Annotated in this window: 31 protein-coding genes and 2 pseudogenes (1 of these 33 only partly in view); 11 read left to right on the forward strand and 22 right to left on the reverse strand. The window is 70.7% G+C overall.

Annotated features, from left to right (window positions below; translation table 11 throughout):
* Positions 1-454: 454 nt before the first annotated feature.
* The 14 genes from E1161_RS04360 to E1161_RS04420 all read right to left on the reverse strand — a co-directional run bounded on the left by E1161_RS04360 (position 455) and on the right by E1161_RS04420 (position 35,714).
* Complete coding sequence (locus tag E1161_RS04360; protein ID WP_132619818.1) at positions 455-1,447, reverse strand: zinc-dependent alcohol dehydrogenase family protein; 993 nt, start codon at positions 1,445-1,447, stop codon at positions 455-457.
* 44 nt (positions 1,448-1,491) lie between these two features.
* Positions 1,492-1,851 carry a nuclear transport factor 2 family protein gene (locus tag E1161_RS04365; protein ID WP_132619820.1) on the reverse strand — a complete coding sequence of 120 codons (360 nt, stop codon included), beginning with the start codon at positions 1,849-1,851 and terminating at the stop codon, positions 1,492-1,494.
* A 27-nt stretch (positions 1,852-1,878) separates the two neighbouring features.
* Positions 1,879-5,271 carry a carboxylic acid reductase gene (car, locus tag E1161_RS04370; protein ID WP_132619822.1) on the reverse strand — a complete coding sequence of 1,131 codons (3,393 nt, stop codon included), beginning with the start codon at positions 5,269-5,271 and terminating at the stop codon, positions 1,879-1,881.
* A gap of 29 nt (positions 5,272-5,300) precedes the next feature.
* Positions 5,301-6,497 (reverse strand): cytochrome P450, encoded by a 1,197-nt coding sequence (locus E1161_RS04375; protein WP_132619824.1) that lies wholly within the window; start codon positions 6,495-6,497, stop codon positions 5,301-5,303.
* A gap of 52 nt (positions 6,498-6,549) precedes the next feature.
* On the reverse strand, positions 6,550-7,311 hold the full coding sequence (locus E1161_RS04380; protein ID WP_207920092.1) for an oxidoreductase: 762 nt from the start codon (positions 7,309-7,311) through the stop codon (positions 6,550-6,552).
* A gap of 275 nt (positions 7,312-7,586) precedes the next feature.
* Positions 7,587-8,678, reverse strand: coding sequence for an NADH:flavin oxidoreductase (locus tag E1161_RS04385; protein WP_132619828.1), 1,092 nt, complete (start codon positions 8,676-8,678; stop codon positions 7,587-7,589).
* A 25-nt stretch (positions 8,679-8,703) separates the two neighbouring features.
* The gene (locus E1161_RS04390; protein WP_132619830.1) at positions 8,704-29,262 is read right to left on the reverse strand and encodes an SDR family NAD(P)-dependent oxidoreductase; all 20,559 of its coding nucleotides are present in this window, start codon (positions 29,260-29,262) and stop codon (positions 8,704-8,706) included.
* Positions 29,259-31,229, reverse strand: a complete 1,971-nt coding sequence (gene asnB, locus E1161_RS04395; RefSeq protein WP_132619832.1) for an asparagine synthase (glutamine-hydrolyzing) — start codon at positions 31,227-31,229, stop codon at positions 29,259-29,261. The genes E1161_RS04390 and asnB overlap by 4 nt, the downstream gene beginning before the upstream one ends.
* Positions 31,230-31,243: 14 nt before the next feature.
* A complete protein-coding gene (locus E1161_RS04400; RefSeq protein ID WP_132619834.1) occupies positions 31,244-31,489 on the reverse strand; it encodes an acyl carrier protein in 246 nt (81 codons plus the stop codon).
* A gap of 3 nt (positions 31,490-31,492) precedes the next feature.
* The gene (locus tag E1161_RS04405) at positions 31,493-32,395 is read right to left on the reverse strand and encodes an acyltransferase domain-containing protein (protein WP_328591211.1); all 903 of its coding nucleotides are present in this window, start codon (positions 32,393-32,395) and stop codon (positions 31,493-31,495) included.
* 807 nt (positions 32,396-33,202) lie between these two features.
* The gene (locus tag E1161_RS04410; RefSeq protein WP_132619838.1) at positions 33,203-34,042 is read right to left on the reverse strand and encodes an alpha/beta fold hydrolase; all 840 of its coding nucleotides are present in this window, start codon (positions 34,040-34,042) and stop codon (positions 33,203-33,205) included.
* Positions 34,043-34,405: 363 nt separating this feature from the next.
* Complete coding sequence (locus tag E1161_RS27030; RefSeq protein ID WP_165939684.1) at positions 34,406-34,582, reverse strand: hypothetical protein; 177 nt, start codon at positions 34,580-34,582, stop codon at positions 34,406-34,408.
* 283 nt (positions 34,583-34,865) lie between these two features.
* Positions 34,866-35,246, reverse strand: a complete 381-nt coding sequence (locus tag E1161_RS04415) for a VOC family protein (protein WP_132619840.1) — start codon at positions 35,244-35,246, stop codon at positions 34,866-34,868.
* Between the two features lie 168 nt (positions 35,247-35,414).
* On the reverse strand, positions 35,415-35,714 hold the full coding sequence (locus E1161_RS04420) for a hypothetical protein (protein WP_132619842.1): 300 nt from the start codon (positions 35,712-35,714) through the stop codon (positions 35,415-35,417).
* A gap of 570 nt (positions 35,715-36,284) precedes the next feature.
* Between E1161_RS04420 and E1161_RS04425 the strand changes: the two genes are divergently transcribed.
* The 5 genes from E1161_RS04425 (at position 36,285) to E1161_RS04445 (ending at position 42,223) form a co-directional block, all read left to right on the forward strand.
* Positions 36,285-36,551 (forward strand): hypothetical protein, encoded by a 267-nt coding sequence (locus tag E1161_RS04425; RefSeq protein WP_207920094.1) that lies wholly within the window; start codon positions 36,285-36,287, stop codon positions 36,549-36,551.
* A 440-nt stretch (positions 36,552-36,991) separates the two neighbouring features.
* Positions 36,992-37,975, forward strand: coding sequence for a hypothetical protein (locus E1161_RS04430; protein WP_132619846.1), 984 nt, complete (start codon positions 36,992-36,994; stop codon positions 37,973-37,975).
* A gap of 123 nt (positions 37,976-38,098) precedes the next feature.
* Positions 38,099-38,875, forward strand: a complete 777-nt coding sequence (locus tag E1161_RS04435; protein ID WP_132619848.1) for a 3-hydroxybutyrate dehydrogenase — start codon at positions 38,099-38,101, stop codon at positions 38,873-38,875.
* Positions 38,876-38,921: 46 nt separating this feature from the next.
* Positions 38,922-40,253 (forward strand): MFS transporter, encoded by a 1,332-nt coding sequence (locus E1161_RS04440; protein WP_132619850.1) that lies wholly within the window; start codon positions 38,922-38,924, stop codon positions 40,251-40,253.
* A 77-nt stretch (positions 40,254-40,330) separates the two neighbouring features.
* Entirely contained in the window at positions 40,331-42,223 is a 1,893-nt protein-coding gene (locus E1161_RS04445) for a helix-turn-helix domain-containing protein (RefSeq protein WP_132619852.1), read from the forward strand.
* Between the two features lie 137 nt (positions 42,224-42,360).
* Here the strand turns inward: E1161_RS04445 and E1161_RS04450 are convergent, their stop codons facing one another.
* From E1161_RS04450 to E1161_RS04480, 7 genes and pseudogenes are all read right to left on the reverse strand, one after another.
* Complete coding sequence (locus tag E1161_RS04450; protein ID WP_235874796.1) at positions 42,361-43,293, reverse strand: GNAT family N-acetyltransferase; 933 nt, start codon at positions 43,291-43,293, stop codon at positions 42,361-42,363.
* A 174-nt stretch (positions 43,294-43,467) separates the two neighbouring features.
* Positions 43,468-43,704 (reverse strand): annotated as a pseudogene (locus E1161_RS04455) (MBL fold metallo-hydrolase); the annotation flags it as partial.
* Between the two features lie 8 nt (positions 43,705-43,712).
* A pseudogene (locus tag E1161_RS27905) lies at positions 43,713-43,898 on the reverse strand (S-(hydroxymethyl)mycothiol dehydrogenase); the annotation flags it as partial.
* A 5-nt stretch (positions 43,899-43,903) separates the two neighbouring features.
* The gene (locus E1161_RS04465) at positions 43,904-45,280 is read right to left on the reverse strand and encodes an MFS transporter (RefSeq protein ID WP_235874777.1); all 1,377 of its coding nucleotides are present in this window, start codon (positions 45,278-45,280) and stop codon (positions 43,904-43,906) included.
* A gap of 22 nt (positions 45,281-45,302) precedes the next feature.
* A complete protein-coding gene (locus tag E1161_RS04470; RefSeq protein ID WP_132619854.1) occupies positions 45,303-47,477 on the reverse strand; it encodes an NADH:flavin oxidoreductase in 2,175 nt (724 codons plus the stop codon).
* 45 nt (positions 47,478-47,522) lie between these two features.
* On the reverse strand, positions 47,523-48,758 hold the full coding sequence (locus tag E1161_RS04475) for a PucR family transcriptional regulator (RefSeq protein WP_132619856.1): 1,236 nt from the start codon (positions 48,756-48,758) through the stop codon (positions 47,523-47,525).
* A 463-nt stretch (positions 48,759-49,221) separates the two neighbouring features.
* Positions 49,222-50,094: a LysR family transcriptional regulator gene (locus E1161_RS04480; RefSeq protein WP_235874778.1), complete on the reverse strand. Its 873-nt coding sequence runs from the start codon at positions 50,092-50,094 to the stop codon at positions 49,222-49,224.
* Between the two features lie 75 nt (positions 50,095-50,169).
* On the opposite strand from E1161_RS04480, the gene E1161_RS04485 reads away from it, so the two are divergent.
* The 6 genes from E1161_RS04485 (at position 50,170) to E1161_RS04510 (ending at position 56,508) form a co-directional block, all read left to right on the forward strand.
* Complete coding sequence (locus E1161_RS04485; RefSeq protein ID WP_132619860.1) at positions 50,170-50,769, forward strand: short chain dehydrogenase; 600 nt, start codon at positions 50,170-50,172, stop codon at positions 50,767-50,769.
* A gap of 223 nt (positions 50,770-50,992) precedes the next feature.
* Positions 50,993-52,234 carry an FAD-dependent oxidoreductase gene (locus tag E1161_RS04490; RefSeq protein ID WP_132619862.1) on the forward strand — a complete coding sequence of 414 codons (1,242 nt, stop codon included), beginning with the start codon at positions 50,993-50,995 and terminating at the stop codon, positions 52,232-52,234.
* A 62-nt stretch (positions 52,235-52,296) separates the two neighbouring features.
* Positions 52,297-53,019 carry a GntR family transcriptional regulator gene (locus E1161_RS04495; RefSeq protein ID WP_165939685.1) on the forward strand — a complete coding sequence of 241 codons (723 nt, stop codon included), beginning with the start codon at positions 52,297-52,299 and terminating at the stop codon, positions 53,017-53,019.
* The gene (locus E1161_RS04500) at positions 53,016-53,936 is read left to right on the forward strand and encodes a dihydrodipicolinate synthase family protein (RefSeq protein ID WP_132619866.1); all 921 of its coding nucleotides are present in this window, start codon (positions 53,016-53,018) and stop codon (positions 53,934-53,936) included. Before E1161_RS04495 ends, E1161_RS04500 begins: the two co-directional genes overlap by 4 nt.
* Positions 53,933-55,018, forward strand: coding sequence for a proline racemase family protein (locus E1161_RS04505; RefSeq protein WP_132619868.1), 1,086 nt, complete (start codon positions 53,933-53,935; stop codon positions 55,016-55,018). The genes E1161_RS04500 and E1161_RS04505 overlap by 4 nt, the downstream gene beginning before the upstream one ends.
* Positions 55,018-56,508, forward strand: coding sequence for a gamma-aminobutyraldehyde dehydrogenase (locus E1161_RS04510; protein ID WP_132619870.1), 1,491 nt, complete (start codon positions 55,018-55,020; stop codon positions 56,506-56,508). Before E1161_RS04505 ends, E1161_RS04510 begins: the two co-directional genes overlap by 1 nt.
* Before the next feature lie 433 nt (positions 56,509-56,941).
* Here E1161_RS04510 and E1161_RS04515 read toward each other — a convergent pair whose 3' ends face one another.
* Positions 56,942-57,671: the 3' end of an alanine/glycine:cation symporter family protein gene (locus E1161_RS04515; RefSeq protein WP_235874779.1), read on the reverse strand. The gene runs 863 nt beyond the window's last position; 730 of the gene's 1,593 nt are visible here — the last part of the coding sequence; the start codon falls outside the window, past its right edge — the gene reads right to left on this strand; its stop codon occupies positions 56,942-56,944.

Consider the following 57,671-nt stretch of genomic DNA (forward strand, 5'->3'; position numbering starts at 1 on the left):
ATGAGGTGTCGCGTCGCGAGCCGAGCGCCAAGGCGGTCGTCACCGACCTCCGCACGACTGGTTCCGTCCGCAACGCGAACGAACAGCGGATCTGTGAGCATCAGCGGCTACGCCTGAATGTGGAGAGCACCGCACGGCTGGTACCACCACGAGACACCTGGCCGTGTCCTACGTCCACCACCCGCCGAGTACGAGCCAGGACCGGTTTGAAGACGGCCCAGGAAACCCATCAACACCTGTCCCACCCTGTGTCCGCTCCACATTCCCGCAGCTCACGAGGCAACCCTGCATGTCCCCCCAACACGGTGTCCCGAGCAAACTCGAGATTGGACACATGGGAGAGCATGAGGCCACTTTCTACAGCCGATCTTGCGACCTCGTCGTCGATCGCGAGCGCCTTCAGCCGGTACCCGTCCGCATGGCACTGGGGTTCCGTGCTCGAACCCGGGCGGGGTCAGGGGTCGGTGTGGAGGACGATCTTGCCGAGGTGGGTGGTGGACTCCATGTGGGCGTGGGCGTCGGCGATTCGCTCGAAGGGGAAGGTCGCGCCGACGTGCGGGACGAGGGTGCCGTCGGCCAGGTGCGCGTGGAGGAACTCGATCGCCGCGGTGCGGCGCTCCGGATCGTCGGTGGTCTCGAACAGGGCGTAGCCGCGGACGGTGAGGCCCTTGGCCAGCACGTCCCCGACCGGTAGCGGCGTCATCTCCCCCGCGAGAGTGCCGTAGACGATGGCGATCCCGCCGGGAGCCAGCGCGGCGGACAGGGTGGTGAAGCCGGCGCCGCCGACCGGGTCGAACGCTACCCGGGCTCCTTGGCCACCGGTCAGCCGCTGCACCTCCGCGACGACGTCCTGCTCCTCGGTCACGATGACCTCGGGGGCTCCGGCGTCGCGGAGCGCGCTGCGCTTGCCGCCGGTGCGGGTGAGCGCGATCGGGCGGGCGCCGAGCGCGGCGCAGAGCTGGATCGCCGCGATGCCGACGCTGCTCGAGGCGGCGGAGATCAGCACCACGTCCCCGGCGGTCACCCCTGCGGTCTCGACGAGACCTCCGTAGGCGGTGGTGTAGCTCATCCACACGGCCGCGGCCTGTTCCCAGGTCAGGTTCGGCGGGTGCTCGACCACGGCGTGGGCGGGGGCGAGCACGGTGTCGCCGTGCAAGGTGTAGCTGTCGGGGCCGAACGCCGGGAGCACGCTGACCGCTGCTCCCGGCGCGACGTGTTCGACCTCGGCGCCGACGGCGCGCACCACGCCCGCCGCCTCGAACCCGATCCCGGACGGCAGGGACGGTTGCCCGTAGCGCCCTGCCCGGAACTCCAGCTCCGCCCGGTTGAGGCCGAGCGCCCTGGTCTCGATCAGCACCTCCCCCGGGCCTGCTTCCGGGGTGGGGACTTCCTCGATGCGGAGGACCTCAGGTCCGCCGACCTGGTGGAAGCGGGCGACACGGGACATCGCTGACTGTCCTTTCTGGACTGTTCGGGGTGGGGGGTGCAGCGTCAGGCGGGGACCTGGTAGCCGTACTCCTCGATCCGGTCGATCAGGTCGCCGTCGAAGCGGAAGTACACCGCGGCGTGGACCTGGTTGCGTGATCCGTCGGCGCCGAGCACGTGCAGCACGTGCTGCTGGAGCACCTCGCCGTCCCGCGCGAACCGGCGGAGCACCTCGTAGTGCAGCGATTCCACGTTGGCGGCGAACTCCGCGAACTGGGCCATCCGCTGGTCGATGGTCTGCTCGCCGTTGCCGTCGTTCTCCCACAGGCTCGCGCCGACCGTGCAGCGCGCCCGGAACCCGGCGAAGTCCTTCGCCTCGAGCAGGCGCAGTCCCTCGTCGAGCACGGTGGTGATGTCGTTGTCCACTGGTTCCTCCGGTTTTCCCCGGGCGCCCTACAGCAGGTCGAGGGCGCGCAGGTCGGTGACGTACTTGCGGATGAGTTCGGCCGTCAGGTGCGGGACGTCGGTGCCGGACGCGCGCACGGCCGCGCCGAACCGCTCGGCCGGGACCGCCGAACCGGCCACCGCCTCGCCCGGCTGCTCGAAGGCGTGCCGCAGCGGCAGCAGCGAGTGCGCGCGCTGCCGCTCCGGCAGGGCCCGCAGCGCGGTGGTGAAGCGGGTGAACCAGTCGTCGTAGTCCTCGATCCGCTGGATCGGGTACCCGATTTCGACGAGCCAGTCCACGACGTTGTCCAGCGAGATCCCGTCGTCGTGGGCGTTCACCGCGTGGTACGTGCGGTAGCCGGCGGGGGCTTGCGCGCCGAGCTCGGCCACCGCTGCGGCGGTGAAGTCGACCGGTAGGCCGTCGTAGTGCGCGCGCTCCCCGCCCCGGTAGAACGAGCGAGGTGCGATGCCGGTGGCCACCAGGCTCAGCAGCAGCCGGGTGAACACGTCCGGCAGGTTCAGCTGCCCGCCGTACCGGCGGTGCGCGAGCAGCATGTCCGAGCGGACCACCGCCACCGGGAGCCCGCACCGGTCGTGCGCCTCGCGGAGCAGGACTTCCCCGGCCCACTTGGTGTTCGCGTAACCACTCGCGTAGCCGTCGTCGAGCTCGCGGACCGGAGCGGCGCGGCGGACGTCGGCGTCCTCGGTCGCATCCGCGGTGGGGACCGCGGCGATGCTGGACAGGAACGTCACGGGCTTGCGCCGGGTGGTCAGCGCCAGGCGAATCACCTCGGCGGTGCCCACCACGTTCGGTCCGAACAGCTGCGCGTAGGACAGCACGTGGTTGACCTGCGCGGCCGGGTGCACGACGAGGTCGGCCGTGGCGGCGAGCCGGGTCCAGGTGTCCTCGTCGAGCCCCAGCCGCGGTTCGGCGATGTCGGCGGGGAGGACTTCCAGCGCGCCGGAGGCCAGCTCCCGGTAGCGGCGGTGCAGCTCGGGATCGCTGTCGAACGCTTCCTCCAGGCGCCGTGCGGCCTGGTCCGCGTCCGCGCCGCGCACCAGGCAGACCAGCGTGCCGCCGACCGGGGCCAGCCGCTCGAGCCACTCCAGGCACAGGAACCTGCCGAGGTACCCGTTCGCCCCGGTCAGCACGACGGTCCGGGCCTGGTCTTCCGGGCCCGGCAGGCCGGGCGCGGCAGCGATCAGGTCGGCGTCGAGGAACTCCTCCAGCACGAGCTCGTCGGCACGCAGCTGTGCCCCGCGGTGCACCGCGCCCGCCACCGGCCGCTCGGTCGCGGCGGTGCGTCCGGCGGCGATGCGCCGGGCCAGACCCGCCAGGTCGGAAACCGGGTTGAGCACCGCGGCGGCGGGCACTTCGACTCCGAAGATCTCCTCCAGCAGGCCGGCGAAGGACAGCGCGGCCAGCGAATCCCCGCCGAGCTCCGTGAAGTGCGCCTCCGGGCGCAGCTCGGCGTCCGAGCAGCCCAGCACCGCCTGCGCGGCCCGGGTGACCGTCTCCAGCACCGGCCGGTCCGCCCCGCCGCGCCGCAGCTCGCTCAAGCGCTCGACGTGCTGCTCGGCGAGCTCGGCGTAGTGCCGCTCCAGCGCGGGCCCGTACCGCTCCTTCAGCCGCGGCCGCAGCGGTTTGAGGTTGTCCGACAGCAGCCCGTTGGCCGGGCTGAACGGCTCCGTCTCGATCAGCAGGTCGCGCGGGATCTCGTAGGAGTTGAGCCCGGCGTCCCGCGCGATGTCCTGGAGGGATTCGAGCAGCGCGGTCTTCAGCCCGGCCTCGTCCCCGGCGACCGGCGCGGCCGACGAGGGCACCACGACGGCGAGCAGGTGAGCGCGTTCTCCGTTGCCGTACAGGAAGATCTGCTCCACGAGCGAACTACCGCTGAACACCGTCTCCAGCCGGGAGACCGCGACGAACTCGCCCTGCGAGAGCTTGAGCACGTCCTTGGCGCGGTCGACGAACACCAGCCGGTCCGGCGCGGTCTCGGCCATGATGTCGCCGGTGCGGTAGTAGCCGTCCGCGTCGAAGATCTCCGCGGTGAGCTCGGGCCGCCGGTAGTAGCCGGGGATCAGCGTGTCGGACTTGAGCAGCAGTTCTCCGCGGGGGTGCGGGGAATCCGTGGTGAAGTAGCCGAGCTCCGGGACGTCGACGAGCTTGTAGTCGCGCACCGGCGGGCGCTGCACCACCGAGTCCAGCAGCACCCCGCCCGCTTCGGTGGAGCCGTACCCGAGGTGGATCTGCACCCCGAGGCACGATTCCAGGAACGTCTTCATCTCGGCTGGCAGCGGTGCGCTGGCGACCATCGCCTTGGCGACGCGCCCGCCGAGCAGCTCGTCGCGCACGCCGGCCCGGGCCGCGGCCTCCACGTCCCCGGGTTCACCGCTCCTGCGGTCCACTTCGGACCGGTAGTGCTCGAAGAGCATGTCGCAGACCCGCGGCACCATCGTCAGCTCGGTGGGCCGGACCAGCGTGAAATCCTCCAGCAGCGCGGACAGGTCGGCGGCGGCGGTGAAGTAGCCGGTCCCGCCGCGGGCCAGCGAGGTCATCACCGAGTACCGCCCGGCCAGGTGGCTCAGCGGCATGTAGTGCACGCCGACCACCGGCACGTCCGCCGAGCCGTAGGTGAACCCGTACCAGGCGGTGCCGACGAGCCGCTGGGTGTACATGGCGCCCTTGGGTGCGCCCGTGCTGCCCGAGGTGTAGATGATCAGCGCCAGCGGGTCGTCGCCCTCGCCAGGGGTGAACAGGGGCGTCGCGGGCAGCTCCGCGCCCTGGCGGAGCAGATCGCCGGAGGTCTCGACCACGACCGCGCTGCCCGCTGCGGCGAGGCGTTCCCGCGCGGCCTCGACCGCTGCCCCGGACCGGTCCTGGTCGAACACCACCAGGCTGCGCACCGAGGTCCCGGCGAGCAGGCACTCCACCGCGGTGTCCAGGTAGCCGGCGCCGGCGGCGAGCACGACCGGCTCGGTCTCGGCGAGGATCGGGTCGAGCTGCGCCTGCGGGGCTCCGGCCGCCAGCGGCACCGCGACCAGCCCCAAGTGGATGGCAGCGAGGTCGAGCGTCACGTAGTCGGTGCTGGTGAAGCCCAGGTAGCAGACCCGGTCCCCGGGGCGCAGCCCGGCGTGGTGCCAGGCCGCCGCGACCTGCCGCACCCGCTCCCACAGCTGCCGGTAGGTGAGCGTGTCGAACCGCGGCAGCAGCTGCCCGGTCGCCGGGTCGGTGGCGCGTTCGCCCAGCGCCGGTTTGTCGCCGTGACCCTCCAGCAGCGCGGCCATGACCTCGGCCAGGCCCTGGCCGGTGTCCTGTTCGGACACCGCAGCCATGACCTCGGCGATCCCGGTGCCGGAGTCGTGCACCGCGGCGCTGATTCCTTCCAGTGATTCGGACATGCGCATCCTTCCGTGAGTGTGCGGGCGGGTCACCAGGTCACCGGCAGGGCGTGCAGCCCGCGGATGAGGCGGTCCGTGCGCCAGGTCAGCTCCTCGGCGGGCTGAGCCAGGCGCAACCCCGGCAGGCGCACCGCCAGCGTTCCCAACACGATCCGCAGCTCCATCCGGGCCAGTTGCGCGCCGAGGCAGTGGTGCAGCCCGTGCCCGAAGGTCACGTGCGGGACCGCCCCGCGGTGGATGTCGAGCACGTCGGGTTCGCCGAAGACGTCCGGGTCCCGGTTGGCCACACCCAGTTCGCAGACCACCGCGTCCCCGGCGCGCACGGTGGTGCCGCCGAGTTCCACGTCCTCGGTGGCGATGCGGGTGAACCCGGCGGTGGCGCTGTTGGACACGAACCGGGACAGCTCCTCGACCGCGCCCGGCACCAGCGACGGGTCGTCGATGATCCGCCGCCACACCTCGGGGTGCGTCAGCAGCGTGTAGACGAAGTTGCCGAGCTGGTTGGCGGTGGCCTCGTGCCCGGCCGACAGCAGGCTGACCCCGATGCTGACCAGGTCCGCGTCGTCGAGCCCGCCGTCCTCACCCGTCAGCTGCACCAGGGCGCTGAGCAGGTCCTCGGCGGGTGCGGCGCGGCGTTCGGCGATGAGCCCGGTGAGGTATTCGTTGAGCTGCTCCCGCGCCCGCGCGGACTCGGCCGGATCGGAGAAGATCAGCAGCCGGTCAACCCAGGTGGTGAAGTGGTCTCGGTCGTCCAGCGGCACACCGAGCAGCTCGCACATCACGGTGATCGGCAGCGTCCAGGTCAGCGCCGCCGTCAGGTCCGCGGGCGGGCCCGCCTCGATCATGCGCTCCAGCAGCTCGTCCAGGACCTCCTGGGCGCGGGGACGCAGCGCGTCGACCCGGCGGGCGGTGAACACCTTGGCCACCGGGCGCCGCAGCCTGCTGTGCTCGGGAGGATCCATGCTGAGCATGGAGGTGCCGGGCAGTCCGGCCGCGACCGTGCGCGGCACGTCCGGGCCCACCGCGGCCGCCCTGCTGAACCGGGGGTCGGCCAGCACGGTGCGCACGTCCGCGTGCCGGGTCACCAGCCAGCCTTCGCCGCCGTAGGGCAGGCGCACCCGCAGCACCGGGTGCGCGCAGGACAGCCGCAGCGCCTCGGGGTCGGCGTGCAGCCGGTCGGGCGGGGCGAACGGGTAGTCGGGAACCTCGTGCTCTGTCGCCGTCATGGTGTGCGTCCTTCCGCCTGCGGAGTGGTCGGTGTGCCGTCGCCGGGAGCGGTCACATCGCGCTCTTGCCACCGTCGATCACCAGGTTGCTGCCGGTGATCCAGGAGGCGCGGTCGGAGACCAGGAAGCTGACCGCGTCGGCGATGTCCTGCGACCGGCCGATCCGCCCGAGCGGGACCTCCTCGGCCCACCGCTGGGCGTGGTCGTCGTCCGGGTCCAGGCCGAGGTAGTCGACGATCTGGTCGCGCGCGGCGTCCGCGCCCGGGGTTTCGACGTTGCCTGGGCACAGCGACACGACGCGAATGCCCTGCGGGGCCAGTTCGACGGCGAGGCCCTTGTTGTAGACCTCCAGCGCGGATTTGGCGGCCGCGTAGTGCAGGATCATCGGGTACGAGGAGATCGTCGCCGTCGACGACATGTGCACGATCACCCCGCCTCCGGCTTCCCGCATGGACGGCACGAGCGCGGCGTTGAGCCGCACCGCCGACAGGAAGTTCACGTCCATCGTGTGCTGCCAGTCGTTCTCGATCTCCAGCGCGGTCTGGAAGGAGCGGCAGCCGCCCGCGCAGTTCACCACGATGTCGACGCCGCCGAGCACGCCGAGCGCGGATTTGGCGAACTCCTGCACGCCCTCGGGGGTGCTGAGGTCGGCGGCGAGGAACTTCGAGGCGGGCGGGGTGTCGTCGGTGGCGCTGCGGGCGGCGGTGACCACGGTGGCGCCCGCGTCGAGCAGGTTCTGCGCGATCGCGGCACCGATGCCTCGGCTGCCGCCGGTCACCACTGCGCGCTTGCCGGTGAGGTCGTCGTGGCTCAAGTCGATGTCCTTCGCTGTTCAGCCCGACGCGGGAAGCCGGTGCGTCCGGGGAGATTCCAGTAGGTGCGGTCAGGTTCTGAGGGCTGTTGATGAATGCGGCGAAGCCGGATCCTCTTACCCGAGCAACTGGCACCGCCGCGGGTTCTTCAGCGCCTTCGTGGCGAGTACGCCGGGACGCCGTGTATCGGCATGCATCAGGAGCGGCGCACGGAGTCCACGGAGGCGCTGAGGTTCCGCCACCCGCACCGCTGCGCAAAGCACTTCCTCACCAGCTCCTAGGAGAGGGTCGCGAGCACGGCCGGGTCGTAGGGCGTGATGCCGGTCAGGTCGTCGCGCAGCGCCTTCTCCGCCCAGTCCGGATTGGACAGCAAGGTCCGTCCCACGGCGACGAGGTCGAACTCGTCACGGGCCAGGCGCTCGCGCAGCTCGTCGATGCCGGTAACCGCGGACTGGGTGGTGTAGCCCTCGGCGAGGCTGCCGCCGTCGCCGAACTGCTGGGCCTGACCGACGGAACCGACGGTCACCGCGGGCTTGCCGGTGAGCACGCGCGCCCAGCCGGCCAGGTTGAGCTCGCTGCCCTCGAACTCCGGGAGCCAGTAACGGCGGGTGGAGGCGTGGAAGACGTCCACGCCGGCCTCGGCCAGCGGGCGCAGCAGCGCCGCGAGCTCGTCCGGGTTCTCCGCGATCCGCGCGTCGTAGTGGCCGACCTTCCACTGCGAGAATCGGAAGAACACCGGAAATCCGGGGCTGACGGCCGCGCGGACGGCCTGCACGATCTCGGCGGCGAAGCGGGCGCGGGAGGCCGGGTCGCCGCCGTAGCCGTCGGTGCGCCGGTTGGTGCGCTCCCACAGGAACGAGTCGATGAGGTAGCCGTGCGCGCCGTGCAGTTCGACGCCGTCGAAGCCGAGGCGCTCGGCTTGCACGGCGCCTTCGGCGAAGGCCGCGATCACCGCGTCGAGGTCCTGCCTGGTCATCGCCACCCCGTGCGGGGCGCCGTCCAGGCCGAGGCCGGAGGGCCCCTCGGCGGGCGGGTCGAGGTCGCCGCGGGTGAGGCCGGTGTGCCACAGCTGCGGGATGATCCGGCCGCCCGCTTCGTGCACGCGCCGAGCCACCTCCTGCCAGCCGGCCAGGGCCTGCTCGCCGTGGAAGTGCGGCACGCCCTCGTGCTCGGCCGCCTGCGGGCGGCCGATGTAGGTGCCCTCGGTGAAGATCAGCCCGACGCCGTTGCGGGCGCGGCGGGCGTAGTAGTCGGCGACCTCGGGCCCCGGCACGCCGCCGGGCGACTGCATACGGGTCATCGGGGCCATCGCGATGCGGTTGCACACGTGCAGGTCGCCCACCGCGAAGGGTTCGTCCAGAGTAGCCATCGCTGTTCCAATCCGGGTTCGGGGATCACAGTTCGAGCGCGCCGGGTTCGGCGCGCAGCAAGGAGAACCACTCGTCGGCCAGCCGCTGCGCGGTGGCGTCGTCGAAGAGGTTCGCGTCGTACTTGATGAAGATCTTGAGGCCGGCGCCGCTGCGGTAGACCTCCGCGGCGAGCGCGTGCTCCCCGGTGTAGGGCAGGTCGGCGAAGGGGTGCATCTGCGGCTCCCCCGCCACCTCGCCGGTGAGCAGGTCGGCTCCGGCGAAGTTCTGGAACAGGAAGTTCGTCCGCGCCAGCGGCTCGTCCTCCCGCCCCAGCGCGCGGGCGATCTCCGGCAGCGGGTAGGCGCTGTGCTCGATCCCGGCGAGCACCTTGTCCCGCAACGACTCCAGCACCGCCCCGAGATCGCCAGTGGTCGTGCAACGGATCGGCAACCGCGTGGCGAACTGGCCGACGACGTCCTGGAACCGCTCCTCGGGGCGGGCCGCCGCGGTCATCCCCGCGACGAGGTCGCGCTGGCCGGTCACCTTCCCGAGGAAGGCCACCCAGGTGGCGAACAGCGCGGTGGCCAGGCCTGCCCGGTGCCGCGCGGCCCACGCCGCGAGCGCTTCGCCCTGCTGCGCGGGCACGTCCCGGGTCAGGACCCGGATCCGGGGCATCCGGTCCGGCTCGGGCCGTCGGTCGTGGGGCAGCGCGAGGTACGAGGGCGCGCCGTCCAGTTCGCGCAGCCAGTACTCCCGGTGCCCGCGGGCTCCCGGGCCGGTCAGCAGGTTCCGCTCCCACGCGGTGAAGTCGCCGAACGTGGCCCGCGGTGGTATCGCGGAGCCGCGGTAGGCGTCCTGCAAGCTGCGCACGAGCAGCGCGGTCGACGTGCCGTCGAGCAGCAGGTGGTGCGCGGTGATCAGCAGCAGCCGCCGGTCGGGCAGCCCGACCAGGTGTGCCCGCACCAGCGGCCCGGTGGCCAGGTCGAACTCCTCGGCCACGAGGTCGCGCAGCGCGGCCAGCTGCTCGTCCCGGGTGCCGGCGCGCAGCTCGATCCGCTCGAACGAGGGCGTCCGGGACGGGTCGAGCTCGAGCTGCGGCGCGCCGTCCTGCTCGACGACCGCGGCGGTGAGCACCGGGTGCAGCCGGGCCTGCTCGCGCACGGCCCGTTCCAGCGCTGCTTCGTCGAGCTCACCGCGGATTTCGAACAGCAGGGGGAGGTTGTAGGTGCTCGACCTGCCCCAGCGCACGTGGTCGCGGTGGACGAGCCGCTGGCTGCCGGACAGGTCCCATCGCTGCCGCGGCCCGCAGCGGGCGCGCAGGCCGTCGACGCTGCCCGCGTCGAAGATCACCGCGGGCGAGATCTCCGGCAGGTCCTCGCGCAGCGCGTTGACCAGTTGCAGCACCAGGATCGAATCCAGGCCGTACTCCACCAGCGGCGCGGCCGGGTCGATCCGGTCGGCGGGAACGCCCAGCACGGCCGCGGCCTGCTGCCGGATCCTCTCGGCCAGGTCGGGTGCCGCCGCCGTGCGCGGCTGGTCGAGCTCCGGCCCGCTCGGGCGGGCGAGGGCGGCGAGCCCGTCGATCGACCCGGCGTCGAAGACCATCGCGGGCGAGATCTCCGGCAGGTCCTCGCGCAGCGCGTTGACCAGTTGCAGCACCAGGATCGAATCCAGGCCGTACTCCACCAGCGGCACGGCCGGGTCGATCCGGTCCACCGGGAGGTGGAGGACCTCGGCGGCGCCTTCCCGGAGACGGTGGACCAGGTCACCGGAGGGCTCAGCTGTACCGGTGCCTGCCACGCGCGTCGAGTTCTGCGCGCCGTTGAGCGAAGTCCGCGACGGCGTCCTGGCCGGATCGCCCGGCTCACCGGCGTTTTCCGCGTGGTGGAGCCGGGTTCCGCTCATCGGCGCGGACCGGAGCGAGGCGCGGTCGGTGTGCGCGGCCCCGTTGAGCGGTCCGGCCGGGGCGTTCCCGCCGAGCGGGGTCGCCGCCGGACCGGGTTCGGCCGCGACCGGGGGGCTCCCGCCGTGCGCGGGCCGCGGCGGTGCCGCGGGCGGTTCCTCGCCCTCGACGAGCCGCTGGCGCGCGATCCCGTCGCTTTCCGCGGCGATGATCTGCTGCCCCAGCGCGAGAGCCTCCGGCAGCACCTGCATCACCGCGGAGAACCCCTCCCCCGCCAGGACGCCGCGCCAGCTCTCCGGGGACAGCGCCGGCGAACCCGGCACCCGCAGCGCGGTGTCCTCGAACAGCCACCAGCCCTCCAGCAGGCCGAAGGTCAGGTGGGTGAACACGTCGAACGCGGCCAGCTCGTTGAGCAGCAGCCACCCGCCGTCGCGCAGCGCGGCTTTCGCGTTGCGCAGGGTGTTGCGGGTGTCCCGCGTGGCGTGCAGCACGTTGGCGGCGATCACCAGGTCGTAGCCGCCGGGCTCGATGTCCTGGCCGGCCAGCGGCCGCTCGGCGTCGAACAACGTGCATTCCAGGTACGGCACGTCGGGCCCGTACGCGGTGCGGGCGTGGTTGAGGAACGCCTTGGACAGGTCCGTGTAGGTGTAGGTCTCGATGCTGCCCTGGTAGGGCCGCAGCGCAGTGAACATCCCCGCGCTGGTGCCGCCGGTTCCGGCGCCGATTTCGAGGATGCGCAGCCGCGCCCCCGGTTCCCGCCGAATCCGCTCGGCGACGACGGCGACCGCGGCGTCGCGCAGCGCCCGGTTGAACGCGTCGGCGAGCCGGTTGTCCCGGTAGCAGCCCTCCACCAGCTCCACCGAGCCGCGCGGGAACAGCACGTCGGTGGCCGGGGTGCGGCCGGTCAGGATCGCGGGCAGCTCGGCGATCGTGGCGCTGACGAGACGGACCTCGGCGGCCTTGTCCGGGTCCTGCGCCCATTCGGCGGCCCTCCGCTGCCATTCGCGGGTGACCTCCTCCAGCGGCTCCGCCGAGTCCGGGGCGGCGCGCAGGGCGTGCTCCAGCCAGCTCGTGTACTGCTCCCGGATCCCGGCGCGGTCGCGCAGAGCGATCACGTCGGCGTCCGCGGCGGACTCGGTGATGCCGAGCTCCGCCAGGTGCGCCCGGAGCACCCGCGCCAGCAGCGGGTCGCGCTCGGTGCTGCGCCACTGCGCGAGGGCCTCCAGCAGCGGGCCGTCGCCGAGCGCCCCGCGCGAGCGGAGCAGGTCCGGGTCCACGCGCTCGCTCGTGCGGGCGTAGGCGGTGCTGCGGGTGCCGGGATCGACGACGCCGAGCGCGTCCGGTCCGGTGGTCCCGATGTAGCTCAGCTGCCGTTGCGGTGCGGCGAACAGCTCGTCGAGCGCGGCCATGCCCTCGGCGGGCTCGATCGAGCGCAGGCCCCACCCGCGCATCCGGCGCGCGAAGAACTCCGCGGAGACGCTGCCGACGCTGCCCCACCAGCCCCAGTGCACCACCTTCACCGGGCAGCTCCAGTGCTGCGCGAGGTGGTGCGCGTAGGAGTCGGCGAACAGGCACCCGGCCGCGTAGTTGCTCTGCCCGGCCGCGGTCGTGAACGACTGCAGCGAGGAGAAGAACAGCGCGAAGTCCAGCGGGTCGTCGGCGAAGACCTCGGCCGCGACGGCGCCGGCGTCCACCTTCGCCGCCAGCCCGGCGCGGAAGTCCCGCTCGCTCATCCGCGCGAGGCTCTGGTCCCGCAGCACCAGCGCCGCCTGCACGAGGCCGCGGATCGGGCCGCAGCGGGCGATGATCTCCTCGCGGGCCGAGCGCAGCGCCGCCGGATCGGTGGCGTCGGCGGTGAGGTAGTGCACCTCGCCGGGGATGCTCGCCAGCTTCCGCTCGATCTCCTCGTCCCGCTCCCGGCGGCCGATCCAGACCACGGTCGCCCCGTAGTGCTCGACGACGTGCCGGGTCCACTCCGCGCCGAGGCCGCCGGCACCGCCGATCACCACGAACACGCTGTCGCGGCGGTAGGTCTCGGCAGGTGCCGCCGCTGATTCGGCGGGAACGAGCCTGCGCCGCAGCCACTGGCCGTTGCGGCGGACCCACACGTCGTCGGGGCTTCCCGGCAGGGCGGTCAGGTCCGCGGGCCACTCGTCTCCGTCGACGTCGGCGCGGCGCACCTGCCAGTGCGGGTACTCGCGGGCCGCCGAGCCGAACAGCCCGTGCAGCCCGGCGTGGGCGGGCTCGACCGGGTCATCCGGACAGGTCGGAACCGCGCGCCGGGTGAGCAGCGTGATGCCCAGATCACGGCTGTCGAAACCGGCCAGCAGCAGCGCCTTGAACATCCTGAAGGCGGCGAGGACGCCGGTCTCCTGGGCGCCGGTGAGCGCGGCCGCACCGGTCGGCGGCAGCGGTGCCTCGGGGGCGAGCCAGATCAGGTGGTCGATCGGTCCGATGGCCGCCAGCGCGTCGGCGACGTCATCGACCGCGGCCGTGCTCGGGAGGTTCCAGCCCAGCGCCGCCGGGTGCGCGGCGGCCACCGCCGCGCGCTGCCGGTCGGTGCCGCCGACGACGAGGACGCGGTCCGCGGCGGCGGGCACCGGCGTGCCGAACTCGCCCTCCCGGACCGGTTCCCACACCGGCTCGAACAACGCCGGCACCGACTGCTCCGGGACTTCCGGTTCCAGGGCCGGCGACTCCGGGGCGGGGGCGCGACGGGAGGTGTAGCCGGACATCCGCACGCGCACGGCGCCTGCGGTGTCGACCAGGTCGACGTCGAGCCTGCTCAGCGGGCCGGGTTCGCCGGAAGCCCGGACCACCGCCCACATCCGCTCCTCGCACGGGCCGAACCGCTCCAGGCACTCCAGCGCGAACGGCACCGCGGTCGTGGTCGCCGCGTCGCCCTCGGCGAGCTGCAGCGCGATCGAGGCCTGGATCGCCGAGTCGAGCAGCGCCGGGTCGAGCACCGCGCGCGTGCGCTCCCCCGGGGCGCGCAGCTCAGCGAGCACGACGCCGCGGCCGACGTGCGCGAGGGCGACGGCCCGCAGCGCCGGTCCGTGCTCGATGCCCATCGCAGCGAGGGCCTCCCGGATCCGCTCGGCGGAGACCGGGGTCGTGCACTCAGCGCGCAGCGCCGCCAGGTCGACCGGCTCCGGTGCCGCGCCGGTGCCGCGGGTGAGACGTCCTGCGCAGCGCACCGCGTGCTCACCGCCGGACTCGGCGGAGATCTCGAAGGTGAACCCGGCACCGGCCGGCTCGACGCGGACCTCCGCGGACACCGGCCCGTCCTCGACGGCCAGCGGCCGCACCCAGGTGACGTCGCGCAGCACCGGCTCGGCGCCGAGGGCGCGCTCACCGGCCTGCCGCGCCTGTTCCAGGTAGGCCACCCCGGGCAGCACGCTCCTGCCGTGCACCCGGTGGTCGCGGACGTGGGGCTCCGCACCGGTCACCACGAACTCGGTGCCCTGCGATTCCCCTGCGGTGAGGCGGGTTTCCCGACCACCGCGCTCAGCCCGGGGTTCCGGCCAGTACCGCTCGCGGGCGAACGGGTAGGTCGGCAGCGGCACGCGCAGGTGCGCGCCCGCCGGGAAGAGCGCGGCGGGATCCAGCGCGGCCCCGGCGACGTAGTGCTCGGCCAGCGCGTCGAGCTCAGCGCGCAGCGCGGCGCCTTCCGCCTCCCGGCAGCGGCGCAGCTGCTCGGCCGCGTCCGCCACGCGACCCGCGCCGGTTTGCTTCCGGCCGGTGCGGGCGCGCGGGGAGTCGAGCCCGCCGTCGAGTACCTCGATCAGCTCCGCGACATCGCCCGCGACGCAGGCGAAGCGGTGCTCGAAGTGCGCGCGCCCGGCCAGCAGCGTGTGCGCCAGGTCCCCGCAGTCCACCGCGGGTTCGCGGCGGCAGTGCGCCGCCAGCCGCGCCACCAGCTCGGCGAGCTGCTCGCGCGACCGGGCCGACAGCACGACCAGGTGAGCCGCGCGCTGCGGCGCGGCCGCCCGGCGCGGCGGAGGTGCTTCCTCCAGCACGACGTGCGCGTTGGTGCCGCTCGCGCCGAACGAGCTCACCGCGCCGCAGCGCGGGCCCGCCTCCGACGCCTCCCACTTGTGCGTCCGGGTGCTCACGTAGAACGGGCTGCCGTCCAGCTCGATCGCCGGGTTCGCCCGCTCGAAGTGCAGCGCGGCGGGGATCTGCTCGTGCCGCATCGAGAGCAGCACCTTGAACACGCCCGCCACGCCCGCGGCGAACTGCGCGTGCCCGATGCTGCTCTTGATCGAGCCCACCGCGCAGTACTCGGACCGGTCAGTCCGGGCGCGGAAGGCCCGCTGCAAGGCCTGGAACTCGATCGGATCGCCGAGCGCGGTACCTGTGCCGTGGGCCTCCACGACGCCGATGCGCTCGACGTCCACTCCGGACTCCTCGTGGACCTCGCGCAGCAGGCGCTCCTGGGACACCGAGCTCGGGGCCGTGATGCCGTTGGTCGCGCCGTCCTGGCCGACACCGGAACCGCGGATCACCCCGTGCACGTGGTCACCGTCCGCCAGCGCCTCGGACAGCCGCTTGAGCACCAGCACCCCGACGCCCTCGCCCGGCACGAAACCGTCCGCGCCGTGGTCGAAGGTGCGGCAGCGCCCGGTCGGCGAGAGCATCCCGGCGCGCCCGGCCAGCCGGTACAGCCGCGGCGTCGACTGCAGGAACACCCCGCCTGCCAGGGCCATCGACGTCTCGCCGGCGCGCAGGTCCTTGCAGGCCAGGTCGATCGCCACCAGCGAGCTGGAGCACGAGGTGTCCACCGCGATCGCCGGTCCTCGCAGGTCCAGGAAGTACGACACCCGGCTCGGGATGACCGAGGTCATGTTGCCCCACAGGGTCTGCGCCGGGCTCTCCTCGGCGAGCAGGTCCTGGTAGTCCCCGGCCCACGCCCCCACGTACACCCCGCAGCGGCGGCGGCCCATCGTCCCGGCGTAACCGGCGTCCTCCAGGGCCTTCCAGGACTCCTCCAGCAGCAGGCGCTGCTGCGGGTCCATGACGGCGGCCTCGACGCCGGAGATGGTGAAGAACAGCGGGTCGAACTCGTCGATGCCGTCCACGAAGCTGCCGTGCTCGCAGCGCGGGGAGTCCTGCTCGCCGGTTCGGCCGAGGTCCCAGCGGGTCACCGGGGTGACCAGGTCGTGCGCGGCGGCGAGGTGCTCCCAGAGCTCGTCGAGGTCGGCGGAGCCGGCGAACCGGCCGCTCATCCCGACGACGGCGATCGGTTCCCGGTCACCGCCCGGAGCCGGGGTGCTCCGCAGCTCGGTGTCCGATGTGGATCCGTCGCGCTGTCGGGCCGAAAGCGGTTCGGCCGGGGCGAATCCGGTCGCCGGAGCGGTCCGCGTTGCCGGGTCCCCGTCCGGAGCCGGGCGGTTGCTCGGGTCCGGAGCATCGGCCGAACCGGTCTCCGTGGCCCGATCACCGTCCAGACCCGGATCAGCTCCCGAGGGCAGCTCCACGGTCGGCTCTGCGGGCTCGGTGAGCCGGATGTCCGCCGCGTGCTCGGTCAGCAGGTGCTCGACCAACCGGTCGGCGGAGCTGAAGTCGTAGAGCGCGTTGGTGGACAGCTCCAGCGACAGCGCGTCGTTGAGCTCGTGCACCACGCGGACCCCGAGGATCGAGTCCAGGCCGTAGTCGGCGAAGGCGTGCTCACCGTCGATCTCGTCCGGGCGCATCGCCAGCGCCCCGGCGAGCTTCTCCCGCACCAGCCGCGGAACCACCACCTCCAGTCGGGGCGGCGCGTCGTCCGCAGGCCGCACCGATGCGTCCGCAGTGCTCCCGGAATCCGCGATGCTCCGGGCGTCCGCAGTGGCAGCTGGCGCGGTGCTCGAGACAGCTGCGGCCACCGAAGCACGGCCCGGGTCGGCTTCGGGAACCGCGGCCGGGGGCAGGTCCCCGATCCAGTAGCGCTCCCGGGAGAACGGGTAGGTCGGCAGCGAGATCGGCCGCGGCAGGCGGGTCCCGCTCCCGTCGAGGGCCCGCCAGTCCAGCCGCACCCCGTCGACCCACAGCGCGGCGAGCTTGTCCAGCTCCCCGATCGCGGCCCAGCGGCGCACCAGCTGCTCGCGCAGCTCGGGATCGGCCGAGATCACCGCGAGCGCGCCCTGCGGGCGGTCCGCCGTGCCCCGGTGCACTCCCGCGGCGTCAGCACCCTCGGCGACCGCGCCCAGCACCCGCCGCAGCTGCTCCGTCGAGGAGACCACCACGGCCAGGCGTTCGGCCATCGCCTCGCGTCCGGTGCGCAACGTGTGCGCCAACGCGGCCAGATCCGGTTCCGATCCGTCCAAGCAGGACAGCAGACGTCCGGCCACGCGGCGCAGCTCCTCCGCGGTCCGCGCGGACAGCACCACCAGCTGCTCGCCCGGGCCGGCCGCCGGCTCGGGCTCGGGCACGTGCTCGGCGACGATCACGTGCGCATTGGAGCCGCCAGCGCCGAACGAGGACACTGCGGCGATGCGCGGCCGGTCGGAACGCCACTCCTGCGCCTCGCGCTGCAGGAAGAACGGGGTCCGCTCGAAGGCGATCCCGGGGTTGGGCTCGTCCGCGTGCAGGCTCGGCGCCAGCGTCCGGTGCCGCAGCTGCAGCACCGCCTTGGTCAGCCCGGCGATGCCCGCCGCGGCCTCCAAGTGCCCGATACCCGACTTCACCGAGCTCAGCGCGCAGAACCCGAAATCGTCGGTGTCCGCGCCGAACGCCTTGGTCAGCCCGGCGATCTCGATCGGGTCGCCGAGTTCGGTGCCGGTGCCGTGCGCCTCGACGCACCCGACGTCGCGCGCCGAGATCCCGGCCCGCGCCAACGCGGCGCGCACCAGATCGGCCTGCGCGGCCGGGTTGGGCACGGTGTAGCCGTTGACGCCACCGCCGTGGTTGGCGCTGCTGCCGCGGATGACCGCCTCGACCCGGTCGCCGTCGGCCAGCGCGCGCGACAGCGGTTTGAGCAGCACCGCACCGACGCCCTCGCCGGGCACGAATCCGTCGGCCCCGGCGCCGAAGCTGCGGCACTCCGGGCCCGCGGACAGCATCTGCGAGCGGCACAGCTCGACGTAGTCCAGCGGGTGCGCGTAAACGTTCGCACCACCGGCGATGGCGACCTCGCAGCTGCCGCGGCGCAGGTGCTCGCACGCCTCGTGCACCGCGGTCAGCGACGCCGAGCACATCGTGTCCAGCGTGATGCTGGGCCCGCGCAGGTCCAGCACGTGCGAGGTGCGCGCGCTCAGCGACGCGAACGACAGCCCCGGCACCACCGCTTCACCGGAGGGCAGCAGGCCCGCGCCGTGCCGGGCGTGGCCGGACTTGGTCACCCCGGCGAACACCCCGACGTTGCGGGAATGCCGCTCGGCCAGCAGTTCCCGCGTGTAGCCGGCGTCCTCCAGCACCTCCCAGGCCGCCTGCACGAACAACCGCTCCTGCGGGTCCATGGCGTAGGCGTCGCGCGGGGCGATCCGGAAGAACCGCGGGTCGAACTCGGCGAAACCGTCCAGGAAACCGCCCCACTTGCTGTAGCTGCGGCCGGTCGCGATCGCGGTCTTCCGGTCGGGCTCGTAGAAGCCCTCCAGGGGCCAGCGGTCGGCGGGCACCTCGCCGGTGCAGGTGCGCCCGGAGCGGAGGTTGTCCCAGAACTCGGGGAGGTTCCGCGCCCGCGGGTAGCGTCCGCTGAGCCCGATGATCGCGATCGGCTCGTCGGCTGAGGTCTCTTCGGCGAGGGTCTCTTCGGCGGGGGTCTCCTCGGCGGGCCGCTCGGAGGCGGTCGCCGGGGCCGTCCGCGGCCGGCGCTCGACCGAGCGCGCCGCGGAGGCCGGGCCGTGGCCGGTCCAGGCGGCCGCTTCCGCGGTGCGCTCGCCCGCGAGGTGCGCGGCGAGCTCGCTCAGCGCGGGGAACTCGTAGAACAGCGTCGTGGGCAGCCCGGCGAAACCGCGGGCGAGCTCCCGGTTCAACTGCACCACCATGATCGAGTCCAGGCCCATCGTGGCCAGCTGCCGGTCCGCGTCGACTCCGGCGGCTGGCAGCTTCGTCGTCTCGGCGAACAGCTCGACCAGCTTCCGCTGCACCGCGCGCTGCAGTCCGTCACCGGCCGCCGCGGGCGCCGGCACCTCTCCCGGGGCGCGGCCGAGATCCCCGTGGTGCACCCACACCTGCGGGGCGTCGAGCGCGCACGCGGACTCGAGCGCGGCGAGACCATCGGTGGTGTCCATCGGCACCAATCCCCTGCTGTGCCACAGCTTCTTCTGCGCGGCCGCGTCCACGGCCATGCCGCCGTCGCGCCACAGCGGCCAGGCGATCGAGGCCGTCCTGCCGGGCCGCTCGGCCGCGCGCAGCGCCGCGTAGGCGTCGGTGAACGCGTTCGCCGCGGCGTAGTCGGCCTGCCCGGCGTTGCCGGTGATCCCCGCTCCGGAGGAGAACGCGAGCAGGAATTCCAGCGGCAGCTGCGCGGTCGCCCGGTCCAGGTGCACCAGGCCGCTGACCTTCGGGGCGAGCACCGCGTCCCAGTCCTCAGCGGTCTTGCGCACCAGCGCGGCGTCGCGGACGACCCCGGCGGAGTGCACGACTCCGTGCAGCGCCCCGGCCTCGGAGAGCACCGACGCCACCAGGTGCCGGGTCTCCTCCCAGCGGGAGACGTCGGCCTGCCGGTACTCGGCGGTCGTACCCGCCGCGCGCAGCTCGTCGAGGAGCTCGGACACCCCGGCATCGGGCGCCGAACGACCGACCAGCACGAGCGTCGGCCCGCTCACCGCGCCGGCGATGTGGCGGGCCACCGCCGCTCCGATGCCCCGCGCGCCCCCTGTGATCAGGTAGACGCCTCCGGACCGCCACGGTGGTTCGTTCTGCGGCGCGGCGGGGTCGGCGCGGTGCCAGGTCCGCACGTGCCGCACTCCGTCGCGGTAGAGCACCAGGTCGTCGGTGCTGGTGGTGTTCTCGTCGAGCGCGGTGCGCACGGCGGCGGCGGTGGCCTCCGCGGGCAGGACGACGACCTGCCCCGTCAGCCGCGGGTTCTCCTTCTCGGCGGTGCGCAACAAGGCCGCGAGCGCCGGACCCGTCGCGTCCTCGGCCGAGGTCACGACCTGCACGAGCGCGGAGGTCTCGGGCTCCAGGTCGCGCACCGCCTCGAACACCTGGCGGGACAGCTCGGTGAACCGGCCGTCCGCGCGGGACTTCTCGCTCGTGGCGCGCAGGTGGCGCGCTCGCGCGATCTGGAGGTCCGCACCGGTCTGGCCGCAGGTGATCACGACGCGTTCCGCCGGCGCAGCGCGGTCCGCAGCCTCGGGCCGCGGGGTCCAGCTCGGCGTCAGCAAGGTCGTGCCGAGGCCCGACTCCGCTGCACGTCCCGGAGACTGCGCGTGATCCGGAGCCCCGATGCGCTCAGCCGTCTCAGCCTGCGCCACGGCGAAGTTCCTCGCCGCAGAACCGGGTTCGACTCCGCCATCGCCGGTTACTCCTGCCGCGCCGCCGGTTCCGCTCGGAATCCAGTAGCGCTCCCGCTCGAACGGGTAGGTCGGCAGGTGCGCCCGCCCCGGCGCGTGCTCGCCGTGCAGCACCTGCCAGTCGATCACGGCACCCTCCGCCCAGGCGGCGAGCACGGTCGTCAGGTCACCGCCTTCGAGTGCCTGCTGTTCGGCCGCCCCGGCGGGGCGCTCGGCCAGGCCGCCGGGGCGCCGCGGCACCCGGCCGCGGATGCCGCCGGAGAGGTCCCCGTCCAGGAACTCGCCGAGCCGCTCGATGAGCGACGCGCGAGAGCGCACGACCCAGCCCACGCGCTCGTCGAGCGCGACCCGGCCGCTCTGCAACGTCCAGGCCAGCGACGCGAGCGACTCCGGTGTCGCGGAGTTCTCCAGATGTGCCAACAGGTTCCGGGCCACGTCCCGCAGCTGCGCGTCGGTGCGCGCGGACAGCGGAACCAGCACCGGCCCGCCCGGTTCCGGGCGCGCGGCGGCGACGTGCTGTTCCAGCACGACGTGCGCGTTGGCACCGCCGAAGCCGAAGCTGCTCACCCCCGCCCGCAACGGCGCGACGCCGGCCGTCCGGTCGCGGACCGGCTCCCAGCGCTCGGTCTCCCGCACGATGCGGAAGGGGCCGCCGTCGAGGCGGATGTGCGGGTTGAGCTCGCCGCTGATCGGGGTCGCCGGCAGCACGCCGTGCCGCATCGCTAGCAGCACCTTGATCAGCCCGGCGATACCGGCGGCGGCCTCCAGGTGCCCGATGTTCGCCTTGACCGAGCCGAGCCCGGTCCGCCCGCGCCCGGCACCGGACCGCCCGAACGCGCTGTGCAGCGCCCGGACCTCCACCGGATCCCCGAGGGCGGTGCCCGTGCCGTGCGCTTCGACGTAGCCGACGGTGTCCGGGTCCAGTCCGGCCAGCGCGATGCGCACCAGCTCGGCCTGCGCGTCGGCGTTCGGCGCGGTCAGCGAGTTCGCGCGGCCGCCGTGGTTCTCGGCGGTGCCGCGCAGCACCGCCAGCACCGCGTCGCCGTCCCGCTCGGCGGCCGCCAGCGGCTTGAGCACGATCGCGCCGACGCCTTCGCCGCGCACGTACCCGTCGGCGGCGGCGCTGAAGGTCTTGCAGCGCCCGTCCGGGCTGAGCATCCCGGCCCGGTGCGCGCTGACGAAGGTGTCCGCGCTCAGCAGCAGGTTCACCCCGCCGGCGATGGCGAGCTCGCAGGCCCCGGCGCGAATCGCCTCGGCCGCGCGGTGCACCGCCACCAGCGAGCTGGAGCAGGCGGTGTCGACGGGCTCGCTGGGGCCGCGGATGTCGAGCAGGTAGGAGATCCGGTTCACCAGGATCGAGTGCGCGTTGCCGGTGGCGGTGAACGCGTCCGGTGCGACGCCGTGGGCGTGCAGCAGGGTCGCGTAGTCGGTGCCGGAGACGCCGAAGAACAGGCCGGTGCTCCGCGGCAAGGCGTCCGGGGTGCGTCCGCTGTCCTCCACGGCGTGCCAGACGGTCTCCAGCGCCAGCCGGTGCTGCGGGTCCATGAGTTCGGCTTCGCGCGGGTAGATCCCGAAGAAGCCGGCGTCGAAGGCGTCGATGTCGTCCAGCGCGCCCGCGTACTTCGGGAAGTCGGACTCGGCGACGACCTGCGCGTAGGCGGGGCCGTACCGCTCGACGGGGAAGGAGCCGACCGAGTCCCGGCCCGCGAGCAGGTTTGCCCAGAACTCGTCGAGGTCCCGCGCACCGGGGAAGCGGCCCGCGGCTCCGATGATGGCGATCGGCTCACCGGCGGCCGTTTCCCCGGAGCTCTCCCGCTCTGAGTCCCCGGTGGACGGACCGGTCGCGACCGGAGTGGATTCCGGGACGCTTCCGGCGTCCCCGGTCGTCGCGGCCGCGGTAGCGACTCCGCTGCCGCCCGTTCGCGAGCGCGCGGCGCGCACCTGGTCGCCGAACTCCGCGAGCAGGTGGCGGCCGAGCGCGTCGAAGGTGGACTCGTCGAAGAACACGGCCGGAGTCAGCTCGATGCCGAACCGCGCGTGGACCTGCTTGGCCAAGGCGACCAGCGAGATCGAGTCGAACCCGAAGGCGTCGAACCCGGTGTGCGGATCGAGTTCGGCGACCTCGAACTTGAGCAGTTCGGCCGCCATCGCCCGAAGGTCGCCGACGACGAAGCCGAGCTCGCCGTCCGGGTTCTCCGGCCCTGCTCCTCGCTGCGCGGTGTCCGGTGTCCTCTCCTGCTGATCGGAGGACGGCCCAGCGGTGCCGGACTCCGTCCCCTCCACCTGGGCGTGCACGACGTGTCCCGCGGTCACCGCGGCGAACGCCGGCCTCGGCACCGCGGCGCCGAGAGCGGCGCCTTCACCGCACTGCACACCGTTGAGCTCGCCAGCCACCACACCGTCCCGGTCGACCAGCAGCACGCGTCCCCTCCCGTCGCGCAGCTCCAGCACGACGTGGGCGACCTCCGGCGCTTCCCGCACCCGAACCTCGTCGACCACCTCCAGGACCCGGTGCTGCCAGCGGGGAGCGCCGGCGCGCTTGGCCTCCAGCAGCACGCCCTGCGCGATGGCCACGAGCACCGGCGCGTCGAGCGTCGTGTTCCGCCGCACGTGATCGCGGCGCACCTGCGGTTCGGCGACCTCCAGCACCAGCCGCCCGTCCGGCAACCGGCAGGCCCCCGCGACACCGCAGAACAGCGGTTCGTGCACGAGCTCACCGTCGGCCAGCTCGGCGGCGATCCGCTCCCGGTCGAGCACCTCGACGGCCGCGGCGCGCACGTCCTCCGGAAGCCCGGCCGAGGCGGAAACCGGCTCCCCCGGGTGCACGTCGAACTCGGCGACCGCCACGCGCTCGCCCGCGGTGTCCTCGGCGAACACCACTCCGGAGGCTGCGCCGCCCGGCACCCCGCCGAACCCGGTCACCAACCGTGCGGTCCGAGCCCACGGCACCGCGGCCGAGCGCAGCCCGCGCACGGCGACGGGACCGGCGAAACCGCCCGCCCGGGCCGCGCCCAGCGCCAGCTCGGCCGCGAAGGCCCCGACCAGCTCGGGAACGCCGTCCCGGTGGACCGCGTAGTCGCGGAGGTCGTCGAAGTGCAGCTCCAGCCCGAAGCGCAGTCCGTCCAAATCGGACTCGTTGCGGCCCAGCAGCGGGTGGACCTTGTCCCGCAGCGCCAGCGGTGCCAGCACACCGGGCGTGTCCTCGTGCTGCGGAACCCAGCACCGCACCCGCTCGAACGGGTAGGCCGGCAGCGAGACCCGGCGCGGCGGCCGAGCCCCGACGACGCGGCTCCAGTCCACCGGCGAACCGCCCAGCCAGATGCGCGCTACCTCCCGAGGCGTCTCGGCCCGCTCGTCCTGACCGGCCAGCGCCGCTTCCCCGTCGTGGTCCCCGGCCAGGTAGCGGTCCACGGCGGTGAGCGCGGCCGCCTTGTCGGCCGCTAAGAACGCCCACCTGCGCGGCAGCTCGTTCTTGCCCACGCGCAGCGTGTACGCGATCGCCGAGAGGTCGGACTCGGACGCCGCGGCCAGGAACGCGCGGAACCGGGTCAGCGACTCCACCAGCGCCCGCTCGGTCATCGCCGAGAACACGAACAGCTCGTCGCGGCCGTCGCCCGGCTCCCGCTCGGCCCTCCCCGGGTGCTCTTCGACGATGATGTGCGAGTTCATCCCGCCCGCACCGATCGAGGTGACCCCGGCCCGCCGCGGGTGCACCACCGGGCGCCCGTCCTCGGTGGTGGTCATCGGCTCCCACTCGGCGAGCTCGTGCTGCACCCGGAACGGGGTGCCGTCGAACGAGATGTCCGGGTTGAGCTGCTCGGCGTGCAGCGAGGGCGCCAGCTTCCCGGCGCGCAGCTGAAGCAGAACCTTGGTGAACCCGGCCATGCCCGCCGCTGCGAGCAGGTGGCCCACGTTGGACTTCACCGACCCGAGCGCGCAGTAGCCGCTGTCGGCGGTGTGCGCGCGGAACGCCGTGGTCAGCGCCTTGACCTCGATCGGGTCGCCGAGCGCGGTGCCGGAGCCGTGGCCTTCGACGTAGCCGATCGTGCGGGCGTCCACGCCCGCGTCGTCGAGCGCCTTGCCGATCGCGCGGGCCTGCATGTGCGGGTTGGGCACCGTGAAGCCGTTGCGCACGCCCGCGTTGCTCAGCGCGGTCCCCTTGATGACCGCGTAGACGTGGTCGCCGTCGCGCTCGGCCTCGGCCAGCGGTTTGAGCACGACCGCGCCGACGCCCTCGCCGAGGATCGTGCCGTCCGCGCCGACGCCGTAGCTGCGGATCATGTCCGAGGTGGCGGTGGTGAAGTGCTCCTGCGAGGAGGAGATCAGGTTGTACGGGTGCAGCAACAGGTTCACCCCGCCGGCCACGACCATCCGGGTCTCACCGGCCCGCAGCATCTGCACCGCCTGGTGGATGCAGGTCGAGGCGGCCGAGCACATCGTGTCCACGAAGATCGACGGGCCGGTGAACCCGTAGAAGTAGGACAGCATGTTCGGCAGGGTCGCGGTGTAGCTGCCGCTGGCAGGGGCGCCGCGCAGCAGGTTCTCGGCGAAGCCGTAGAGGTTGTAGTGGTTGCTCATCGTCCCGGCGAGCACGCCGACGTCCCCGTCGCAGTCGCGCTGGAGCGTTTCGCGGGAGTACCCGGCGTCCTCCAGGGCCTGGACCCCGGCCTGCAGGAACAGCCGCACCTCCGGGGACATCTGCTCGGCGGCGCGCATGGAGACCCGGAAGTAGCGCGGGTCGAACTCGTCGATGCCGTCCAGGAACGTGCCGGTGCGGATGGAGCTCTTGCCGAGCACGTCCCGATCCGGGCTGTAGATCGCGTCGTGGTTCCACCTGTCCCGCGGCACCTCCGTGAAGGCGTGGCGGCCCTCCGCCAGCGCGGTCCACAGCAGCTCCGGGTCATCGGCTCCGGGGTAGCGGCCGGACAGGCCGATGACGGCGATGTCGTGGCGCCGCGCGCGCGGGTCGTCCGCGGGCTCAGCGGCGACCGAGGCGCGGGCGAACCGGGGACGCTGCTCCCGCTTCGCCGGTTCCCCGGTTTCCGCCGGGCTTTCGGAGCGTTCGGATCCCCCCGTACCGGCAGGTCCTGCGGCGCCGGTCCCGCCGAGCACGGCGGCGAGGGTGCCGGGGTGCTCGGCCGCGAAGTACCCGGCGACGCCGTCGAGCGTGGTGTGCTCGAAGAACAGCGTCTTCGACAGCGGGCCGAACAGGTCCTCCAGTCGCGTGGTCATGTCCAGGATGCTCAGCGAGTCGATCCCGTACTCGACCAGGTTGACCGCCCCGTCGATGGCGCCCGGGTCGCGGTGCAGCACCTGCCCGAGCAGGTTCTTGAGCAGCGTTACCGCACCGGTGGCCAGCTCCTGCGCGGACTGCTCGCCGGTCGCATCGGCCGGGACGGGACTGTCCGAAGTGGCCGGAGCGGCGTTCTCGCGGGGCACGAGCACCGGATCCGCGCCGTAGGCGACGATCGCGTGCTCCGGCCCGTCCTCGAGCAGTCCGCCCAGCACGCGCAGTCCCGCTTCGGTGGGCAACGGCTCCCAGCCGCGCCGGCGGCGCAACGCCTCCTGGGTCACCTCGTCGGCGGTCATGCCGCCGTCGGCCCACAGCGGCCAGCTGACCGCGACCGTGCGGCCGGTCCGCTCTCCCGCGGAGACCAGCACCTGGCGGTGCTCGGCGAAGGCGTCCAGAAAGGCGTTCGCCGCGGCGTAGTCGGCCTGCCCGGTGCCGCCGTAGACCCCGGCCACCGAGGAGAACAGCGCGAAGAAGTCCAGATCGAGCTCGCGGGAGACCGCGTCCAGGTGCAGCGCTCCGCGCACCTTCGGCGCCAGCACGCCGCGGACCTCGCCGAGGTCCTTGCGCAGCAGGTAGTCGTCGGCCAACACCCCGGCGGCGTGCACGATCCCGTCGAGACGGCCGTGCTCGCGCACGATCTCCCGCGCCGCGCGCAGCACGTCCTCGGCGTCGGTGACGTCGGTGACGAGGTGGTGGGCGTCCACGCCGGACTCGCGCAGCTCGTCCAGCGCCGCACCCGGCGCCGAGCGCCCGCTGAGCACCACGACGGCGCCCGCGCGGGCGAAGTAGCGCGCCACGTGCCGCCCGAGACCGCCGAGACCGCCGGTCAGCCAGTAGACCCCGCCGTCCCGCAGCGGTGGCACGCGCGGCCCGGCAGGTGGCGCGGCGTCGATCGGGCGCCGCACCCGGCGGGTGCCGTCGGCGGCGTGGTGCACCTCGGCGTCACCGCCCGCGTCCGCGGCCTCGGCGCGCAGCACCTCCGCGAGCCGCGCGGTTCCGGCGACCCGGACGACGCGGCCGGACACCAGCGGGTTCTCCAGCGCGACGGTGCGGAACAGGCCGGTCAGCGGGGCGTGGAAGTGCCGCGGGAGCCGGTCGTCGACGAGCACGACGAACCGGTGCGGGCGGTTGGGGGCGCTGCGCAGCACCTCCTGGAGTCGTTCGAGCATGAGGTGCGCGGTGTGCTCGACGCCTTCCCCGGCGCTGTCGGGAGTGATCAGCGGTAGGTGGGTCGCCGCGAGACCGTCGGGCAGGGACCGGCCGGCGTAGAAGGCGTGCACCTCGGCCGTCCCGGCCTCCGGGGATTCGGCCTGCGCCGGGGCTTCCACCCAGCCGGTCGTGGCGGTGACCAACGCGCGCGACCGATCGCGCCGCTGCACCAGACCCCGAAGCCGGGCGCGCACCGCGCCCTCGGCGTCGCAGAGGTCGATGTCGAAGGTGTCCGGCACGTCCTCCTGGTACCGCACCCACGCCCAGGTCTCCGCGGTGCACGGCTCGAACACCTCCAGGCTCTCCAGCGCGAACGGCATGGCCGGGCCGCCGGCCGGGTCCGCACCGTCGGCGTCGAGCAGGGCCACGGACGCCTGGAAGGCCGCATCGAGGACGGCGGGCTCCAGCACGACACCGTCGCCGGAATCGGCGGTCGGTTCGATCCGCGCCAGCAGTTCCCGCCGGCCCGAGAAGATCTCGCGCAACCCGCGCATCGCCGAGCCGTATTCCAGCCCCTGCTCCTGGAACTCCGCGTAGACCTCGTCGATGTCGCGCCGCTCGGGGCACGCCGCGCGCAGCCGCTCCAGGTCCACCGGTTCGGGCCGGTCGGTCGGTGCGATCTCGACGGAACCGCGGGCGTGCACCACCGCGTCGTCCCGCCCGCCCGCGTACACCTCGAAGGAGGTGCCGATCTCCCCCGGCACGAGCGCCAGGTGCACCTCGACGGGCTCGTCACCGGCCACGACCGGCCGCAGCCAGGTCGCGCCGCGCACGACCGGCACCCCGGTCGACGCCTCGACGAACGCCCGCTCGGCGGCGGCGCGCACCATCTCCAGGTGGGCCACCGCGGGCAGCACGCGCTTGCCGCGTACCTGGTGGGCGGCCAGGAACGGCTCGGCGCCGGTGAACGCGGAGGTGTAGCGCTGCTCGGCGAGGTCCGAGGTGTTGCGGTGCAGCAGCGGGTGCAGCGCACCGCCGGTCTCCGGGTTCCGTTCGGGCACCCGGAACCAGTACCGCTGCCGGTCGAACGGGTAGCCCGGCAGCCGCACCCGGCGCGGGCGCGGCCCGTCGCCGCGCAGCGCGGACCAGTCGACGTCGTCGCCACCGACCCAGAGCTCGGCGGCGGCCCGCAGCTCGGGTGCTGCGGCGTCGCCGCGCACGGCCACGTCCGCCGCGTCGCCGGAGGCGAACTCCTCCAGCGCAGCGATCAGCTCCGCGGTCCCGTCCACCACGAACGCCGCCCGCGCGGCCATCTGCTCCCGGCCGACCTGCAGGGTGTGGGCGACGTCGGCCAGTTCCTGCGGTGCGCGCAGCGCCGCGGCCTCCGCGGCCGGGCCGCGAAGGTGCTCGGCCAGCCGGTGCGCGACCGCGCGCAGCCGCTCGGGGTTCTTCGCCGACAGCGGCACCAGGTGCGGCCCGGGGATCGGCTCGCCCTCGCGGCTGTCGGGGTGCTCTTCGAGCACCACGTGCGCGTTCGTCCCGCCGAACCCGAACGAGCTCACGCCCGCGCGCCGTGGCGCCGGGGCATCGGGCCACTCCTGGGTACCGGCGACGATGAAGAACGGGCTGCCGTCCAGCCGGATCATCGGGTTCTGCTTCTCGAAGTGCACGGTCGCGGGCAGCGTGCGCCCGGTCATCGCGACGATCACCTTGACCATTCCGGCCACGCCCGCCGCACCCTCGAGGTGCCCGATGTTCGTCTTGATCGACCCGATCCCGGTGCTGCCGGGGCGCGGCTCGGTGCCGTGACGCGCGTGCAGCGCGGCGAACGCGCGCTTGAGCGCCACCACCTCGATCGGATCCCCGACCTGGGTGCCCGGCCCGTGCGCCTCGACATAGCTGACGCTGTCCGGGCGGATGCCCGCCCGCGTGTACAGACCCTCGATCAGCTCGCTCTGCGCGGACGGATTCGTGACGGTCAGCGAGCTGGTGCGGCCTCCGTGGTTGGTCGCCACGCCCTTGATCACCGCGTGCACCGGGTCCCCGTCGGCGACCGCCCGCTCCAGCGGCTTCAGCAGCAGCACCGCGCCGCCCTCGCCGCGGACGTAGCCGTCGGCGTCCTGGTCGAAGGCCTTGCTGCGGCCGGTGCGGGACAGCATGCTCGCCTGGCTGAAGGCCACGAAGTGCTTCGGCGACCAACACAGGTTCACGCCCCCGGCCAGCGCCTGCTCGCACTCCCCGCGCTCCAGCGCCGAGACCGCCTCGTAGACCGACACCAGCGAGCTGGAGCAGGCGGTGTCGTTGGTGATGCTCGGCCCCTGCAGGTCCAGCGAGTACGACACCCGGTTGGCGATGATCGAGTAGGCGGTGCCGGTCGGGAAGTAGGCGTCGGTGGCCGCGCCCTCCCGCTCCATCAGCTCGGCGTAGTCCTGGTGGCACACGCCCATGAACACGCCGGTGCGGGTGCCCGCCAGTTCCGCGGCGCGGTACCCGGCGTCCTCGACGGCCTGCCAGGACAGCTCCAGGGCGAAGCGCTGCTGCGGGTCCATGGATTCCGCTTCGCGCGGGGAGATGGCGAAGAAGTCGGCGTCGAAGCGGTCCGCGCCCTCCAGGAACCCGCCCCAGATGCTGCTGGTCTTCTCGGCGCCGCGACGCGCGTCGCCGAACCAGCGCTCCTTGGACCACCGCCGGGTGGGCACCTCGCGGATGAGCGAGCGGCCGGCGGTCAGGTGGCCGTACAGCTCCTCCAGGGTGTCCGCGCCGGGGAAGCGCAGTGCCAGGCCGGTGATCGCGATGTCGCCGGAGTGCTCGGTGCTCATCGGGTTCCTCCCAGGCGGGCGCGGCCCCGCCGGTCAACGGTGGCGCGCAGGTTGAGGGCGACGTCGGGCACTGCGGCGCCCTGCACGAAGCGGTGGTGCAGGACGGCGGTCGAGAGCAGGAGGACGAACGCCTGGTCCTCCTTGGTGCTGATCTCCGACGCCGGGGTCGCCATGATCTTGTTGACCAGCTTGCGGGCGAAGACCGGATCGATCGGTTCGATCCGGCTGAGCTCGCTCTCGGACAGCAGCAGCTCCAGGTAGCCCGGGCGCTGCTCCTTGAACGCGGCGCTGCCAGGGGCGCGGTACGGCTGCTTGGGACGGGTGACGCTGCGATCCGGCAGCACGGCGCGGAACGCGTCCTTGAGCACCCGCTTCTCCTCGGATCCGTCGTCGAAACGCAGGTTCACCGCGCGCGCCGCGCGCACCACGTCCGGGTCCAGGAAGGGGCAGCGGTTCTCCACAGCGTGCGCCAGGCCCATCCGCTCTCCCTGAGTGGACAGCAGGTATCCGGCCAGGAGGGTCTTGTACTCCAGCCACTGGGCCTTCTGCGTCGCCGACAGAGCCGCGTAGCCGGGGGTGTCTCGCACCAGCGAGAGCAGATCGGCGAACGGGTCGGCCCGGTCCTTGAGCAGCCGGGTGGCGAATCGGCCGTTCTGGAACCGCATCTCGTGCGAGAACAGGCCGGGCATCCGCTCGGTGGCGAACTGCTCGAACAGCCCCAGCAGGTGCTTGCGGTGCGCGGAGCCGAAATGCGCCAATTCCGGGTTGAGCCCGGCCAGGCGGTCGAGGCACTGCTGCTCGGACAGCTCGCCCCACTCCGCGCGCAGCGTGGTCTCGCGGAACAGCGAATAGCCGAGGAAGGCCTCGTCGGCGCCCTCCCCGCTCAGGATCGTCTTGATGCCGGCGTCCCGGACGTGCCGGGACAGCAGGAACATCGGCACGAAGGCCGTGCGGAACGCGGGCGCTTCGGCGTGCTCGACCGCGTCCGGGAAGTGCGCGGCGATGTCCCCGCCGGTGATCTTCAGCGCGGAGTGCCGGGTGCCGAGGTGATCGGCGACGAGCTCCTGGTGGAGGGACTCGTCGAACTCGGCGTCCTCGAACGACACCGAGAAGGTGCGCACCTGGTGCGGCGAGAGCCGGGTCGCGAGCTGGGTGACGATCGAGGAATCCAGGCCCCCGCTGAGGTAGACCCCGACCTCCACGTCGCTGCGCAGCCGCAGTTCCACGGCGCGGTGCAGGCTTTCCCGCACCAGCTCGACCGCCTCGTCCGCACTGCCCTCGAACGGCAGCGCGCCCACCGCCAGCGGCTCGTAGGTGCGCACCTCGCGGCGATCGCCCCGCACCACCATGTAGGCGCCCATCGGCAGCTGCCGCACGCCCTGGAACACCGACCGGTCCGGCAGCGGCGTCCAGGTCGCGAAGGTGGAGGCCAGTTCGCGCCCGTCCAGCTCGTAGCGGAATCCCGGCACCGCACGGAACGCCTTGAGCTCCGAGGCGAACAGCAACTCCCCGGACCGATCGGCGTAGAACAGGGGCCGCTTGCCGAAGCGGTCGCGGGCCAGGAACAGCTCATCCGACTCAGCATCGCGGACCGCGAACGCGAAGGCCCCGTTGAACCGCCGCAGGCAGTCCGGGCCCCATTGGATCCAGGCCTGCAGCACGACCTCGGTGTCCGAGCGGGTGCGGAACGGCCGGCCCAGCGCGGCCAGCTCCGCGCGCAGCTCGACGTGGTTGTACAGCTCACCGTTGAAGCAGATCCAGAACCGCTCGGAGGGATCGGCGATCGGCTGAGAGCCGCTGTCGATGTCCACGATGGACAGCCGGGCGGTGCCCATCGCCACCCCGTCGTCGACGTAGTACCCGGCTTCGTCCGGTCCGCGGTGGTGGATCAACGCGAGCATCGAGGTCAGCACCTCTTCGGCCCGCCCGGTCAGCGCCGGAGCGGCGAACCCCGTTATTCCGCACATGCTGGCCCTCCCCGTTACTGCCCGAGCTTCGCGGCGACGTACCCGTCGATGGACTCGAGCGAGACCAGGACGTTGGTGAGCATGTCCTCCTCGTCGACCTGCAACGCGAATTCCTGCTCCAGGAACGCCATCAGCTGCACGTAACCGAAGGAGTCCAGGACGCCGGTCTTGAACAGGTCGTCCTGCGGGGTCACGTCGGTGCCGAACTCGACGAGGAAGCGCTCCTCGATGAACTGCGTGATCTTCGTGGTGCGGTCCACTGCTCACTCCCTGCTCTCGGTGGTGGCGACCGGAGTCGCTTGGCGGATGCGGGTGACCATGCGCTGCACGGCCTGGCCGCCGATCTCCTGGTATTCCAGATCCGCGTCCGCGGACAGCAGGTGCCGGACGCTGTCGGTCCAGCGCACCGGCGACACCAGCTGCTGGCCCAGCGCCTCGACCAGGCCGTCCGGCCGGTGCGGGCGTCCGGTCGTGTTCGCGATGACCGGGGTGTGCGGGGTGTCGAAGGTGAAGCCCCGCAGGAACTCCTCGAACTCCGCGCGGGCCGGAGCCATGTAGCGGGAGTGGAACGGGGCGCTGACCCGCAGCGGCGCGAACCGCACGTCGTGCTCGCGGAGCGCGGCGTGCGCGGCCCGCAGCACCTCGTCGGGTGCGGCGATCACCAGCTGCTGATCGGTGTTGTACGCGGCTATGTCCACACCGGACACGTCGTGCTCGGCGAAGATCTCCCGCAGCCGGGGCTCCGGGGTGTCCATCACCGCGGTCATGGCGCCACCGGACGCGGCGTCCATCAACTCGGCGCGCTTGGCGACCAGCCGCAGCCCGGTCTCGAAATCGAAGGCACCGACGGCCAGCAGCGCGTTGTACTCGCCCAGGCTGTGGCCGAGGTAGTAGTCCGCCCGTCGCTGCTCGTGGTGCTCGCGCTCGAAGGTGTGCAGCGCGTTGACGACGAACAGCGCGGGCTGGGTGTAGAGCGTCCGCCCGAGCACCCCGTCCGGATCGTCGCGGCACAGCGCCGCCAAGTCGTAGCCCAGCACACCGGCGGCGAACCGGGTCAGTCCCGGGTACCGCCAGAACAGGTCGTCCCCCATTCCTCGGAACTGGGCACCTTGCCCGGGAAAGAGCAGTGCAAATACCATACTTACCCTCAACTCGGGAATTACCATTTAACGAAAAGACCGCCAGAAACACTCCTGCGTGCTCCGCGAACCCCACTAGAACAACGCGCGGAACAGCCCGGCCCAGCACACTGCGGACTTCCGGTGCCGAGCCGTGGAAACACGAGAACAGGCAGACGCGCGACCACGCTCTGCAACGAATGGGTCGAATCGCTCGAGTTCAATGTTAGATGATCAAGCTCTGCAATCAACCTAGAGTAACCGGACAACTCCGCGCAAGAGCTCCTCATGTGGCCAGCGACACGGCCCCGCGCGGCGGACTCTGACAATTTCCCTAGCCGACAACTGATTAGGAGGCGACCCGCTCACACCCGGACGGCAATTCATCTCCGGTAGCCCCGAATCGGCCCCCGCATAGCACCGCCGCAATTCCACGCACAACGTCCGAACGGCTGATCCGAGAATACCAGACCCCGCCGGCCATCCACACCCGAGAACCGACTAGCCACGATGGACACACCGACGCCATTACCGTCGGGGAAATCGACAGCGCCTTGTACAGTTCCGGTGCGATTTCTTCCGAACGGAAAATCCACGAGGTTCAAGCCCCCTCGGGCGCGCATCTACGGCTGAGATGAGACTGCGGTCTCGCCTCAGCGTGCGGTCGTGCTGGATCCAGGACTTCCCAGCTCACGAGCATTCGAGGCGGTTCTCGTCGTTGCGGGCCTCGTGAGAGCGCCTGCCGGTGTACTCGTCAGCACACCGGCAGAGACAGCTGTGCACCAGTGGGCAGCGCTTCCGTTACCGCCGCTTTTGACGGTACCGCTTTCGTTCAGACGTTTCTTCCGCCTCGGGTCAGAGGGCCAGCATGGCCTTGGCCACCTCCTCTGCTGCCACGTCGGGGATCGCCGTTGAGGCGTGTTCGAGTGCGAGGAGTCGTGCGCCGGGGATCTCCCGTGCGAGCGCTTCGCCGTTGCCGATCGGGAAGAACGGGTCGCGGCGACCGTGCACCACCAGCGTCGGCAGCGTGAGCTCGGGGAGCCGCTCGCGCCAGCGCGGCGCGCAGTCGAGCCTGGCGAACACCATGCCCAGCTGATTGGCCATCTGCACCGCGGGCAGCGTGCCCGGCGTGCGGTCCCACGCGCGCTCGGCGACCGCCCGGGCTGCTGCGGGGTCGTTGCCGAGGATCTCCGCGCCTTCGGCGAGGTACGCCGCCACCGCGTCCCGGTCGGACCAGTCGGGCATGGGACGCGAGAACAGCCGGTCCATCGTCGCCGCGTCGTGGTCGGGCAGGTCGTCGTCGACCGGGCCTGGGGCGACAGGCCGCGTTCCGGCGAGGGTGAGCGCCGAGAACGCCTCCGGGTGGTCGAGCGCGGCGACCTGGGCGACCATCCCGCCCACACCGATGCCCGCCAAATGCGCCGGCCGATCATCGAGCTCGCGGGCGAGCGCTGCGGCATCGGCTGCGAGATCGCGCAGCGAATAGGCCGGCGCCTCGGGATCGACGGTGGTCGAGGAGCCGGAATCACGCAGGTCGTAGCGCACGACATGACGCCCGCCGCGCGCGACGGACTCGCAGAGCGAGTCGGGCCACGAGAGCATGGTCGTGCCACCCGCGCACAGAACGAGCGGCGCCTCCACGTCGCCGAAGTGCGCGACGCCAAGCACCACACCATTCGCCTCGACAGTCCTCATCACACCCACCCTCCAGGGTTGTGCTCGGTCGCACCAGGAACACCAGCGTCGTCGCGCCGAACGATCACGACACCGCCCGCGCCTTCTCAGGGATCGACTTCCAGCGAGGCGAGAACTCATCGCGCTTCCCCACCCGCGGTTTCCGGTGAGCGCCGGTTGATCAGGAGCTTTTGGCGCAGCTTCCGCTCGGGGCCCAACCTGGGTCGACCACGTCTGTTCCGCGACCACCTACGCCGCCGCTTTGCAACACCACGCCTACGCCGAGGAGCAGGGGCAGGGGCCACAACGTTCGACTGGACGACACCGCTGCCCGCACCACGCGACAAACACCTCCCGACACGCCCCGCACGCGCCGACGCACACTCAACGCGAGAACAGCCGTGCGAACTGCACGGGAGTTTCGGTCTGCGAGGCGGTTCTGGAGTTCTCGCGCGGCCGCGGTGGCCATTCGGCCATGTGAGAGACACCGCTTTCGTCCATGTCATGGGTCAACACCTCGATCCCGACAATGCGGTCGACCTCGGCGGCCAGTTGATTCATTTCCGGTCGCGCGGTCCCACGTGCGCGTGCTCCCGCCCCCCTCGGGGGCACACCGCAGGCGCGATCGGAATGGCCCGGCGTGCCCCGCCACGGGGTATCGCCATCTACCCGCCACCGGTGGCGTGCCGGGTCGGTGATTCGTCCGGGAGTGGTTTCCTTCGTCGCCGATCCGGGACGGACCACGTTAGATGGGAGGGTTTACTGGGCGCGCCACCCGCTACGCACAGCCAGCACCCCACGAGTGGACAGGGCTAGTAGCAGCGCAGTTGAACACCGCTCCGCATCAGAAGTAGGGCGTCGTGATGAGTTCCAGGTAGTTTCCGGCGGGGTCGAGGAAGTACACCCCGCGTCCGCCGTGCCCGGTGTTCGTCTCGCCGGGGCGGGTGCGCTGTGGGTCGGCCCAGTGTTCGCGTTCCCGCGTTCGAAGCAAATCTACGGCGCGATCGAAGTGGTCGTCGGTGCACAGGAAGGCGAGATGCACGGGCGAGATCTCCCACGGAGGCGGAGGAGTCGCGAACTGCAGCATGACTCCGCCGGAGAGCAGGACGTTGCGGAAAACGCCCCAGGAATGAGTGTGTTCCGCCTCGAGGACGTCGACGTAGAATTGAGCGGACTCGTGCGGGTCCGCAGCGGCGATGATGGTGTGATTGAAATGCGCTGCCATAAGAAGCCTTTCAGATGAAGGAGCAGATTGATCGCGAGGACTTCATCCGATTCGGAGGCGCTCGCTCGCGCCTCACACAGCTCAACGGTCGACCGGCGATCCGATCCGTGAGCGGCTGTCAGCCTGTCCGGTCATCGTTGCGATTGTAGCAACACGTGCGACGGGTTCTCACACTGGCGTTCCGGACCGAATTATGCACGTCGACGGGAGTTTAGCTTGATTTTTTGCGTCGCGATGCACGGGAAGTGCCAAGGCGAGCGCTGCGACCGCGGCCAGCGCGCAGGCGATCAGCAGGAAGGCGTGGGCGTAGTCCGCGACGAGCTCCGGCGCGGTTCGACCAGTACTCGTGGTGGTGGAGACCAGCACGGCCAGGCCGAGCACGCCGCCGACCTGCTTGGTGGTGTTCATCAGCCCGGACGCGGCTCCCGCGTCTCGGTCGTCAACGCCCGAGGTCACCACGGCGGTCAACGGTGTGTTGAGCAGGCCACCGCGAGCGAGATCAGGACCGCCGGTCCGAAGATGACGGAGACGTAGTGCCCACCCGCCCCTGCCGCGCTCTGCCACAGGAATCCGACCGACGCGACCAGTGCACCCACGCTGATCAGCCATCGGGCGTGGACTCGCTGCATCACTGAGGTGGGTGTCCCGCCGTCCCACCGGAACGCAACCTGGGACACCGAACGCGACATGGGCACTCGACCCCCTAACTGGGCAAATGACCCACTCTCGCTGACCGGCGAGATGTACTACTATTGGGGCGATTGACTTCCCCAGGTGGGAAGCCCGATCTCGCACTCGCAGAACTTCAACATGCCCACGCTGACGAATGATCGAACCAGCTCGGCTCCCTGCCCCAACGCGAACCCCACATGGTGGTACGCCGAGTTCAACGCGGTCGTCGAGCCTGTCAGAGGGGGCGAAACTCTCCCCCTGTCGCTCACATCGTCCGAGGCCGAGCTCAATTGTGGTCCATCATAGAGCGATGGACGTACTTTTGACGATCGCAACGTATGTGAGCGGCTGGACACCCCCACGTTCATGGTCGAGCTGTGGTCGTGGTCTATCGACTCCAAGGGCGACGCAATGGCCTTCCAAATGACTTCCCGACTGCTGCGAGGCTGTGATGCACGAGAGGCCCTGGCCTGGTGCGACAAGAACAAGCCGAGTCCGGGCAGCTTCGTTCTGTTCGCAGGCGTCTGGACGACCCTCGGCTACTTCAAGGGCCTGTGGCTCGCAGGACGGGCGCCGGGGGAGAACGAGCAGTCGGTGACCTCATCGGCGGCCGCATATACGCCCCCGGCCTAGCGCACTGCCCATGATCTGACGGATCATGAGATCCCGCTGCGTCGTTTCCGTAACATGCCGCAGATAGCAGCTCTCACAATGTCGCGCATTTGCCCCATGGAAACCGTGGTGAACGCCCGCTCGAGCGCTTGCCGCGGTCCTTCTCCTCCGGCACCGGGTCATTCCATGGGCATTGCCACGCAGCAGCAGCTGTAGTGGACGGCGGCGTTTTTGAACGGTCTCACCCAAGCGGCACACCACCCACCAGCCTTTCTCGTCGCGCCGTCGCGCCACGCGCACGGCAACGGCGTGACTGCCAGCGCCTTCTGCGCCGCGGACTGGGAGTTGCAGCCCTCGTTCGGACACAGCCGTCGTGCTGGGGAGCTCGGTTGTCGCCCGGGCGAGGTATTGAGTAGAAGTACCTAAGGACTTGTGGCTGCGGTGATGCTGTAATGCCGTCGATGAGCAACTCGCAGCGGCTTTCCTCGGAGCAACGCGCACGCCTGGATCGGTTGGGCGAACAGGGCGTCCTCTCCCGTGAGCAGGTGGCAGCCGTCCTCGACGAGCTCGACCGCGAGCGGGGTGCGGCCTGGGGCTCGCGCACCGCCGTGTGGGAGGTGCTCGGTTACATCGGCGGTGCGCTGGTCCTCGGTGGTGCCGTTCTGCTGGTGGGGATGTACTGGGAAAACTTGGCAGTCCCCGCGCGCGTTGCCCTGCTGGTCGCCGCGACCCTCGCCTTGGTTGGCGCCGGACTGGTCATGGCCGGTGGGCCGCGTGCGCTACGAGCGTTCGGCGGCGAAGCCGAACCGTCTGCGCGCAGCCGGATCGTGTCCGCCCTGGTCGCCTTGGCTTCCTGCACGGCTGCGCTCGCCGTCGCAAGCGGGGTCGACGTGCTCGAGTCGTTGGCGGCCTCGGTCACCGGTTTGCTGGTCGCCTCGCTCGGATACGTTGTGGTGGGCGGACTTCCCGTTCTGCTGGTGGCCGTCGGGTTCAGCGTCGGCGTGGTGGCGGCCGCGGTTGCCGAATGGTTCGACAGCTCGTCACCGGCCCACACGACGGGCTTGGTGGCACTGGGCACCGTGTGGACCGCACTCGCTGTTCTTGGCGTGGTGCGTCACCGCCGCCCGGTCCTCGGGGCGGGTGTGCTGATCGCCCTGGCCGGGGCGCAGTACGCGGTGGGCCTGAACCAGTCGTGGGTGGGTTACGGGTTGACCCTGTTGATCGGGTTGCTCTGCTTCGGCGGCTACCTGGTCGAGCGGGCCGTGGTGCTGCTGGCGCTGGGCGTGCTCGCCGTGACAGTGGCGGTGCCCGAAGCGGTCTGGGACTGGACGGGTGGTGCGCTCGGCGGGCCGGTCGTGGTGCTGCTGGTGGGGGTGGTGTTCCTCGCGGCCTCGGCGCTGGGTCTTCGCCTGCGAAGGCGAGCACCCGCGTCTGATCAGCGCTGAAGCAGGCCGAATCCGCGTGCACGCTGCTGTGCGCGTTCATGTGGCACACGCACATGGATCACGTGATGTTTGTGTGTTGGCACCACATGCCATCCCTCGGACAGGCGTCCTACCTTGTCCGTCATGACCACAAGTGACCCGCACAACACCGCGGCGAACGCGCGAGCGCTGGAGGGCAAGGTAGCTCTCGTCACCGGCGCCGCGGGTGGAATCGGCAAGGCCTGCGCGCAGGCGCTGGCCGCGGCCGGCGCCGCCGTGCACCTCGTCGACCAGCGCAGCGCTGCGCCCCTCGCGACCGAGATCAGCGGCGACTCCCACGTCGTCGATCTGTCGGACGCCGATGCGATCGCAGAACTACCTCGCGAAATCGACATCCTCGTCAACAACGCCGGGTTGCAGCACGTCGCTCCGATCCACGAGTTCCCAGCCGAACGGTTCTCCCTGATCCACAAGGTCATGGTCTTGGCACCGTTCCTGCTCATGCAGCAGTGCCTTCCGCACATGTATTCCCAGCGGTGGGGACGGTTGGTGCACATCTCCAGCGTCCACGGCCTGCGCGCGAGTCCGTACAAGTCGGCGTACGTCTCGGCCAAGCACGCGCTGGAGGGGTTGAGCAAGACCGCCGCTCTCGAAGGTGCCGAGTTCGGGGTGACGAGCAACTGCATCAACCCGGGGTACGTGCGCACCCCGCTGGTGGAGAACCAGATCACCGACCAAGCGAAGGCCCATCAGATCAGCGAGGACGAGGTGACCGAACGCGTCCTCCTCTCCCGATCCGGCATCAAGAAGCTGATCGAACCCAGTGAGGTCGCCGAATCAGTTCTGTGGCTGAGCGGCGACCAATGCCCCTCGATGACGGGAAGCTCGCTGTCCCTCGACGGCGGGTGGACCGCGCACTAGCCGTGCTGCTGCCAGACATCCTGCTCCAACGAAGAAGCGGTGCATCATGACACAGGAACGCACACCCGAACGCACATCGATTTCCAGGATCATCGGCGCCAGCCTGGTTGGCACCACGATCGAGTGGTACGACTTCTTCTTGTACGGCTCAGCGGCGGCGTTGGTGTTCAACAAGCTCTTCTTCCCGAACTCCGATCCGCTGACCGGAACGTTGTTGGCCTTCGGCACCTACGCGGCGGGATTCGGCGCCCGGCCGCTGGGCGGCCTGGTCTTCGGGCACTTCGGCGACAAGGTCGGCCGCAAGCGGCTGCTGGTGCTCAGCCTGCTCCTGATGGGCGGCGCGACCTGCGCGATGGGTTTGTTGCCCACCTACGCCTCCGTGGGCATCGCCGCCCCCATCTTGTTGACCACCTTGCGTCTCGTGCAGGGTTTCGCGCTCGGCGGCGAATGGGGCGGTGCGGTTCTCATCGTCTCCGAACACGGATCACCGCAACGCAGGGGGTTCTGGGCGTCGTGGCCGCAGGCCGGTGCTCCAGGCGGCAACCTCCTGGCCACGGGAGTTCTGGCCATCCTGGCCGCAGTCCAGTCCGACCAGGCGTTCCTGGACTGGGGATGGCGCATCCCGTTCCTGCTGTCCGGCGTGCTGGTCATGATCGGCCTGTGGATTCGGCTCTCGGTGACGGAGTCGCCGGTGTTCCTGGAGGCCGCCGCGCAGGCCCGGCGCAGCTCAGCTGTGGTGCGCGCCCCGATCGCACGGGTGCTGCGGGACAACTGGCGCGAGGTCCTGATCTCGATGGGTGCGCGCATGGGCGAGAACACCACCTACTACGTGATCACCGCCTTCATCCTCGTCTACCTCACCGGCCCGGTGGGTCTGCCGAAGTCCGTGGGACTCAACGCCGTGCTCATCGGATCGATCGTGCACTTCGCGACGATCCCGCTGTGGGGCGCGCTGTCGGACCGTTGGGGCCGACGTCCGGTGATCATCATGGGCGCGCTCGGCAGCGGTGCGTGGGCCTTCGCGTTCTTCGGGCTGCTCGACACCGCGTCCCCTCTGGTGATCACTCTGGCCACGACGGTCGGCCTGGTCCTGCACGGCGCGATGTACGGTCCGCAAGCCGCGTTCTTCTCCGAGCTCTTCGGCACCCAGGTGCGCTACTCCGGTGCCTCCATCGGATACCAGCTGGCTTCAGTCGTCGCCGGTGGTCTCGCACCACTGATCGCCACAGCGCTGCTCAAGGGCTACGGCACCGCAGCGCCGGTCGCCCTCTACGTCGCAGCAGGAGCCGCCCTCACCGTGATCGCCACCGCGGTGTCTCGCGAGACCCGAGCAACCGGGCTCGGCTCGGTTCCCGAGCAACCCCACCAGGCGGTCTAGCTCCGTCCTGCCTGCCGGGCACCAGCCGGCTCCCCGCCCGGCTGGTGCCCCCGATCCCACCGAGGAGAATCGGGCGCATGGATCAGGCAGCAGCGGCGCTGCGGCGCCTGCTGACCTTGCTCGCTGACAACGCGCCGAGCGAGCAGGTCGCGCAGGTCGCCGTCACCGCCCGCACGTCCGGAGCGTCCGAGGCCGATCTCGAGGAGATCGAGCGGGCCAGCGAGCTCGCGCTCCGGGTGCACCGCAAGGTCGCCGAACACGAACGCAGGCAAACGGAGTTGGCGGCGCTCTTCGACAGCGCCAGCGACCTGGCCGGGGTGCGCGACCTGAACGCGGTCCTCCGCTCGATCGTTCACCGCGCCCGCATGCTGCTAGCCGCTGACATCGCCTACCTGTCGCTCAACGACGAGATCCGCGAAGAGACCTACATGCGGGTGACCGATGGATCGATCTCGGCGCAATTCCAGCAGGTCCGTCTCGGCATGGGCGAGGGCCTCGGCGGCCTCGTCGCCCAAACAGCCCGCCCGTACGCGACCGCCGACTACGCCGCGGACTCCCGGTTCGCCCACACCACCCCCATTGACGCTGCCGTCGACGAAGAAGGCCTGGTCGCCATCCTGGGCGTGCCGCTGTCGCTCAACGACGAGGTCATCGGCGTGCTCTTCGCGGCTTTCCGCACAGCACACGACTTCTCACGAGATGAAGTGGCACTGCTGGCCTCGCTGGCCGACCACGCGGCAATCGCGATCGACACGGCCCGGTTGATCGAGGAAACGCGCAAGGCGGTCGACGAGCTCAACGAGGCCAACGAAACGATCCGCAAGCACAACGAGGCGATGCAGCACTCGGAGCACGCCCACGACCGACTCACCGATCTGGTGCTCCGCGAGGAGGACATCTCCGAGGTCGCCGCAGCGGTTGCGACCATGTTCGCTGGCGGCCTGGCCATTCACGATGCCGACGGCAACGAACTCGCGCGTGTCGGAACCAGTCCCCTACCGCAGCCGCACGAAGCGGTCGCGGCATCGCGCAAGGCCGGCCGGGCCGTAGCGCACGAGACCAACTGGGTGTACGCCGTTCTTGCCGGACCCGAACTCCTGGGCAGCCTGGTCCTCACCGGATGCCCTGCGCTTTCCGACGTGGACCGCCGCGTCTTCGAACGAGCCGGCGTGGTCACCGCTCTGCTGCTCCTGCTCCAGCGTTCCACCGCCGAAGCCGAGAACAAGGTCGGCGGTGAGCTGGTCGCCGACCTGCTCACCGCCCCGCAGCGAGATCCCGCGGGGCTGGTAGCGCGCGCACGTCGGCTCGGTGTCGAGCTCACGAGCCCGCATTCGGTGCTGGTGGCGCATGCCGAGGGCGTCCCGAGAGAGCGGCTGGCCACAGCCGTCGCCTGGAGCGCCCGGGCCGCCGGTGGCGTGGCCGGCGCTCTCGAGGACCAGGTCGCACTGCTGCCGAACACCGAACCCGGCAAAGCCGCCAAGTCCTTCGCCCATGGACTCACCGACTCCCTCGGTGCTCGTGTGACCGTGGGCGCCGCCGGGCCGGCCTCGGGACCGCAAGCCCTCGCGCAGACCTACACCGAAGCCAGGAGGTGCATGCGCGCGCTGCTCGCGCTCGGTCGCGACGGCGATGGCGCGGCGATGGGCGACCTCGGGTTCATCGGGATGGTGCTCGGCGAGAGAGCCGACGCCCGCGGCTACGTCCGGTCGGTCCTCGGTCCCGTGCTCGACTACGACGCGCTTCGCGGCACCGAGCTGATCGAGACGCTCGAGGCCTACTTCGCCTCCCACATGAACCTCAACCGCACCAAGGAGCTCTTGCAGATCCACGTCAACACCGTCTCGCAGCGCCTGGAGCGCATTGGGACGCTCCTCGGCGACGGCTGGCAGGCACCCGACATCTCGCTGGAGATCCAACTCGCACTGCGCCTCAACAAGATCATCGATGATGCCCCCGCCGACCGCGGCTGAAGGCGAGCGTCCGCGATCGCGCCAGGACGGTGCAGGTGTGGCTGGTGGGACGACCTCGGGGTCGGGGGTCGCCCGCCGTACCGGTTTCGATTGCGCGTCCGGTTGCCGATCCCGCTGGAAACCGTCGCGGGGGGCCTTCAGCGAAGGTCGTCGATGACATAGGTGTCGGGCCTGCAGTACCCAGGTTCGTCCGGTTTCTGCATGATCACGCCCTCGAGCCACGTGCGGTAACCACGCGCGAGCAAACGTCGGCAGGCGTCGTGACGAGCCGCGTTGACACCGGCGACCATTCGTTCGAGTCCGCGCTTACCCGCCAGGTCCTCGCAGGCGTCAAGCAGCCGCTCGAAGATCACCGGTGCGTCCGCTCCCGGCCGCACTGCCCCGAACTTGATGAAGCACGCCCCACTACCAGCTTCACCCGCGCCGGTGTGGCACACCGCGAACCCGAGAAGTTCCGCGTCTCCGTGCAGGAGCACGGTATCGCCGAGCCCCTGGGCGTGCGTGGACCTGAGCTCGTGCGCCACGTCGAGACCGTCGAAAATGGCGTTGGTCACCTCGAAGCATCCGCGCACAACGCCATCGCGCTCGGCCTCCGGAGTCTCGGAGTACGTCGTGTACCCGTGAACATCGATGACGGGCGACACCGGCTTGTCCATCAGCGGCGTCAGGTACTGCGGCCAGAACCCGAACTTCTGGTAGAGGCCGATGTGCTGCGGACTCTGCGGAAAGGTGAACAGGCCCGCTTGGCGTACCTGCCACCTCTCGAAGAGGTCCATGACCGGCCGCATGAGGAGACTGGCGATCCCCTGCCCCCACAAGTCCGGTCGGACCGTGATGGGACCGAAGAACCCGAAGCTCCCCCAGCGGGTGACGAAGTTGGAACCGACGATCTCCCCGTCGCGTTCCGCCGCGAACGCCCAGTCCGGAGCGGCGGTGAAACGAGGCTGGACGTACTCCACGTCACCGAACACCGTGACCGGTTCCGGAACGCCGAGGAATGTGCCGAACGCGGTGCGCATGATGAAATCGGCGGCATCGAGGTCACCCGCCTGCAGCGGACGCACCGACACACCGGCTCCAGCAGACGCAGGAGATTCAGTGATGGGCACCGTCCACCCCCCAGAAGTTGGCGCTCCCCTCGGTGAACCATGGTCGCTCACCGTCGACCGGGCGGCAAGCCAGGCAAGCACAGTCGTGGTCACCGCTGCGGGCGGTGGCGGCGTTGAGCAGGATCGGCGTGGGAACTTCTCGACCAGCACCGGTGCTTGATTGACGTGGTCGTCGTGCGCGTGGGTGCACACGATGGCCTTGACGTGCCGGTCCCCCGACGGCCTGCACGATGGCCTCGGCATCGTGCGCGGCGTCGATCACCCGACCTCGTGGTCGTCACCGACGATCCGAACGTTGTTGTCGACATCGAAGCTCCCTCCGTCGAGGTTGAACGTCCCGGATGTGACGAACTGGTCGATCGGCGGCGCCATCCGAGGATCACCACCGAACGGAGCACCTCCCCGCGGTTCTTGCCGAAGGCTCGCTCGACCCCGCCGAAGGTGATTTCCTCGGTCACGAACTTCTCCAGTGGGAACCGGGCTGGGAGGAACAGATCGATGTAGAGCGGGAAGTCCCGACTGGGCAAGCAGTCGCCGTACCAGGACGACTTCAGCCCTTCCCCTCGAGGGTTCAGTGATCGCGCACTCGGCTCGGCTCGGTGGTAGGGGCGAGCGCAGAGCATTCGTGCAGAGCCATGCCACGTGTTTCCGGCGCCCAGACGAGGGAGATGACCGCACCGGTCAGGCTGATCACCGCGGCGGCGAGCATTGTTCCGCCGACGCCCCAGCTCGTCAGCGCGACCGGGACGAGATACGTGCCGATGGCCGCGCCGATCCGGCTCGCAGAGGAGGCAAGACCCACGGCGGAGCCGCGCACCTCGGTCGGGAACAGTTCATTCGGGTAGATCCACTGCAGGATTTGCGAGCCGCCGGTGAAGATCGCGTACGCGACGAACAAGATCATGATCACGGCCGACGGGGCCTCCGGGAAAAGCCCTAGCACGAGCAATGCCAGACCCGACCAGACGAAGCTGTGGATCACCAGAGGGCGCCGACCCATGCGGTTCACGGACAACAGCGCGATCACGCAGCCAATCAGGAACATGACGGTGATCAGCGCCTCGCCGATGTTGGCCAGGCCTCCCTGGAGCCGGAGAGCGCTTAGGATTTTCGGACCGAACGCGTAGATGGCGAAGAGCGGTACGACAGAACAGGTCCAGAAGGCGGTGACGTAGAGCATCCGCCCGCCGTAGCCGGAACGCAGTATCGCCTTGAGGTCGACGTTCTCGCGCTCGCCGCCCTCGGCCGGCAGGTCGGCGAGCGTCACATCAGGCCCGTAAACCTGTTTGAGGACGGCCTCGGCCGCGTCAGGGCGACCCTTGCTGGCCAGCCAGCGCGGCGACTCCGGCGTGCCCAGACGCAACAGCACGATGATCGTGGCGGGCAGAGCAGCGCTGACGAGCATCCACCGCCAGCCGTCGTCGCCCGTCGTCAGCAGCACCTCACCCACGATGTAGGCCGCTGCGGCGCCCACGAACCACATGACCACCAGACCACCGAGCAGCGGACCGCGGTAGCGGCGCGGCGTGAACTCGGCCAGCAGTGAGGTGGCGATGGGGTAGTCGGCACCGACCGCCATGCCGATCAGCAGTCGCAGGACGAACAACCACACCGGATCGGTGGCCCAGAACTGGGCCACCGAGCACCCGATGATGGCGATCAGGTCGACGGTGTAGAGGGTCTGCCGACCGAACTTGTCGGTCAGGTAACCGCCCGCGAACGCACCGAGGAAGATCCCGATGAGCGCGGACGCACCGATCAGTCCCTGTGCGGAATCAGAGAGTTTCAGCTGCGGCGTGATCTGCACCATGGCGACGCCGATGACGCTGAGGATGTAGCCGTCGAGGAAGGGGCCCCCGGCCGAGTAGAGCGCGAGCTTCTTGTGGAAGCGCGACAGCGGCGCGTCGTCCAGTCTGCTTCCCGTGTTGCTTGCTTGTTCAGTCGTCACAGTCACTCCTCATTGACCCAGGTCAGATGGACAGCGCTATGCGGCGGGCGTCATACATCGCGGCGTGGATGTTGCGGCTGGCCACGGCATCGCCGATGCGGTACAGCCGGTAGGTCCCGTCGGGGTTGTTCACCAGCTGCTGCGGTGCGCCAGCGGCGAGCGCATCGAGGTCGACCTCGCCGAGGTTGGCGGAGGCGTCCTTGAGCTCGAGGTAGACCTCGTCGTTGGGTACCGTGCCGTGCTCGACGACGACCTGGTCCACCACGCGTTCGGAAGTTTCGCTGGTGTAGTCGTTCCCGATCACTGCCACCAGCCCGTCATCACCGCGCCGGACCTCACGCAGCGTGTGGTCTGGAGTGAGACGTGCGCCGGCGCGGTAGAACGCCTCCAGGTAAGCCGGGTACAGCACACCCTTGACCTCGTGGCCCACCACTCGGTCGGGGGTGACGATCTCGACTGCCGAGCCCGCCTCGATGAGTCGTTCCGCCGTGGACAGTGCCTGGTCGCCGCCGTGATCGTCGAAGACCAGAACACGTCGGCCCGGTGCTACCTCGCCACTGAGGACATCCCACGTCGAGACCGTCAATTCCCCCCCAGCGGCCAGTTCCGGCGCTGCGGGCAGACCGCCGGTCGCGTTGATCACGACGTCCGGGGCGAGCGCGAGCACATCATCGGCATCGGCGTAGGAACCTCGCCGCACGGTGACACCCAGACGGCGCGCCTCGCTCTCCAACCAGTTGACGATGCTCAGCAGCTCCTTCTGCCGATCGTTCGCCCGAGCGGCAAGCTGCACCTGGCCACCGATCTGATCGGCCGCCTCCAAGAGCGTTACGTCATGGCCACTTTCGGCACAGACACGGGCTGCCTCCAGCCCGGCCGGACCGCCCCCGACAACGACGACCTTCTTGCTGTTCTCGGCCGCCGGCGCGACGTGCGGGATCAACTCCTCGCGGCCCGTGGCCGGGTTGTGCAGGCACAGCCCGTCACGCCCGATGTAGATGCGGTTGATGCAGTACGACGCGCCGACGCACGGGCGGATCCGGTCCTCCTCACCCGCCTCGAGTTTCCGCACGATGTGCGGATCGGCGATGTGCGCGCGCACCATGCCGACGAGGTCCAGGCAGCCTTCCTGCAACGCATGACGTGCCGTGGGCAGGTCCGCGATTCGGCCCGCGTGGATGATCGGCAGCCCCACCTTCTGCTTGAACGCCTTCACACGCGGCAGGTGCTCACCGAGGGGACTGCCGAGCGGCGCGATCTGCTGAGCGAGCTCGACATCGGTCGTCGCGGATCCCACGGACACCGAGATGAAGTCGACGAGCCCCGAGGCGGCCAAGCGCTGGCCGATCGCGATGGCGTCCTGCGGGGTCACACCTCCCTCTGGTTCCTCGGCGCTCATGCGGATTCCGACGATGTAGTCGTCGCCGACCTCGGCGCGAACCGCCTCGAACACCTCGAAAGCGAACCGGACGCGGTTGTCGAAGCTGCCGCCGTAACGGTCCGTGCGCCTGTTCATCCGCGGCGACCAGAACTGCTCGATCAAGTGCCCGCCGTGCGCGCTGATCTCGACGCCGTCCAGCCCGCCTTCCTTGCACCGCCGGGCGGCGTCGGCATATGCGCGCACAGCGCGACGGATGTCGAATTCCTCCATCGCTTTCGGAAAGCTCCGGTGCGCCTGTTCCCGCAGAGGGGACGAGGACACGGTCGGCAACCAGTCCGCGGTGTCCCACGTCGTACGCCGGCCCATGTGCGTGATCTGACTCATGATCGCCCCGCCGTGGGAGTGCACTCGATCGGCGATCTGCCGGAGGTACGGAATGATCGTGTCGTCGGCGATCGAGAGCTGACCGAACGACGACGGGGAGTCGATCGCGACGTTCGCCGACCCACCGATCATGGTCAGCGCCATGCCGCCCTTGGCCTTCTCCTCGTGGTAGAGCTGATAACGCAACTTCGGCTTGCCGTCCTCGGCGTAGGCCGACTCGTGACTGGTACTGACGATGCGGTTGCGCAACCGCAGGTGCTTGAGCTGGAACGGCTCCAGCAGCGGATCGACCGATCCACCGGCCCGGGCACCGTCAAGCGAATCGCGGGACACTTGCCCTCCAAAGAGAAGTGAATGGTGCTTGTGGCCTGCACCACCTTCATGGTGTGGGGCAAAACACTCGCAGCCGGAGGCCGTCCCGTCTTCCGACATCTGTCATGAATCCCAGCGGTTAGCGTGCGACATTCTGTCCAGTGCTCACGGCGCGAAGCCGGGCGTCCCTGCGTAAGCGCCGACGAGCCGACTGAGCTTGATGCCCAGATGCAGGGTGAGCCTGTGGTGGCCGTCGCGGAGGTCCATACCGGTGACCTTCTCGATCCTTTCGAGCCGGTAGTACAGCGTCGAGCGATGGATGTGGAGTGCCGCGGCAGTGCGCGTCGCGTCGCCAGCGCAGTCGAGATAAGCCTCTGCGGTTTCCAGCAGAGCCCCGGCCTCCCGCTCCACGAGCGCACGCAGCCCCGACGGATACAGCGTGGGAGTCAGTTCCTGCGGGGCTAGTTTGATCAGGAGCGCGTACACGCCCAAGTCATCCCACGCGATGACGTCCCCGAGCGCGGGCAGCACACCAGCGGCCCGTGCCGCGACGCGCGCCTGCTCGTGCGAGACCACGGCCGCATCGGGCCCCGACCGCACCGCACCTAGACCTGCCACGCACCTGCCGACGTCGACCTGGGCCTGCAGTTCAGCGACCACGTGCTGCGCGATCGCCCGCCCCGCCGCATCCGTCAGCCGTTCGCCCAGCAGAAGCAGCAGAGCCCGCCGCCCTTGGACCAACCCCAGCACGGATCCGGGGGTCTCGGAACGCTTGGCATGTTCGGTGGCGGCACGCAAGGCCACCTCTGCACCGTCCAGGCTCGCGGGCAGATCGACCACCTCCACGACCACGGCCACGACGTGCTCGATGGACTGCACCAGGCCTTCCTCGTCGATCTGCTCCTTGGCCCGGGCCCGGACGGCAGGATCTGCCGCGATGAGATCACGCACCAGCGCCTCATCCCGGCTCTGCTCTCGCTCGTGCAACACCAGGCGGCGGTAGAGCAGCAGCCCGATCCCCGCCGCCGCGGTGGCCGCTCGGTCGATCTCCCACTCCTCCACCGAGTCGTCGATCAAGAACAGATAAGCGAGCAGCAACCCGTGCTCCCGGATGGGCACGCACACCCGCGGTTTGATGCCCTGCTCGACGTCACCCGAGACGCGGCCCGGCCGATCCCAGTCCGCGATCCCCTGCGAGAGCATGCGGTCGGTCTCCGGGGAGTCGGCTTCGCGCTGCATGACGGCACGGACGCGCAGCGTGTCCTCATCCCCGAAGTGCCGGCTCACCGCCAGGAGGCGCAACTGCGGATCATCGACGGCAACGGAACGGCCCAGCTGAGCGGCCAACCCGTCGACGACCTGCTGCAGTTCGTCGGTCTGCGTCCCTTGCGAGTAGTTCATTCGCGCCCTCCGGATGAGCCGCGTCTATCACCTTTGACGACTGCGTGAGTCAGCTCATTCATCGTGCAGATTGTCAGAAACCCGCACGCGTGGGCGACCTGCGAGGGAGTATCGAGCATTCAGGAAGGCATTCCAGGGCACCACCGGCGAATGCCTTCCCTCGAAGCTCCTCGTCGCGCACTGCGGCAAGCTTGCTTCTTCGAAGAGCACCAGCAGGAGAAGGTGATGCGACGGGTGACGAGCGGGCCGAAGAGCCTTTAGAACGAAATCGCGCCCCCGACAAACGGTACCGCGACCGTCCACAATGGGCAGAAATGGTTGCCCGGCCCCGGCAGGCACTTCACACTCAACCCGGTGAGGCGATCCGAGGGTGCAGAGTTTCTGGAGTTGGCTGGGCAGCCGGCGAACCGGTCACGACCGGGCGCCAAGCAGCCACCGCTGTCACGGCCTGGGAGAGGGAGGATCACCCGACCGCTTCAGAGCGATCGCTTGCACCGACCGCGCGCTGCACGAACTCGAGGAAGGTGTCGGCCTCCGGGTGGGTCTGGATGCGCGGGCGGACCAGGTGCACGGTGATCGGGGCGGCGTCGGAGATGGGGAGGTAGCGCACGCCTGGGTAGAGGTGGCTGTGGCGGGTGCCGTCTGCCGTGACGCCGACCGCGTCGCCCGTTGCGATGAGGGTGAGCCATTCGTCGACGTTGGCGACTTCAGCGGTCTGCGGACGCCGGTTCACGGGCCACAGCGACTCATTCGTCGTCGCGGCTGTGGCGCACAGGGCCACGGTCCGGTCCGCCAGGTCGTCCAACCGCAGGGAGGGCGCCCGCGACAGCGGGTCTTCTTCGGACACGGCGGCCACGCGTGGCTCCTCGAACAGCGGCTCAGCGTGGAACTGCGGCCATGCCTGGGGTGAGGTGCGCAGGAACGCCACGTCAACTTCCGCGCGCCGCAGCGCCAGTTCCGGGTCGTCGCAGCGGTGGACGCGGACGGGGGTGTCCGGGTGCTCGTCGCGCCAGGACCGCAGCAGCGGCACGGTGAGCGATCCCAAGGTCGCCCAGGCGAATCCCACCCGCAAGGGCCGGGGTCCGTCGGAGGCTTCGGCGAGCGCTTCGTCGAGCTGGTTGAGCAGGCCGTGGGCTCGCTCCCAGAGCCTTCCCCCGGCGTCGGTGAGCACGAGTCGGCGCGTGGTGCGCTCGACCAGTCTCGTTCCGATCCGGCTCTCCAGCTGCTCGAGGGTGCGCGACAGCGCGGACTGGGTGACGTGCAGCGTGGCGGCGGCACCGGTGATCGTGCCCTCGTCGCCGATGGCAGCCAGTGCTCGCAGGTGCCGCAGCTCCACATTTATGCCTGCGGATCATAAGTGCTGCGTGAAGAGCATTTCCCAACACCCTCGAGCGGCCATAGCGTGAACCGCATGAAGATTCTCCTGATCGGTGGGGTCGGCACGCTCGGCACTGCTGTCGGCAGTGCGCTGACCGAGCGCGAGCACGAAGTGATCACCGTCGGCCGCGCCACGGGCGATCTGCGGTTCGACATCTCCGACCCGGAGCAGACCGCCGCTCTGTACGAGCAGGCCGGGCAGGTGGACGCCGTGGTCAGCACCGCGGGCGACGTGCCGTACAAGCCCGTGGTCGAGTTGAGTGCGGAGGACTACGAGTCGGCGTTCCGCGGCAAGGTCCGCAGCCAGATCGAGCTGGTGCGCCAGGGAACGCGGCGCGTCGCCGAGCGGGGCTCGTTCACGTTGATCACCGGCGTCCTGTCCCGCGATCCGATTCCCACCAGCAGCGCGGCCTCGATGGCCAACGGTGCGGTGGAGGCGTTCGTGCTGGCAGCGGCGAAGGAGATCGCGCCGCAACGGGTGAACGCGGTCAGCCCGACGGTGTTCACCGAAAGCCTGGAGAAGTACGGCTCGTTCTTCCCCGGCATCCCGCCGGTCGACCTCGCCGAGGTCGCACAGGCTTACGTGCGCTCGGTCGAGGGCGCTGACACCGGTCGGATCTACACGCTCAGCTGACCGTTTCTGCACTCCACGGGGCCCGTCGCAGTGCGACGGGCCCTTTTGCGCGCAACGCTGGCCATCCGTGCCCAAGGAGTTCGCGGCGCCTCTTGACTCACCCATCCTCGGCACTTAGTGTTCCACAACACGTCATGCAGATTGTCTGACAATCTGCACCAACAGGCGGAGGGTTCGCCGGGCCAGTGGCGCGATGGGGCGTCAGCAGGAGGTGCATCGTTCAATGCGGATCATCGTTGTCGGGGCCGGCGTGGTGGGTCTGGCCAGCGCGTACCGGCTGGCCAAGAGCGGCTGCGAAGTGGTGGTCGTCGACGCGGGCGCCGCCGGTGCGGCCGCCTCGCACGGCAACGCCGCCAAGATCGCGCTCGCCGAAAGCGCTCCGGTGCCCGCTCCCGGGGTCATCCTGCAGTCCCTGCGTTGGATGCTCAAACCGGACAGCCCGCTGTACGTGCGGCCCTCGCTCGCTCCGGACTTCGTCAAGTTCATGCTGAAGATGGCCCGGCACTGCAACGCCCGTGACTTCCGGAGCGGTCTGCAGACCCACCTGCGGCTGGCCGAGGGCACGATGGACCTCCTCGACGAGTGGGCCGACGACGACATCGCCTTCGAGATGCACCGGGCGGGTGTGCTGCTGGCCTTCGAGACCGAGGAGCGCTACCGGGAGCAGCTGGGAGCCCTCGACGTGTTCGAGCGTTTCGGCATGGTTCCGCAGGACCTGCACGACGGCGACGTGCAGGCCTTCGAGCCCGCGCTGTCCGAGCGGATCCGGCACGGCCTGTTCTTCCCCGACGACCGGCAGGTCGAACCCGACTCGCTGACCCGCGGTCTGGCCAAGCGCTGCCGCGAGCTGGGCGTGCAGATCCACGAGCACACCCCGTTGCACGACTTCGTACGACGGGGCGATTCCGTGCTCGGCGTGCGCACCACCACCGGCTCATTCCGGGGCGACAGGGTGGTGCTCGCCGCCGGGGTGTGGACCGGGGAGCTGACCAAGCAGCTGGGGGTGCCCTTGCCCATCCGACCCGGCAAGGGCTACAGCGTCGACTACTCCCCCGCCCCGATCCAACTGCGGACGTCGCTGACGCTCGAAGACGCCCGCGTGGCGGTCACGCCGCTGGACGGGATGATCCGGCTCGCCGGGACCATGGAGTTCGGCGGCACCGACGACGCGGTCAGCCCGCGCAGGGTTTCCGCGATCAAACGGGCCGCCGCCGAGGCGTTCCCGGCGTGGGGTGGACCACCAGGAGAGGCGAAGCCGTGGGCGGGCCTGCGGCCGATGACCCCGGACGGTCTGCCCGTGATCGGCAGACTTCACCCGCTGCCCGAGGTCTTCGTCGCATCCGGGCACGGCATGTTGGGCCTCACCCTCGCCCCGGCCACCGCCGAACTCCTCACCGGCGCGATCACCGCAGACCGGTTCCCCGCAGAACTGGAGGCCGTGTCCCCCCGCCGCTTCACCCGTTGAGCGCAGCCAAGATGGACGTGCCAGGGCGCGCAGCGCCAAAGCACGCCAGGAACGAGGGCCACATGTCGAAGGACCAGCGCACCAGCGCCGCTGAAGACGGGATCCGGGCGCTGCGCCCGGTCAGCAGCGGAACACGTCGGGACGAGGTCGTCGAGGCGATCCGCCGCGGGATGCTCACCGGCGAGCTGACGCCAGGCCAGCGGATCAAGGAGGTCGAGCTGGCCACGGCGCTCAACGTCAGCCGCCCGACGCTGCGCGAGGCCCTCCACGAACTCACCCACGAAGGCACGCTGGTGCAGGAGCCGTACAAGGGCATTCGCGTCGCCCAGACGAGCCCGGAGGCGCTGCGTGACCTGGCCGAGGTCCGGGTGTCGCTGGAGGCCGCCGCCGCGCAGCGGCTGGCCGAGGACACCACGGGATCCGGCGTGGCAGCGCTGCGGCGTGCTCTCGAGGACCACGAGGCCGCGGTCAAGCGCGGCGACCCGGTCGAATCCGATCTCACGCACCTGGAGTTCCACCGCACGCTGTGGCTGGCTGCCGGCAACACCATGTTGGACAAGATCTGGCCTCTCGTGGCTGCCCAGATCCGCATGGCCATGACCGTCGACCAGGTCACCCGAGACGACCCGCAGCGCGACCTCGAGTTGCACGAGCGGCTCGTCGACGTCATCGAATCCGGCGACACCGACGAAATCTGGTCCGAAGTGGATTTCCACATCCGTTCCAGTGCCGAGGAACTCATCCGCATCATGCAAGAACCCGACGATTCTGGAGGAAACGAATGAGCAGCACCCCGCAGTTGACCGGGATCCTCGCCGCGGTGGTCACCCCTCTGTCCCCCGATGCGTCCGCAGTGGACGCCGATGGTGTGAAGCGGCAGGCCGAGCACATCATCTCCGCCGGCATCAACGGTCTGGTCCCGGGTGGCAGCACGGGCGAGTTCACCACCTTGAGCACCGATGAGCGCAAGCGCGTCAACGAGCTCTACGTCGAAGCGGCGGCCGGGCGCGTTCCGGTCGTGGCCGGCACGGGTGCGCTGAGCACCGCCGAGACCGTGGAGCTGAGCCGGCACGCCGAGCAGGCCGGTGCGGCGGCGGTCATGGTGGTGCCGCCCTTCTACGACGCACCGAACTTCGACGAGCTGCTGGCGCACTACGGGGCCGTGTCCGAGGCCATCAGGATGCCGGTCATGTACTACAACATCCCGGCCGCGACCGGCGTCGAGCTCACCGCGGAGCAGCTCGCGCAGCTCGGGCGGGAAACGGGCGTGACGTCGTTCAAGGACACCGGCGGGGACTTCCCGCGCTTCACCTCGGTGCAGCAGGAGCACGCAGCGGACATCACCGCGCTCAACGGCTGGGACACGCTGACCTTCGCCGCGCTCGCCGGTGGCGCGAAGGCCGGCGTCTGGGGCACCGCGAGCGTCATCCCGCAGCTGTGCGCCGAGATCTACGACGCGCTCGCGGTGCGCGGCGACCTCGAGGCCGGGCGCGAGCTGTGGCACAAGATCTTCCCGATCTGCCAGTTCTTGGAATCGCACAACTACGCCTGCGCGATCAAGACCGGCCTCGACCTGGTCGGGCAGAGCGCGGGACCGCTGCGGCGACCGGTGCTGCCGCTCGCCCGTGAGCACCGCGAGGAGTTCCGCCGCCTGCTCCAGGCCGCCGGCGTCGCCACCGTCGAGGACGGCGCACTCGCATGACGAGCCGAATCCACGCCATCGACGTGCACGCCGAGGGCGAGCCCGGCCGGGTTCTCATCGGCAGTCACCTGCACGTGGTGGGCGAGACGATGGCTCAGCGATTGCAGTACTGCCGGGAGAACCTGGAACCGCTGCGCCGGCTGCTGCTGCGGGAACCGCGCGGTTACCCGGGCCTGTGCGGTGTGCTGGTGCTCCCGCCCGCCGATCCGGCCGCCGATTTCGGCCTGGTCGTGCTCGAGCAGGGCGGATTCAAGCCGATGTCCGGCAGCAACCTCATCTGCGCGGTGACCGCGCTCGTGGAGACCCAAGCGTTGCCGGTGCACGAACCGTTCACCGATCTGGTCGTGGACACCGCCGTTGGCTTGGTGCCCGTGCGCGCCGAGATCTCCGGCGGCAAGGTCACCCGCGTCACCGTGGACAACGTGCCCTCCTTCGCCGTGGCTGTCGACCACGTGTTGGAGTTGCCCGAGTACGGCCGAGTTCCGGTCGACATCGTCTTCGGCGGGCAGTTCTTCGTCCAGGCCCGAGCAGCCGACCTGGACATCGATCTCGAAGCCGACGCGGCCAAGCAGATCACCCGGGCCGGAGCCGTGCTCCGCGCGGCCGCGCAGCAGCAGTTCCCCGTCGAGCACCCGGAGAACCCGGACATCGACCAGGTGGCCCTGACGATGCTGCACGGCCCCTCTCCCACTCCGGGTGTCTCCGGGCGCAATGCGGTCGTGCTGCCCAACGGCGAGGTCGACCTCGCCAACCCGGACACGTGGACGGGTTCGCTGGACCGCTCCCCCTGCGGCACCGGCACCAGCGGACGGATGGCGGCCCTGCACGCCCGCGGTGAACTGGTTGCGCAGGTTCCTTTCGTGCACGAGGGAATCCTCGGCACAACGTTCACCGGAGTGGTTCGCGGCACCACCCGGATCGCCGAGCACGACGCGGTGCTGCCGTCGATCAGCGGCCGCGCCTGGATCACCGGGTTCTCACAACTCGTCCTGGACGACACCGACCCGTTCCCTCAGGGATACGTGCTCGGCGACTTGTGGGGCCCGGACGCGGAAGTCGAACTCGTGGGAGTGGAACGCTGATGGACAACGCAGGACAACAGTTCATCGGGGGCAAGCGCCGCGCTGGTGCTGCTTCCGAAGAGCTCTCGATCATCAATCCGGCCACCGGCGAGGTGCTGGCCACCGACACGGCGGCCTCGCCCGACGACGTCGACGAGGCCGTGCACGCGGCCCACGACGCCTTCCCGGAGTGGTCCGGCGCCACCCCCGCCGAGCGGTCCGAAGCGATGCTGCGCTGGGCCGACCTGCTCGACCAGCGCCAGGGCGAACTCGCCGCAGCCGAAAGCAACAACGGCGGCAAGCCCATCAAGCTCGCCGAGGGCTTCGACATTCCCGGTGTCATCGACAACGTCCGCTTCTTCGCCGGGGCGGCGCGCAACCTGGACGGCAAGTCGGCCGGGGAGTACTCCCCCGAGCACACCTCGTCCATCAGGCGGGAACCGCTCGGCGTGGTGGGTTCCATCGCGCCCTGGAACTACCCGCTGCAGATGGCCGCCTGGAAGGTGTTGCCCGCGGTGGCCGCCGGCAACACCGTCGTGCTCAAGCCCTCCGAGCTCACTCCGCTGACCTCCGTCATGTTCGCCGAAGCCGCCCAGGAAGCCGGCATCCCGGACGGTGTGGTCAACATCGTCACGGGAACCGGCAGCACCGCGGGCAGCGCCCTGGTCGGCCACTCCGACGTCGCGATGGTCTCGTTCACCGGCTCCACGGCCGTCGGCCGCCAGGTGGCCGCAACCGCGGCAGGGCAGGTCAAGCGGGTGCACCTCGAGCTCGGCGGCAAGGCGCCGTTCGTCGTCTTCGACGACGCCGACCTCGAAGCAGCAGCGCGCGGCGCCGTTGCCGGTGCCCTGATCAACAGCGGCCAGGACTGCACCGCCGCCACCCGCGCTTACGTGCAACGGCCGCTGTACGAGCAGTTCGTGGCACGGGTCGCCCAGCTGATGAACGGCGTGCGGATGGGCCCGGTCGACGACCCGACCACCGACATGGGATCGCTGATCTCAACCGCGCAGCGCGACCGGGTCGCGGCGATGGTCGAACGGGCCCGGAAGAAAGGCGCCGCGATCGCCTGCGGCGGCTACGTCCCCGACGGCCCCCTGGCCGACGGCGCCTACTACGCCCCAACGCTGATCACCGACGTCGCCCAGGACTCGGAGATCGTGCAGCAGGAGGTCTTCGGTCCGGTGCTGGTGTGCCTGCCCTTCGATTCCGACGACGAGGCGCTCCAGCTGGCCAACGACACGCCCTATGGGCTGGCGGCCTCGGCCTGGACCGGCGGGGTGTTCCGCGCACAACGCGCTGCCCGCGAGATCCGGGCGGGATGCGTGTGGATCAACGATCACATCCCGATCATCAGCGAGATGCCGCATGGCGGTTACAAGGCGTCCGGGTTCGGCAAGGACATGTCCGCTTACTCGTTCGACGACTACACCAACGTCAAGCACGTGATGTCCGACATCACCGGTGACCGCGAGAAGTCCTGGCACGATCTGGTCTTCACCGGCCGCTGAACCCATTGCAAGCAGCCCCGGCGGAGCTGATTCCCTGATCCGGAACCGCTCCGCCGGGGCTTCAGTCTGGGTGGAGAAGTCCTCACCGGCGCGAAGAACGGCGGAGCGCTGGCCAGACCGCTGCTGAATTCCCGTTCACGGCAGGCGCAGTCGAGCGCTTCCCCAGAACGACCGCCGAACCGCACGGGTGGCACACAGGAGCGAGGCCGAACGGAGCCTTACGCGCTGTGTTCGCAATTCAGCGAGGACGCGCCCCTGAGAGACCCCCTACCGCACGCCTCAGCAACCGCCTAGAAGAGGGGGACTGATCTGCGAGGGTCATCTTCCCGTCCCTACCCCCTTGTGCTTCGGGCGAACTCCTCACCGCAAGCGCTGGCGAAAAGCGGTGCGCCCCGCTCGTAAACCGAGCGGGGCGCTTCTCGTGGAATCGATCCTACGACCGGGTCAGCGACTCCCGTTCCTCCCAGAACGTCGCGCCCTTGATACCTGCTTTGACCGGGTCGAAGACAGGGTCGAGGCCTTCCTTCTGCTGCCGTTCGTAGTCGCGCAGAGCGCGAAGCGCCGTCGGCAGGAGCAGGGCGATGGCGATCATGTTGAACCATGCGATGAGACCGTAGCCGATGTCGCCGAGCTGCCAGACCAGCTCGGTGCTGCGCACGGTGCCGAGGAAGGCCGACAACAACACCACGGCTTGCAGGACGCGGGCCGGAACTCCGCGGGCGCTGCCGGTGAGGTAGACGATGTTCGTCAGGCCGAAGTAGAAGTACGTCAGCAGCGAGGTGAAGGCGAAGAAGAAGATGGCGATGGCGACAAAACCGGACCCGATGTTCAGACCGGGAAACGCCATGTTGACGGCTTCCTGGGTGAACGCCTCTCCGGGCTCCACCCCCGGCAGGTTCTGCACGAGCGCGGGCCGACCCTCAGGGACGATGTTGTACGCACCAGTCGACAGGAGCATCACGCCGGTCGCCGTGCAGACCAGCAGAGTGTCGATGTACACGGAGAACGACTGCACCAGCCCCTGCTTGACCGGGTGGGACACCGAGGCCGCAGCGCCGGCATAACCTCCTTCACCGACTCCGGCGACGTTCGAGTACAGCGAACGTCGCACGCCCCAAGACACCGCTGCGCCGATCAAGCCACCGAACACCGCATCGGTTCCG

The sequence above is a fragment of the Saccharopolyspora aridisoli genome, assembly GCF_004348445.1.
Lineage (GTDB): Bacteria > Actinomycetota > Actinomycetes > Mycobacteriales > Pseudonocardiaceae > Saccharopolyspora > Saccharopolyspora aridisoli.

Bases quoted from the DNA above. Each gene is read 5' to 3' on its own strand.
- E1161_RS04360 (WP_132619818.1), bottom strand. From the start codon at position 1,447: ATGTCCCGTGTCGCCCGCTTCCACCAGGTCGGCGGACCTGAGGTCCTC.
- E1161_RS04495 (WP_165939685.1), top strand. From the start codon at position 52,297: ATGTCGAAGGACCAGCGCACCAGCGCCGCTGAAGACGGGATCCGGGCG.
- asnB (WP_132619832.1), bottom strand. From the start codon at position 31,229: ATGTGCGGAATAACGGGGTTCGCCGCTCCGGCGCTGACCGGGCGGGCC.
- E1161_RS04505 (WP_132619868.1), top strand. From the start codon at position 53,933: ATGACGAGCCGAATCCACGCCATCGACGTGCACGCCGAGGGCGAGCCC.
- E1161_RS04385 (WP_132619828.1), bottom strand. From the start codon at position 8,678: ATGGCTACTCTGGACGAACCCTTCGCGGTGGGCGACCTGCACGTGTGC.
- E1161_RS04415 (WP_132619840.1), bottom strand. From the start codon at position 35,246: ATGGCAGCGCATTTCAATCACACCATCATCGCCGCTGCGGACCCGCAC.
- E1161_RS04375 (WP_132619824.1), bottom strand. From the start codon at position 6,497: ATGACGGCGACAGAGCACGAGGTTCCCGACTACCCGTTCGCCCCGCCC.
- E1161_RS04410 (WP_132619838.1), bottom strand. From the start codon at position 34,042: ATGAGGACTGTCGAGGCGAATGGTGTGGTGCTTGGCGTCGCGCACTTC.
- E1161_RS04470 (WP_132619854.1), bottom strand. From the start codon at position 47,477: ATGTCGGAAGACGGGACGGCCTCCGGCTGCGAGTGTTTTGCCCCACAC.
- E1161_RS04490 (WP_132619862.1), top strand. From the start codon at position 50,993: ATGCGGATCATCGTTGTCGGGGCCGGCGTGGTGGGTCTGGCCAGCGCG.
- E1161_RS04425 (WP_207920094.1), top strand. From the start codon at position 36,285: ATGGTCGAGCTGTGGTCGTGGTCTATCGACTCCAAGGGCGACGCAATG.
- E1161_RS04405 (WP_328591211.1), bottom strand. From the start codon at position 32,395: ATGGTAATTCCCGAGTTGAGGGTAAGTATGGTATTTGCACTGCTCTTT.
- car (WP_132619822.1), bottom strand. From the start codon at position 5,271: ATGTCCGAATCACTGGAAGGAATCAGCGCCGCGGTGCACGACTCCGGC.
- E1161_RS04510 (WP_132619870.1), top strand. From the start codon at position 55,018: ATGGACAACGCAGGACAACAGTTCATCGGGGGCAAGCGCCGCGCTGGT.
- E1161_RS27030 (WP_165939684.1), bottom strand. From the start codon at position 34,582: ATGAATCAACTGGCCGCCGAGGTCGACCGCATTGTCGGGATCGAGGTG.
- E1161_RS04445 (WP_132619852.1), top strand. From the start codon at position 40,331: ATGGATCAGGCAGCAGCGGCGCTGCGGCGCCTGCTGACCTTGCTCGCT.
- E1161_RS04500 (WP_132619866.1), top strand. From the start codon at position 53,016: ATGAGCAGCACCCCGCAGTTGACCGGGATCCTCGCCGCGGTGGTCACC.
- E1161_RS04440 (WP_132619850.1), top strand. From the start codon at position 38,922: ATGACACAGGAACGCACACCCGAACGCACATCGATTTCCAGGATCATC.
- E1161_RS04475 (WP_132619856.1), bottom strand. From the start codon at position 48,758: ATGAACTACTCGCAAGGGACGCAGACCGACGAACTGCAGCAGGTCGTC.
- E1161_RS04430 (WP_132619846.1), top strand. From the start codon at position 36,992: ATGAGCAACTCGCAGCGGCTTTCCTCGGAGCAACGCGCACGCCTGGAT.
- E1161_RS04435 (WP_132619848.1), top strand. From the start codon at position 38,099: ATGACCACAAGTGACCCGCACAACACCGCGGCGAACGCGCGAGCGCTG.
- E1161_RS04485 (WP_132619860.1), top strand. From the start codon at position 50,170: ATGAAGATTCTCCTGATCGGTGGGGTCGGCACGCTCGGCACTGCTGTC.
- E1161_RS04390 (WP_132619830.1), bottom strand. From the start codon at position 29,262: ATGAGCACCGAGCACTCCGGCGACATCGCGATCACCGGCCTGGCACTG.